Origin of the sequence: Curtobacterium sp. VKM Ac-1393 (assembly GCF_015350995.1) — a bacterium.
GTDB lineage: Bacteria > Actinomycetota > Actinomycetes > Actinomycetales > Microbacteriaceae > Curtobacterium.
In genome coordinates this window covers 624,691-679,457 of record NZ_JADKRW010000002.1, presented here as the reverse complement: position 1 = coordinate 679,457, position 54,767 = coordinate 624,691, and the positions used below count along the sequence as shown (strand labels likewise).

The window sequence follows — 54,767 nt, the reverse complement described above, 5'->3', positions numbered from 1 at the left end:
TGGTTCGAGTTCGCCCGGCAGAACCTCGAGCGGATGCGCTTCGGACCCGTCGCGCTGGTCCCGGGGATGACGATCGCCCCGGTTGCCCTCGATGCCGTGGCAGCGGTGATCGCCGACGTCGTGGTCGGCGAACGCTCCGCGCGAGAGGTCGAGGTCGCAGGCCCCGAAACCACGACGCTGTGGACGATGACGAAGGCGCTGCCCGACCCCGGGGTGATCCCGGCGCTCCTGCCGATCCCGGGCCGGATAGGACGAGCGTTCCGCGAGGGCGCGCTCCTACCCAGTCCTGGCACCGAGGTCGTCGGCCCACGCTTCCGAGACTGGAGCACCGAGAGGTGAATCTCGACGGCGGACCGGCCGGTGAGGCATCGACCACCGGACGGCTGACCATCTCGCTGCGCATTCGGGAACAGCGGACCAGAACGGTCGCTCCTCAGACCGCGTCGGCCGCCCGCGGGAAAGCGCTCCGAGGTGGGATCCCAGTGTGTGGAACGATCGACGGGTGGAAGATCGGCAGCTGACCCAGGAACTTGCTTGGCGTGGAAGAACTGTCCGATGGGACCGCATCGGGTCAGGGCCGGCGCTGGTGTTCCTGCACGGGACGCCGTGGTCGTCCTTGCTCTGGCGTCCGATCGCGCTCCCGATGGCCGGGCGGTTCACCGTCTACCTCTGGGACATGCCGGGGTACGGCACGTCGTCCAAGGATCCGTCGCATGCTGTCGACCTCGGGACTCAGGGCGAACTGTTCGCAGCGCTCCTCGAACACTGGGGACTCGATCGGCCGCACGTCATCGCGCATGACTTCGGCGGCGCCGTCGCGCTCCGAGCGCGTCTCCTCCACGGAGCCAGATTCGCATCGCTGTGCCTCGTCGACGTGGTGGCGCTCGCTCCCTGGGGATCACCCTTCTTCAAGCTCGTCCAAGAGCACGCTCGGGTCTTCGAGCAGCTTCCTTCAGCGGTGCACCGAGGTGCCGTAGAGGCCTACATCAGCGGCGCCAGTCACAAGGGCCTCCGTGTCGACGAGCTGCGGATGCTCGTCGATCCCTGGTCGGACGAGGAAGGTCAGCCGGCGTTCTACCGTCAGATAGCGCAAGCAGACGAGCGCTTCACGACCGAGATCGAAACGCAGTTGGGCAGGCTCACCGAGCCCGTGCACATCGTCTGGGGGGCGGAGGACACCTGGATACCCGCGGACCGAGCTCGTCGACTCAACGACGCCATCCCGCACGCCTCGGTCACACTCATCCCGGAAGCTGGGCACCTCATCCAGCTCGATGCGCCAGCAGCGCTGTCCGCCGAGCTCACCAACTGGATGGCCACCACCGACGCTCGCACCGAAAAGCGCGAAGCTGCCGTTCCCATCGCGGAGTAGCGACGAAGAGGTGTCCCGGCGCGCCATCAGCACACGGACGGAGTCCCTGCTCGGCTCAGATCGGCGTGACGTCGTGAGCGCGGAAGAAGTAGCCGTCCTGCCCCGATGGGTACGGCTCGACGTCGAACCGAACGCGATCCCCGGGGTGGAGCGTGTGATTCCCGCCCGTGCTCAGGTTCGCGAAGTGCACGAACACCTCAGACGGGACATCGTCCGAACGGAGCGCACCCCACCCGTCCTCATCACTCCACCAGACACACTCGCCCACGACGTTCCGCATGAGCAGACGCTATCGCTGAGTGCGATCCGGTGAACGATCGGTCAGCGATCAGAACTGTCGCACGGTCCGCACGACGTTGGGCAACGTGATCGGATCGAGCACCCCGTGGTGGACTGCCCACACCACCCACAGCATCTGGGCGGGCAGGGCGACGACGATCAACACCGTCATCGCGGCCATCACTCTGACGGTCCATCGCAGGACAGCTTGCGGGCCGAACCGTGCGGACCGATCGAGCCGCTCGGAAAGCTGCCACCCGATCACCGCGGCCGCGCCGGTGATCGCGACCAGCCACCATGTCGGATGCGACTGGAAGTCGAACCCACGGTCTGGCACGCCGGGCTGTGTCGCCGAGACCTGCCATGCCGATGCGACGGCTTGCACGACCACGAACATCACGGTCCATCCGGCCAGGCGAGGCCCGTCGATCGACACCGGACCGAGTCGGCGCTTGCCGCCGTGCCGCGCATCGGTCGTCGGCGTTGTGGACATGAGATGAGCATGGCAGAACAACCACCCGTTGCAACGACCCGTTCGAGCCGAAGAGTCGGCGTCAGATGGGTCGGTGCTGAGCTGCTCCGCGGGTTAGCATCGCCCTGGGGCGGATGGTCTGCCACCGAGGGGGACACAGTGTCGGACATCATCGCGGTCGGGGAACACAAGAAACGGGTGCAGTTCAAGCTCCGCATCCAGATGGTCGCGTTCATCGCGGCGGTCGTCGGCGGCGGAGCGTTCGGGATCAACGGCGCCGCTCACCTGAACAGTGCCGCGCTCGGGGCGATCGGCCTCGTGGGATTGGGCGTGGCGATCATCGCGTACGTGTGGTCACGCATCTACGGGCTCGTCATCATCGCAAAGCACCAGGGACCGCCGAACCTGCGCTGACCGCGGTCCGGGTGCCGCACTGCAACGCGCTCAGTGACAGGCCGTGTCGAGGGCGACGATCCGGCTGGTCGAGCCGATGCCGTCCCCCCACGTGAAGCTTCCGTGCAAGTCCGGAGACCCGGACACGTCGTCCGTGAACTCCAGCCGGCTCGAGCTGGCATCGACCTTCTGCTCCTGCAGATCAGCACCCGGCACGGTCGCCTCGACCGCTGCCCGCACTGCCGCGGCGGCGCGGACCGGGTCGACGGAATCATCGAGGAAGAGGTCCCACCGGTAGAACACGCCCGCCTTCGGACCGTATCCCGCATCGCAGTGCCCCGTTGACGGTGTGACGCGGACAGACCGCGCCGCGGCCGACCCCGTCGGCAGTGGCTGCCCCGCCGGGACGATGTCGTCCGGTGTGATCGCCAGCGCATCCAGTACGGCTTGGCTCACCGCGTCGAGTCGCTGCTTCGTCGCGGCCCGGCGCGCGGGAGCGTTGCGTTCCGCAGCCCGACCCGCCGGCGAGGCCGCGCTCTCCGATGCTCGGGCCTCGGCTCTCGCCGTCGCCAGCACCTCTGACCGCGGGTTCTCCCGCTCGTACGTCGCCTGCAGCCGCACCGAGGTCCGGATGATCGTCACCGACCCCGGGACGATCGTGCAGAGAGCGATACCCAGCGCCACAGCTCCGACCAGGAGCGCTGCACCCGGTGTTCCACGAGTCCGCCGCACGTCGACGATGCCCCAAACGAGCGCCCACCCGGGGATCCCGACACCGAGCACGATCGCGACGATTCCGTAGCCAGCGAACCCACCGGGACCGCCGCCGTCACCACCGTCGCCGCCGTCCTGCCCGTAGCCGGCCAGGAGACCGCCGAGGAAGTACGGCACGAACGCCACCAACAAGGCCACCAGCGCCGCGATCGCGAGGACGACGGAAACCCCGCCCACCCGTCGTCTTCCTCCCGGCCCACTGCCCGACACTTCGGTCACACCACTCCCCCGTCACTCTCTCCCGTTGCCAATCATGATGGGTGTTTCCGAGCGCGTACAGCGCTACCCCTCCACCCGTTCGCCGATCGGTTACCGAGACCGTCTGAGAAGCCGCAAGTAGATCGTCATGCGCCACCCCGCCGAAGCGGCCAGGACGAACATCAAGACGGCGAGCCAAGTTGATCCGGTCGACGAAACGACCTTGTCAATCCCGACGACCAAGCAGGCGATGCAGGCGGTGAGTGCAGCGGCCAGCGCGATGCGAGCAGTTCGTCCGGCTCCTCGTCGTCTGGCTCTCATTGCCAAGGAGCTAACTCGCTCACGCCCGTTGAGTGCTCGACTACCGGACTGCTGCGCTACTCGGCACCGAGGCTGCAACGTGATGGGGCCGTGGGATGTACGGAGAGTGAGTAGCGCTGAGTCCTTCGCGGTTGCTGCATCGCATCGCCATTCTGAGTTCAAGCGCCGGACTCGTCGCACGATCGTCCGAGAACTCGTCGGCTGAGCGAGAGCGATCCCGCCGAGGCTCAACGAACGCCGTCTTGGCAGCGCGCCTCTGCCCCGCAGGGGATCCGCATCCGGCACCAGTGCTTTGCGAGCGGCACGCTTGACCCTCCCGGCTTGGGCGCAGATGCCGACCCGACCGCAGAGCGTGGGAAACCTCCTGATAGTTCCTTGCAAGCAGTTCGGCCTCGCCAGCACGCCTCGGCCCGTTCTCGTCGCAGAAGGTCCTGCTCGGATGCCTTGGTGATGCGGTGCGAGCCAGGCAACGAACGCCTGACCGCGTCCGCGCTCTCACGCTTGCTCTGGAGGGCCTCGATTGCTCGACCGCCGATTCCACCGAGTACCACGGCGAGGGTGAGCTCTGGCCCTCGAAGTGGTACTCACGACAGCCCGCGTGGCACTGGCAGAGTGATCAATCTGTCTTGTCAGTCGCCTCTGCGGCTGAGCATCTACCGGGGGACCAAGCCATGCCGAAAGCACTGTTCATCACGCTGCTCATCGTCGTCCCGGCCCTTGCCGTCGCAACGTCCGGCAGCTTCCTGCTTGGCGTGTTCGCGTTCTTCTTGGTGCTCGTCGCGAACCCGATTGTGCGATCGATCCGCAAGGCTCGGTACTTCGGGTCTGAGCACTTCAAGGGCCTGCGCGCCGAGGTTGCTGCTTTGGTGAGCGAGCACAACGCTGTCGTCGACTACGTGTCGGAGATGCGCGCTGAAGGCTCCTTCGAACTTGGAGCGTCCACAAGTGGGCAGTACGCGCACCTGGCAGGGTTCGTCAATGAGTCAAGGTGGAACAACCGACGCGACCGGCACGTCGCGGAGTTTGCCCCGCATGTTCACCACGCCTCTCTCCAAGTCGTCCGCAACGCTAAGATTGAGCCGATCAAGTACTTGATGAAGTACTTCGGGATCAAAGCAGACCAAGCAACACTTGCTGAAGTGCAGCGCGTTTCAGAAGACATTGCGCGCCTTGAAGATGCGGTTGCCAACGTACGAGGGCGTGAAGCCGATCTGACTGCCCGGATCGCTCCGCCGCAGTTCATCCTCAAGCACTTTTCGACAGAGTTCTGGAATCAGCTAGGCGCGCACCTCACACCGATCGAAGTGCCCTACCCGAAATACAGGTTCGAATACACATCAGCAGGCGGGAACAGTTCACAATCCGCTCCTATTCGACTCGACACCCCAACGCTCGAAGCGTTGTCGCAGGTGCTCGTCGAGAAAATCCGCTGGGGGAAGTCCGCAGCTGGCCAGCGGGCGCTGATGACGACCCGTCTTCGCACCTTCATCAAGAGTCGGGACAACTACGCGTGCCGATACTGCAAGATCTCAGTAGCCGCGGAGCCTCACTTGCTTCTCGAGGTTGACCACATCGTGCCGGTATCACGAGGAGGTCTGAGCGCCCCCGAAAACCTACAGACGCTCTGCTGGCGCTGCAACCGGACCAAGGGCTCGAAGATCCTCGCGTAACGATTCCGATGGTGCGCGTGCTGGTCTCAAACGTCTCGATAACCGGTCCGCCCACCGACCTCGGTGTCGGACTCGGACAGGACGCATTTGCGAGAAGGCTTCTGTCTCACACAAGTGGTTCGCTGATCGCCGCAGCCAGGGAGCCCTGTACGTACGACCCACGAGAGCCGCCGAAACGACGGAAACCCACCGAGATCCTCGGTGGGTTTCTTCGTGGTGTCAGATACGTTTCGGTGGGCCGTCTTAAGAACCTCCGGATTCTCAAGACCATGTGGTCGCCGAAGGCCCAAGACAAGGCCGTATCCCGCGACGGGCATCGGTCTATCCTTCGACGCGGATCGCGGCCCGGATGACGGGCCGCTGATCAAGTGTTTCTCCGGTCGCCGTTCTTGTGTGTTGAGCCGATCTGCGAGTACCCCTTCGTAGGATCCGTCACGACGACGCTTCTGCCACGGCGGCCTGCTGCGAGCGGAGCACGTGCACCAGTTCACTCGCCGTGTCCCATCTCGCGCTGAACACCTCAACGTGGGAGGCCGACGTGATCCGGATCGTGCCTCGTGACCCCTCGCGCGTGAGCGACACCGTTGCCACCTGACGCAGGTCAGCCGTCCAGCTGCGCCGCTTCGAGGTGTAGATGACCCGTGCCGCGGTCACCGAGAGCAACCCCTTGGTCGCCGGGATGATCGTCTTCGCCTCGGCGACACGAAAGACGACCTCCTCGGCGAGGAGCGCCGCGTAGAGCCGCTCACGCTCGGCGTCCCCGCGCGAGCCGTTCACTGGTCACGCTCCGCTCCGCGAGCGGCCTGTGCGGCCGGCCGCCACGCCTTCGCCTCGGCACTCATCGCCTTGCACGCTGCCGAAAGCCGCGCGAGCTTCCGCGAGTTCTTGTCGATGTTGATCACCGGCGTGAAGTGCCGGATGAGCTCAGACTCGACGTCAACGAGCTTCACGTGCATCTGCACCGGTGCCGCCCAGACCGCGAGCGAGAGGTGCGCGTGCATCCACGCCGTGAGCTGCGCGTCGCCATCGCCCGCCAGCGAATACTTGTCGAAATACCCCGGGATCTCCAGGTTCCGCGGCACGCCGCGCAAGTCGAGCCGGTCCAGCAGCAGCGCACCGCACGACCTTCGCACGGTGGATTTGCCCGTGCTGGCTGTAGCGTCAGGTATCGCCGCGAAGTGGTCTTTCAGATCGCGCTCCACGAAGCTCGTCTCGGCGTTACCAACGTAGATCGGGAGGTCCGGCGCGCTGCGGGCCTCGGCGTCCTCGAAAAGGCTCAGCTCTCGGTGCGCTTGCTCGTCGCCGTAGTTCGCGTAAAGGCCCTGTCTCGCTGGCACGTGCGCCGGCGCATCGGTGATCGGCCAGCGGGTCGCGGCTAGCACTGCAACCGCATCCGCGGCGAGGTCAGACAGCGTCACGAGGGTCTCCGGGGTCTGGATCGAGTTCGATGTCTCCGCGATCAGGGTCAACCTCAGCGCCGCTTGGTTCGGAGTCGAGCTCGAAGTCGAGCTGCGCGCTGGTCGGATCAGCCGGTCGCGACGGTCTCGGATTGTCCTCAAGGACGATGTAGGTGACCTGGAACGCCGCAGGATTTTCGATGTCAATGTCGACGGTGACCCGCGCTCGAACTTCGTCGGACTCGCCGAACAAGTCCCCCGCTTCGATCGAGAGGACCACGTCTGCACGGCCCGTGACGGTATCGCCGTCCGGTGCATCGAACTCGAAATCGGACTCGAGGTCGTACCCGTAAATCGAAAGGTCCCCTCCAATCGCAGGAAGCTCGAACTGTACCCAGTCCGGCAGACCGTAGTCGCCGCCATAGGTCAGTTCTTCGTCCATCGGCTGGCCAACCAGCTCGTCGAGAGCTTCCGTCGCCACGCGAACCAGCTCCGCTCGACGAGAAGCGTCGAACGCGTACCCGCGAAGCAGAGACGCCAACCCCTGTGCCTCGTCATCGGCTGGCGCCGACGCGGCTCGTGCTTCGGCGGCCAGTGCCTCGGCTTCGGCGGCCGCCGCACGGACGTCCTCGACGACGTTTGCGACCTTCTCAACCAGAGCCACCCGATCCCGGGCGATGCCTCGTGCGTCGAGATCCTCGAGCAGGTGCCGATGCAACTCTTTCGGAACGTCGTCGTCGATGAACCCCTTGTCCGCCGACACAAAGAAGACGGTGTCCGCGATCGCGTCCTTGTCCTCCTCCAACACGTCCAGGACAATCTCCCAGATCACGGCGTCGCGGAAGCCGTAGGACTTCTTGCCGCCGAGGGTCTCCATGAACGGTCGGCGCGCCGCGAGATCGCGATCAACGAGCGCCCGAGTTCGATCCGCGGGGACTGACGTTACGCTCACGCCGCTCGTTGCGAGCAGCCTGATGCGCGAAGCATCCGTCTTCGCACCAAGGCGGTCGAAAGCCTCGTCGATCGTAATCGCGCTGATGTCGTCGCCGACCTCGCTCAGCGCGCTCTTGGCCTTATCACGCTTCGACCTGAGGGTATTACGGTCCTGCCGATCGAGTTCGTCAACGACGACCTGAGGCAGCACCACCCGGCATTTGCCCGACTTCACGAGATCGACGAGGTTCCTGCCCGCGACCGACGTCATCCAGTCGTGCCCGAAGAGCGCGTTCGTGTCCGGGACGACGGTGATCATCGCTCAATCATGCCGGATCAATGACATCAGGTCTTCCCGACGCGCGATCCCGGCAGGTCGGAGACAGCCGATCCGACATTCCGCTGTTCGATGCTGTGCCGGCCTCGCTTGCCCTGAATGCCGGCACCGAAGCACGCCGAGCGGCGACACACTCCCTCGATACGACCGACCTGCGCGATGCGCCGCCTTGGCTCGAGGCTTGGGAGCGCGCACTGCCCTGAGGTTCCGTCTCAGCTAGCGATCGACTGCCGGACAGGGCGATCTATTGCTCCCATCGAAACCTCCACCCACCGGTGGAGGTCTTCTTGTACGACCACTCTCCTCCCTCTTGCCATCAGCACAGCGGACGAACGGCACCGCCGCGTGCTCGAACAGCTCTGGACGATGTTTCGTCACGAGATGTCCGCGTTCACCGGTGCACTCCCCGACGAACGGGGACGCTTCCGACGGGAACGACTCAACGCAGGCCTCTCCACACCAGGCTGGTCCGCGCACATCTTCCACCTCGGGCCGCACGCCGTCGGACTGGCCGTCCTGCGAGGGCTGGACACCGAAGAGCACATCCTCAGCAGCTTCTTCGTCGCGTAAGGCGTACAACGGTTCCGGATCGGGCGCACCGCCGTGGAGCACCTCACCGCAAGACACCCTGGGCGAGGTCGGGGGTCTAGCTCGGCACGGTCTAGGACAGAAATGTTTTTCGCTACCTCCGGGCCGTATCGAAGGCGACCGCATGGTGTTCCGCGTGGTCGACTCGGCGAGCATCGTTAGACCAACTATCGCGGCCCCAGGTCGGTCTTATCGTACCCACGGTAATCCTGGTCGACGAGCCACGGCTTCCGACCCCCGCTTGCGACACGCCGAGCCTGACTGGAAGTGCTAATTCTTTCACTCGGTGCGCTAGCCTGAAGATCCCACCGGCCGCGATAGAGGGAACTGCACATGGCGATCCACACCCCGAGGACCCGCGAGGAGCTCGCTGGCCTCCTGTCCCCGATGCGCCTCACGGCCGAGGTGTTCGAGCGCGCCGTCGCCGTCGGTGCAGCGGAGAGCCGCACCTTCTCGCAGGGTGCCCCGAAGTCCGCGCCGAACATGACGCGCTGGTTCCGAACGGTCGAGTTCATGCACGAGCAGCTGATGCTGCTACAGCTCGACTGGAAGCGCTCCAACCCGCAGAACCTGCCCTACTTCTCGCAGACCGACCTCAACATGGGGTTGATCACGAGCAGCGGTGATGAGTTCACAGGCGTGCCCTGGGGAACCTCGCCCAGCACCAAGAACCCGAAGGGCTCCGCCTTCGCCAAGCGCGTCGATGAGAACGGCCAGGGCGCGCTGTTCGGCCAGCAGACGGACGACGGCGCTGAAATCGAGGTCAAGTACCTCTGGATCTTGCTCTACAACGAGCGCGACGGCATGGTGTACCTCGAGCTGTCCCGTCCGAAGTCGATGGCCGGCAAGCAGATCGACAGCTGGCTCGACCGCATCATCTTCCCGCCGTTCGATCTCGCGCTCGGCGCATTCTCGTTCGACGAGGACGAGGCCGATGACGAGGGCACTGGCTTCACCATCGCCCGTCGCTGACGGGACGAGGTTCTTCACGATGAGCATTGCCTTCATTCCGGCGCGCCTTGAGATGGCTCGTGCCATTCGGCAGATGACAGCTACCGACCTGGCGGTAGCGGCGAGCATTAGCGCACCCTGGATCTCACAGATCGAGAACGTCAAGAAGACTCCGGGGCCTGACCTCGTCCGGGAGCTCGCCCGCGTCCTGAACTTCCCGGTCGAGTTCTTTTACCGCCCGGTCAAGGCCCAGCCGCCGTCCGACGCCTTCCATTTTCGTGCGACATCGAAGCTGGCAAAAAAAGATGAGGCGACGGCGCGGAGCCTGTCGACACTCGCCATCGAGCTGTCGGATTGGATCGAGGCGACCTATCACTCGCCTGCGCCGACCGTCCCTGAAGTGCAGGATCTGATTGGTTCAGACGACGAGCTCGCGCCGGAACAAGCCGCGGAGGCCGTTCGCGGTGCGTGGGGACTGGGCGTCGCGCCCATCAGGAACCTGCTGCAGCTCCTGGAGTCGAAGGGGGCCAAGGTCTATTCGGCGGGCGGCCCACTGCAGGCGATCGACGCCTTCTCGTTCCGCCATGGGTTAGCCCCAGTTATCTTCTTGAACGTCCACAAGTCCGCCGAGCGCCTCCGGTTCGATCTAGCGCACGAACTGGGGCATCTCGTCATGCATGGCGGGTCGCTCAACGTGGAACCCGGCAAGGAGAAGGAGCAAGCGGCGAACGACTTCGCCAGCTCGTTCCTGATGCCGCGTTCCGACGTCATCGGCGCCATTCACGGCAATAACCTGATGCTCGAGGACGTGCTGATGCTCAAGCGCCGCTGGCGCGTCAGTGCGATGGCTCTCAACCTGCGCGCTCACCGGCTCGGCGTCATCTCCGACTGGACGTACAGCACGCTTGCCAAGCAGCTCTCGATGGCTGGCTTCCGCCGCGGTGAGCCAGGGTCGGATCTGCGTTCCGAGTCGTCTAGTCTCCTCACTCAAGTCATGAGCGACATGCGTAGCCGCAGTCAGGGCTTCGCAGAGATCGCCCGACTTCTCGACGTCCGGGCGCAAGACGTCCAAGACCTGATGCTCGGGATCGTAACGTTCGCCATCCAGGGCGATGGAGTTGTGCACTCTCGGAGCACGGCCGATCTTCGCGACGCGTCGCTCGCGCCCGTTGCGGACCTAAGTGCAAGGCGCAGTCGTTCTTAGTACCGATTCAGTCCGTGACGTCGGCTGTTGAGCGCAGCGCGACCCACTCCCCCGGAGCAGACCCAGCGTTCACCGTCTCGCAGCCGTATCTCGCAAGAGTTCGGTGGCTCTTGCATCATGGTGGTCGATTGCGAGACAGGGCCGAAGCAGCTCCCGAGTGCAAGGAGAACAGCGTCGTCGGCGGCTGCAGAACCGCTGGTGTCGGTGTTCGAAAGCCGGTCGGCTGTCGACGCAGCGCGGTCTCGTTGACGCCGTAGTCGGGTGACGAAAACGGATTGGCAAGCGGGACTAGTCAGATATCGCAGCGCGAAGGCTTACGATATGTCTTGTGAAAGACCAAATGGTCGAGGCGCCGCGGTTGGTCGTCGACGTTGGGCCTACAGCACGTCGCCGCCGGGTCTGCGCTAAGTCAACCGGGCGCTTCGGTATGCCAAGCCAATCGCTGGCCAGGTCGCGGTTGTCCACGTGGATTCTGACCGGATCAATCCGGTGCCGCGCGGGCGCCATCGGAGCTGGTCTAACGAGCTTCTCAGGAGTGAGCGCATCGGGGTCGTCATCGGTCGCATCGACAGCCAGGTACACGCGTCCCTCCATGACGAGTGGCGGCCGGACTTTCCCGACCATTGAGCTCCGACCCAGCACCTGCTTGGGCTCGGCGCCGACCATTTCACCGCAGCGGTGCTGCACGACGAACGCGACTCGGACGTGACCCACGTCCTTCTCACCGGCGATGTCATCGGTCACTGACGAGAAACTACGCAATCTCGCGCGGAGAGTGTGGCGTGGCATCGAGCTCGGTGCACGTCGATTGGACCGTGCGGCCCACAGCCCGAGCGGGCCGGTCATTGAACCGGTCGACCCGGACCAGATGCCCTCCCAGGTTGTCGGATTGAGCCTCAAAGCAGTCGCCGACCACGCTCGGACGATGAGCCTGGCGATCACGGACCTTCGGATCGGCCCGTCAACGGCGACCGTCGCACGCGGTGCGATGGAGAACTTCGCGAGACTGCACTGGATCAGCGTCGGCGAGACCCCGGACGCTGTGCGAGCACGCGCACTGCACGTCCTCCGCAAGGACGTCCGCGACTCCGGCAAGCAGGCGCGCTTCAGGTCAAAGCGGCCCGGTCGACCGACCCTGACGCAGGAGCAGTACCTCGAGGCGATCCAGGAAGGTATCGACGAGTTGCAAGTCCCCGGCCTCGACTGGTCTGTCTCGCGAGCCATCGCGGACATCTCGAAGGAGAAGTGGCCCCAGCTCGACCCGAAGACGCCGTACTCGACACTCTCTGCCATCGCGCACGGTGGCGTTCCTGGCCTAGGTCAGCTCGTGGTTGACAATGAGCTTCAGCTGCCGCGTCAGCAAGTCATCAATCAGGTCGGTTTCGTGCTCGGCGTTGCCGACGTCGCCGTGCACACGTTGCAGCGCTGCCCGCTGCCGATCCTCCCGCCCGGCTGCGTTTCGGGTCAGTGGGAGTCGATCATGACTGAGCTGGACAGTGTGATCAAGACGCTGATGGCGGAGGACGGCTTGGGTGAATCGGAACAAGCCGAGCCCCGCGCGTGAGCGGTGACGGCTCCGGCGCGCAGCCGATAGGTCGGGCGGGTACCGGTCAGTGACGCGCAGCCAATCGTCAAACCTCGGGATCGCTAGCCGCTGCGCTGCGCGGCCTCTCCACTCGTGCTCCCACTCGCGGATCCGCGACAGGCACCGTGCCAGGTAGTCGGCGGCGTAGGCAGACCATCAAGCGTTGTAGTCGATCGTGTCGCTGAGGACGTCGTCCCCGTTATTGAGAAAAGGAGCGAGAGCAGCCGCCGTCCCGCGTCGATGGCGTTGGGGTCATCTCCCCAGTGCTGTCGGTGGAGCTCAGCGCAGTCGTCGTCAAGGCCGGCCTGCGCGGTGGCTGCGGCCTCGTCGCGGTCGTACTGGATGAGGAAGTGCTGCTCGGCACAGCGCCGGAAGTCTGCATCGGTGCGGAGCTTGCGGATGATGGCGATCTGGAACGCAAACACGTCCGGCTCGTCCAGGAACGGTTCGACGCGGTAGAGGGCCCGGAACTGCCGCTTGTCGCCCGGGCCTGCGAGGAGGTGGTCGTAGAGCTCGCCGACGCCGCGGCCGTTGAGGTCGAGCCAGTCGAGGACGATCTGCATCTCGCGGCGGCGCTCGTTCAGGTTGCGGTTCTGGTGGGAAGCCATGGTGCGGCCCTTTCGCGCCACCCATCCAGCGCGTCCGCGACCGCAAGTACGCCAACTCTTACACCGCGACCCTGCCCGGCGGGGCTCCCGACGAGGTTGAACTCGCCAGACGCAGAGAGAAGAAAGCCGAGGCTGCGCGGAGGAAAGCAGAGATTCGAGTGACTTCACGAACACCGCTTCGGACCTGATCCTTAGGGAGCGCATCTCCACGATTCGCGACCTACAGACTCTCAGCCGCGTCGTTTCGGAACGCCCAAGGCGCAAGCCGCCCATTCGATCCATGCCGCTCTCCGAGTGAGACGCCCGGCGCACCGCTGTCGAACCTGATGAACCCGGTTCCGGCGCTGATCTCGTCCTTTCGGGGCGCTCCGGCGCGCACGAAAACGGCCGTCAACGGGTGGGACGGTCGCCGAGCGCACCGAACGGCGCAATGAGCGGGTTGCTCCGCCCGGATCGGTCCGCCTCCGCGCAACAAGAAGGCCCTTACCTAAGCAAATCGGTAAGGGCCTTCTTGTTGCCGTCGAGTTCTTAACACACTAACTACGACGACCCCTCGGTCGGGCTGACAGGATTTGAACCTGCGACCCCTTGACCCCCAGTCAAGTGCGCTACCAAGCTGCGCCACAGCCCGCGAGTTCCGGAGAACTCAAGATCCCGGAGGACCCTCGCCCACGTCCGACCGGAGCGCGAGCGACCGGTCCAGCATAGCGGACGTCAGACGCCCTCCGCGCCACGGCGAGTCGCACCGAACGAGCACCGAACGGGGAAAGACCACGAGCAAAGACAACGAGCACGCGCGCACGCTCACCCCGCCCGCACCACCTCACGCCGCGCCGCCAACCACGGCAACCCGAGCCCGACGAGCAACCCACCGGCCCCGTCCGCCGCCAGGTCCCCGATCGTGTCGTCGTACCCGACGTAGATCGCCGAGTCGACGAAGTTGTGCCCCAGCCACTCCCCCATCTCCCACGCCGCCCCGATCGCGAGTCCCGCGCACAGCCCGAGGATCGCGACGACGACCCGGCGCTCCCCGTCCGGCGCCGGCACCGCGCGCAGATCGGCGCCGATGACGTAGAGCACGGCGGCCAGCAGCCCGGTCAGCACGACGTGCATGAACTTGTCCCACAGGAAGACCGTCGTGTACCACTCGAGCACGCTCGACCACCCGGCGAGGAGCACGAGCACGCACACCGCCAGGTCGAACGCGGGCCGCAGCCCGAGCATCCGTGGCACCACGACCCCGAGCAGCGACAGCGCCATCACCGGCAGCGCGGTCCCGCCCCACCCGATGCTCGCGACGACCAGGCTCACGAGCGTGAGGGCGCGCACCACGTCGGCCACCAGGAACCTCGGCCGCAGGAACGTCGGCCCGAGCGTCCGGATCACGACGCCCACCGCACGACTGCGTGGACGGCCGCGTGGTCGGAGGGCCACACCCCGCCCGGCCGCCGGTTCGAGACGGCGACTCGCTCGACGGTCGCGTCGGGCGTCACGAGGACGCCGTCGATGCGCCGGCCACCGACACGCGGGCTCCGGTAGTGCGGGTACGTCCCGTACGGCTCCCCTGTCTGCCGGGAGGCCCGCCCCCAGCTGTCGACGACACCAGCGTCCGCCAGTGCTCGCCATGGTGCGGATCCTGCCGGGCTGTTCCAGTCGGCCATCACGACGGCGGGCAGGCCGCGCTGGCGCACGATCCGGCCGAGGAGTTCGGCGGACCGCAGGCGGGCCCACGGCGAGGCGACGTCGAGGTGCGTCGCGATGGCCACGAACCGGACGCCGGTCGCGCGGTCGTCGACGACGGCGCCGACGGCGTGCCGCGGGAAGGACGTGGCCCACGAGCGGGATCCCGGACGGTTCGGCGTGCGGGACAGCGCCCAGGTGCGCTGCTCGACGACGTCGAGGCGGGAGCGGTCCAGGAAGAGCCCGACCTGTTCCCCACCGCCGCGCGCGCCGCGCCCGACCAGGACGGGCTCCCAACCCGACCCGAGACCGGCGGTGAGGTCCGCGGCCTGCGCGGGGAGGGCCTCCTGGACGGCGAGGACGGTGGGCGCTTCGGACGTGACGAGCGCGGTGATGGCATCACGGCGACGCTCCCAGGCGTCCGGGTGTGCGGGCGGTCGCGGCACGCGCCGCCGCACGTTGAGGGTCATGCAGTGGACCTCGGGCGACCGGACGGCTCCGATGAGCGGGTGGTCGTCGGGGTGGTGGGGCATGCCTCCCTTCTACGAGACGACACCCGTCGGATTCCCAGGGACCTCTCCGCGTGGCTCGTAGGGTGGCCCGATGCGTTCTCGTTCCACCCCTCGTGTCCTCGTCGCGATCGCCGTCTCCGGACTGCTGCTCGGAGCCGCCGGGTGCACGTCGAGCGGGCCGGACACGAGCCGTCCGACCCTCGCGAAGGCCTCGGCGACGACGGTGACGGTCGCCGATGCGTCCGACGCCGCAGCCCGGTCGGTGCGCGTGAGCAAGGCCCTGTTCGCCAGTGCTCCCGGCGCGATCGTGGCGACGGCCGGCGATGCCGATGCGATCAGCGATGCCGCGAAGGCTGCGGCGAGCGCCCACGTCCCGGTGCTGTTGACCGCGAAGGGCGCGAAGGCCAGCGCGGCCGTCACCGGCGAGCTCGATCGGCTCGGGGCCGACTGGTACCAGGCCGAGGGTGACGTGTCGGTCGACACGGACGTCGAACAGCGGAAGGCGCCCGAGGGTGGCGACGCTCCGGAGTCGAGCCGGGCCTCCCGGCAGGCGACCGTGGTGGTGGCGGACGCGAGCGCAGACGCTGCGGCCGTGGCGACCGCGAAGGCCGCAGGGGCGAAGGTCGTGACCATGCCGGAGGGCGTGAGCGACCCGGCTGCCGCACCCGACGTGGTGACGGCGCTGCACGAGCGGAAGCAGCACCAGACCGTCCTGGTCGGTGCGGCGTTCGATGCGCTGCAGGACCCGGAGTGGACGGTGCGGGCGGCCGAGGGCGGCTTCCAGCTGCGGAACGGCGGCCAGCGACCGTTCGACGGGCACCGCTACGTGGCGCTGTACGGGGCTCCGGGCGCGCCGGCGCTCGGTGTGCTCGGGGAGCAGGGGCCGGAGGCCACGGTCAAGCGCGCCGAGCAGGTCGCGAAGCCGTACCGGGCCGAGTCCGACGAGCTCGTGACGCCCGCGATGGAGGTCATCGCGACCGTCGCCGCGGGTGATGCCGGCGCGGACGGCGACTACTCGACCGAGCTGCCGGTGTCGGCACTCGAGCCCTACGTCGACGCGGCACACGACGCCGACATGCCCGTCATCATCGACCTGCAGCCGGGCCGCTCGGACTTCCTGTCGCAGGCCAAGCAGTACGAGTCGCTGCTGAAGAAGCCCGGGGTGTGGCTCGCGCTCGACCCGGAGTGGCGGCTGACGAAGGACCAGGTGCCGCTCGAGCAGATCGGCAGCGTGTCGGCGTCCGAGGTGAACGAGGTGTCCTCGTGGCTGGCTGCGCTCGTGAAGGACGAAGGGCTGCCGCCGAAGGCGCTCGTGCTGCACCAGTTCCGGCTCTCGATGATCCAGGACCGGTCCGAGCTGAAGACCCACCCGGAGCTCGACATGCTCGTGCACGTCGACGGGCAGGGGTCGCAGCCGGACAAGCAGGCGACGTGGAAGGCGCTGCACCAGGGCGCTCCCGAGGGCCTGCACTGGGGGTGGAAGAACTTCTACGACGAGGACACGCCCATGCTGACGCCGGCGCAGACCATGTCCGAAGTGACGCCGACGCCTTCCCTGGTCACGTACCAGTAGTCCACAGACTGGAGGCGCGACCTGCGTTTCGTCGGTTGCTCCTGACAGCATGGGGGCATGGAAACCACCGCCCCGCCTTCTGCAGACATCGCCGCCGAGGCACAGCAGGCGCTCGCTGCGCTCACCGGGCGCCCCGACGCGGTGTTCCACCCCGGCCAGCTCGAGGCGATCTCCGCGCTGGTCGAGCACCGGCAGCGCGCGCTGGTCGTGCAGCGCACCGGGTGGGGCAAGTCCGCCGTGTACTTCCTCGCGACGCTGCTGCTCCGTCGCCGTGGGGGTGGCCCGACCGTCCTGGTGTCGCCGCTGCTGGCACTGATGCGTGACCAGGTGGCGGCCGCTGCCCGGGCCGGGGTCCGTGCGGTGTCGATCAACTCGGCGAACGCGCACGAGTGGGGCGAGACCCAGGCGGCGCTGGCCCGTGACGAGGTCGACGTGCTCCTCGTCTCCCCCGAGCGCCTGAACAACCCGAAGTTCCGCGACGAGCAGATGCCGACCCTCATCGCCCGGATGGGCATGCTCGTGGTCGACGAGGCGCACTGCATCTCGGACTGGGGCCACGACTTCCGGCCGGACTACCGCCGGTTGGCCGAGCTCATCCGCTCGCTCCCCCACGGCGTCCCCGTCCTGGCGACCACCGCGACGGCGAACGAGCGCGTGGTCGAGGACGTCGCCGAGCAGCTGACCGCGGGCCCGGCCGACCCGGTGTTCACGATCCGCGGGTCGCTCGCCCGCAAGTCCCTGCGCCTCGGCGTGCTGACCCTGCCCGACGCGCGGCAGCGACTCGGCTGGCTGCTCGCGCACCTCGGCGACCTGCCCGGCAGCGGCATCATCTACACGCTCACCGTCTCGGCGGCCGAGGACATCGCCCGGCTGCTGCGCGACAACGGGTACGCCGTCCGGGCCTACACGGGGCGCACCGACACCGATGAGCGCGAACAGCTCGAGCAGCAGCTCAAGGGCAACGAGCTGAAGGCCCTCGTCGCGACGAGTGCGCTCGGCATGGGGTTCGACAAGCCGGACCTCGGGTTCGTCGTGCACGTCGGCGCCCCGTCGTCGCCCGTGGCCTACTACCAACAGATCGGTCGTGCGGGTCGTGCCACCGACAACGCCGACGTGCTGCTGCTGCCCGGGCGTGAGGACCGCGAGATCTGGCAGTACTTCGCCAGCGCCTCGATGCCGACCGAGGCCCGGGCGTCCGCTGTGCTCGGAGCCCTGTCCACCGACACCGCGATGTCGACCGTCGCGCTCGAGGGCCTGGTCGACATCAAGCGCTCCACCCTCGAACTCCTACTCAAGGTGCTCGACGTCGACGGGGCGGTCCGACGCGTCACCGGCGGCTGGGTCTCGACCGGGCAGCCGTGGGTGTACGACGCACCGCGGTACGAGCGGGTCGCCGCTGCCCGTTCCGCCGAGGCCGCGTCGATGCTCGACTACGAGTCCACCTCGGCCTGCCGCATGCAGCTGTTGCAGCAGGACCTCGACGACCCGTCCGCGGAGCCTTGCGGCCGGTGCGACAACTGCGCCGGGGCGTGGTTCCCGACCGCGGTCTCCGACTCCGACTCGTCCGGTGCGGCCGCCGCGCTCGACAAGGTCGGCGTCGAGATCGCGCCGCGTGCCCAGTGGCCGTCGGGCATGTCGTCGCTCGGCGTCTCGGTGCGGGGCAAGATCGGCGCCGACGAGCTCGTGCGGCCCGGCCGTGCGGTGGCGCGTCTGACCGACCTCGGCTGGGGCGGGCCGCTCCGTGCGCTGTTCTCGCCGTCGACCCCCGATGCCCCGATCTCCCGCGAGCTCGTCGACGGCTGCGTCCGGGCGCTCAAGGACTGGCCGTGGGAGACCCGGCCGACCGGGGTCGTGGCGATGTCCTCGCGGTCGCGGCCGCAGCTCGTGGGGTCGCTGGCGCAGGCCCTGTCGACGATCGGACGGCTGCAGTTCCTCGGCACGCTCGACCGGAACGGCGGCACACCCCGCGGCGACGGTGCGACGAACAGCGCGTACCGGTTGTCCGGCGTGTGGGACAGCTTCGTGGTCGATCCGTCGCTCGCCGCGGCGCTGCAGTCCCACGAGGGCCCGGTGCTGCTCGTCGACGACCTGGTCGACAGCCGCTGGACGATGACCGTCGCGGGCCGCGAGCTCCGACGGGCCGGGGCCTCCGCCGTGCTGCCGTTCGCGCTGGCCACGGTCGCGTAGCGCTGCGCGCGCGTCCTGACTCGGAACGACTTCCTCGACGTCGTACGACATCGACAGTGTCGTTCGGCGTCGGCGTCGGCGTCCGGCGCGGGCGGGCGGGGCTAGCGGCGGGCGGGCTTCGGGAACGTGGCGCGCATGTGGTCGGTGGTGAGCACGTCGCCGATGCCGATCATGAGCAGCGAGAACAGGATCTGCTCGATCACCATCCAGAACGGGTACAGCCCGGGGATCGCCGCCACGATGAGCGTCACGATCGGGAAGATCCGGCTGAACAACCGCACGCGCTGGTACGCCCAGTAGTACCCGAGCTGCGCCCGCCACGCGAAGACGTAGAGCGTCAGGGTGATGAGCAGCACCACCGTCGCCCGGAACCACACCGCCCACGGCACGGTCTCCCCCGCGCGCGTCAGCAGCACGGCGACGACGATGGCAGCGAGTCCGACGATCGTCTCGGCGACGAGCAGCCACCGGATCCACCGGAACGACCGAACCGTGTCGGGGTGCTCGAGCATGTCCTGACGGATGACGTAGCCGCCCTGTCGACCTCCGGCCAACCGGTCGAGCCGCAGCCGGCACCACGCACGGTCGGCGAGGCCACCGAGTCCGTCGTTGCGCTGCGTCACCAGTACATCGTGCCGCATCGAACTCCCCCAGACGTACCGCGCGCGCCGTCGCCGACCCCGAACGACGTCATCGAGGTCGCACGACGTCGACGATGTCGTTCCGGGTCGGCGCGGGACTGCCCAGCCGGCTCAGTCGCTCGGCACGAGCGCCGCGCCACCGAGCACCGTGCCGGTCGCGGCGTCGAGCAGGACGAGGGAGCGGACCTCGTCGGGCAGCGTCCACGGGTCGCTCAGCACGACGGTCAGCCCTTCCTCGACGCCGGCGGCCTGGAACACGTCGAAGGACTCACCCGCCGGCGTCCACCTCGGGTCCTTCCCTCCCGTGACGGTCCCGGCGGACAACACGACGTCGACCGGCCCCGTCGTCCCCGTCTGCAGGTGCGAGATGTCGACCGCGAGTGTGGCGTCACTCGTGTTCCCCGCGATGTGGACGTGTCCAGAGGCAGCGGCGCCGTCGATGCCGACGATGTCCCCGGAGACCGGCGGGACGCGGCGCCACCAGGGTTCGATCGGTGACGAGTCGATCGGTTGCACGGCCGGGGATTCCTCGGGCAAGGGGACTTCGAGGCCGTTCGAGGGTCGCAGCCCCTCCGTGGGCGACTGCGCGGGTTCGGGCTCGGCTCGTTCGGAGCGAGTGACTGTCTCGTCGTCGGCCGGGGCGTGCGAGACCGTCCAGAGCGACACCGACCCGACGACGACCACGGCGACGAGGGCACCCACCAGGGCGAGCCGACGTCGATCCGTCTCCCACCGCCCGATACGCACCATCCCATGGTGCCGCACCGACGCTGCGGACGTGATCCGGGCCTCCCGGCCGAACGCGAACGCACAACGCGCCCCGTGCGGACGGGACGCGTTGTGTGTGACGGAGCTGCGGGTCAGCGCTTCCGGCGCTCGCGCACCCGCATGTTGACGTTGATCGGGGTGCCGGAGAAGCCCCAGACCTCGCGGAGTCGACGCGTGATGAACCGTCGGTACTGCGGGTCGAGGAACGCCGACGTGAAGAGCACGAACGTCGGCGGCTGGCTCGACGCCTGGGTCCCGAACAGGATGCGGGGCTGCTTGCCGCCGCGCACGGGGTGGGGGTGCTCCTGGACGAGCTCGGCGATGAAGGCGTTGACCTTGCCGGTCGGGATGCGGGTGTCCCACGACGCGAGCGCGGTTTCGAGCGCCGGCACGAGCTTCTCGAGGTGGCGGCCGGTGCGGGCCGAGATGTTCACGCGCGGGGCCCAGGCGACGTGCGCCAGGTCCTGCTCGATCTCGCGCTCGAGGTAGCGGCGGCGTTCGTCGTCGAGCAGGTCCCACTTGTTGTAGGCCAGCACGAGCGCACGGCCCGACTCGAGCACCAGGTCGATGATGCGCAGGTCCTGCACGGAGACGGGCTCGGTGACGTCGAGGACGACGACGGCGACCTCGGCCTTCTCGAGCGCCGCGGTGGTGCGGAGCGAGGCGTAGAAGTCGGCGCCCTGCTGCATGTGGACGCGCTTCCGGATGCCGGCGGTGTCGACGAAGCGCCACACCTTGCCGCCGAGCTCGATCTGCTCGTCCACCGGGTCGCGGGTGGTGCCGGCGATGTCGTTCACGACGACGCGCTCTTCACCGGCGGCCTTGTTGAGTAGCGAGCTCTTGCCGACGTTCGGGCGGCCGAGGATGGCCACGCGGCGGGGGCCGCCGACCTCCTGCTTGGCGACGGCCGAGGTGTCGGGCAGCGTCTTGATGATCAGGTCGAGCAGGTCCGCGACGCCACGGCCGTGCAGGGCCGACACCGGGTGCGGCTCGCCGAGCCCCAGGTTCCAGAGCTCGTAGGCGTCGAGTTCACGGCGCTCGTCGTCGGCCTTGTTCGCGACGACGATGACGGGGCGGTCGGTGCCGCGGAGCATCTTGACGACGTGCTCGTCGGTGGCGGTGATGCCGACCGTGACGTCGACGACGAACAGCACGGCGTCGGCGAGGTCGATCGCGACCTCGGCCTGCGCGGCGACCGAGGCGTTGATGCCCTCGGCGCCGGGCTCCCAGCCGCCGGTGTCGACGAGCGTGAAACGCTTGTCGTTCCAGTCGGCCTTGTAGCTGACGCGGTCACGCGTGACGCCGGGGACGTCCTGCACGACGGCCTCACGACGACCGAGGATGCGGTTGACGAGCGCGGACTTGCCGACGTTCGGGCGGCCGACGATCGCGAGCACAGGGTAGGCGGGCAGGTAGTGGACGCCGTCCTCGCCGACCTGGCCGGCCTCGAGCAGGGCGAGGTCCTCGTCCTCGAGGTCGTACTCCTCGAGTCCGGCGCGGAGCGCGGTGGCGCGCTGCTCGGCCTCGGCCTCGTCGAGTCCGGCGAGCCGCTCGCCGAGGGCGTCGTCGTACTGGGGGAAGTCGTCGTTGTCCGGGTTGTCCAGCTGAGCCATGGTGGGTTCCTCGCGAGCGGCCGGAGCCGCGGTGTCGGTGGCCGTTCCCGGCCGGGCCGGAGTTCCGGCAGTGGTGACCGGGCGGCCGAGGCCGTCCGGTCGTGCGTCAGTGCGTGGCCGCGCGGGCCAGGTCGACGACCGCCTGCACGGTCTGGTCGAAGTCGAGGTCGGTGGAGTCGAGCGTCGTGACGCCGTCTGCGGCGTTCATGAAGTCGACGACCTTCGCGTCCGCCGCGTCTCGACGGGCGAGGGCGGCAGAGGTCTGTGCGGCCGACTGGGTCGTGACCTCTGCCGAGCGCCGGGCCATTCTAACGGACTCGTCGGCCGTCAGCAGGATCCGGACCTCGGCGTCGGGTGCGACCACCGTGGTGATGTCCCGACCCTCGGTGATGATGCCCGGTGCGTCGGTCTTCCGCATGACGTTCCGGAACAGCTGCACGAGGCGGTGGCGGACGTCGGGGAGCTTCGCGATGTGGGCCACGGCACCCGTCACGTCGGGGGTGCGGATCGCGTCGGTGACGTCGGTCTCCCCCACGCGCACGTAGTAGTCGTCGGGGTCGGTGCCGATGGCGTAGTCGAACGTCTCCCAGCTCGCCAGGATCGCCGCGCCGTCGTCGAGGTCGACCTGCTGCTGCAGCGCGTGCCAGGCGAGGGCGCGGTAAGCGGCGCCGGTGTCCTGGTAGCCGTAGCCAAGGGCACGGGCGGCCGCGCGGGAGACGCTCGACTTGCCGCTGCCTGCGGGGCCGTCGACCGCGATGACGAACTTCGCGACGTACGCGCCGTCCGCCAGGCCGGCGGGGACCGGGGCGCTGGTCGAACCGGGCTCGCCGCCGGGCTCGCCGAGGCCGGCGGCCGGGCCACCGAGCGCGCCGCCGTCGCCGCTGCCGCTCAGCGGACCGCCGGCACCGCCGTCGCCGGGCGTCGGCAGGCCGGAGCCGGGCCCGTCGGGCCCACCAGACCCGCCGAGCCCGCCGGTCACACCGGAGTCGTTCGTCGCTGCGTTCGTGTCGTTCAGGCCCATGCTGCTGCGATCCTCCATCCGCGACCCTCGAGTTCCTCGACGAGTCGCTGTTCCTGCTCGGGCAGCACCGACACCTCGACGATGCCGATCTGCGCGCCCGGTGAGTGCTCGAGGCGCATGTCCTCGAGGTTGATGCCGATCTCCCCGATGAACGTCAGGAGCGCGGCGATCTGCCCGGGGGTGTCGTCGACGAGGACGACCACCTGGGCGAAGCGCTTGGTGGTGCCGTGCTTGCCCGGCAGCCGTTCGACGCCGCGGTTGCCGGCGGCGATCGTCTCGGCGAGGGTCCGCGGTGCTCCGGCGGCGGCGGGGTCGTCGAGCGCCCCGATCACGCCGCTCAGCTCGTCGCGCAGGTCGGACAGCACCCGCCGGACGTTGGCCGCGTTCGCACCGATGATCTGCACCCACAGGCCGGGGTCGCTCGCGGCGACCCGGGTGACGTCACGGACCCCACCACCGGCCAGGCCGAGGGAGCCGTCCGGGGCGTCGCGCAGCCGCGAGGCCATCAGCGTCGACACCAGCTGCGGCACGTGCGAGACGTAGGCCACGGCCAGGTCGTGCGACGCGGGGTCCATCGGCACGACGGTCGCGCCGACGTCGAGCGCCAGGTCCTCGACCACGGCGGCGCGCTGGTAGCTGATGGCGTCGTGGCCGGCGATCACCCATGGGCTGCCGACGAACAGGTCGGCGCGGGCGGCGCTCGGCCCGCTGCGCTCGCGACCGGCCATCGGGTGCGACCCGATGTAGCGGGTGACGTCGGCGCCGGCTGCCACGAGCTCGGCCAACGGCCCGGCCTTCACGCTCGCGACGTCGGTCACGATGGCGTCCGGGTACGCCGAGAGCTCACGGCCGACGACCGTCGCCACGACGTCCGGCGGGACAGCCACCACGACGAGCTCCGGCTGGTCGCCGGGTTCGGGCCGGCGACCCGCGCCGTAGTCGACGGCGAGCGCCAATGCGCCGGGTGAGACGTCGTCGAGGACGACGTCGACACCCTTCTCACGCAGGGCGAGCCCGATCGAGGTGCCGAGGAGCCCGGTGCCGACGACCCGCACCGGCCCGCGCACACGGCGGTCGATGTCAGAGTTCGTCAGGTCGGTCACCGGGCAAGCCTACCGACCGACACCCGGGCGTCGGTCGACGCCCGGGTGTCGGTGACGGCCGGACGGCCGGTCGCGGGTCAGTCCGCGGTCAGTCCGCGGTCTCGTCCTCCCACTCGTCGTCCTCGTCGAGCGCGATGTCGCGGTCGTCCCGCCCGGAGGGCTTCGCGTCACGGACGGTGCTGAGCAGCTTGCCGACCTCGACCGTGCCGAGCTCGCGCATCTTGCCCGGCGGCAGGCTGCCCAGGTGCAGCGGCCCGAACGACCGGCGGACGAGTTCGAGGACCGGGTGGTCGACGGCCTCGAGCATGCGGCGGACGATGCGGTTGCGGCCGGAGTGCAGCGTGATCTCGACGAGCGACTCACCCCGCGAGGACTCGAGCAACCGCACCTTGTCCGCCTTGATCGGGCCGTCCTCGAGCTCGACGCCCTCGGTCAGACGCTGCACCACGGCGGGGTTCACGTTGCCGTGCACCTTCGCGATGTAGGTCTTCTGCACCCCGAACGACGGGTGCGCGAGCACGTGGGCCAGGTCGCCGTCGTTCGTCAGGACCAGCAGGCCGGAGGTCTCCGTGTCGAGACGGCCGACGTTGAACAGGCGTTCCTCGTAGCGGTCCACGAACTCGGTCAGGTCGCGGCGACCGCGCTCGTCCTGCAGGCTCGAGACGACACCGGTCGGCTTGTTCAGCACGATGTAGCGCCGCGAGGAGTCGATCTGCACCGGCACACCGTCGACCGAGATCGCGTCCGTCGCGGGGTCGACACGACGCCCGAGGGCGTCCACCACCTGGCCGTTGACCGTCACGCGGCCCTCGACGATCAGGTTCTCCGCGACACGGCGAGATGCCACGCCAGCAGCGGCGATCACCTTCTGCAGGCGCTCCCCCTCTGCCTGGAGGCCCGGCTCGGCCCCGGCAGGCGCCGTCCCGTCCGCCGCGTCCCACTCTTCGATGATCGGGCGTTCGGGCGTGCCCTCGACCGGGTTGCCGTGGCTGTCACGCTCGCCGCTCGGCTTCGGCGTGGTGCGGCCGTTGCCGTTGGCAGCGCTGCTGCCCTTGCCGTTGCGGTCGCTGTTGCGGACGCTCGTGGTGCCGCCGACGTACCGGCGGCCGTTGTGCCAGACGCGGCTCTGCTGGCCGTCGGGGCCGCGGCGGTCCTCGCGGTTGTCGCGGTTGTCGCGGGGAGCCGAGCTGCGGTCGTCGCGAGGGGCCGAGCTGCGGTCATCGCGACCCCGGTAGCCACCACGGTCATCGCGCGGCGCCGAGCTGCGGTCATCGCGGCCCCGGTAGCCACCACGGTCATCGCGCGGCGCCGAACTGCGGTCATCGCGACCGCGGTAGCCACCGCGGTCGTCACGCGGCGCCGAGCTGCGGTCGTCACGGCCGCGGTAGCCGCCACGGTCCTCACGCGGAGCTGCGCTGCGGTCGTCGCGGCCTCGATAGCCGCCGCGGTCGTCGCGCGGCGCCGAGTTGCCCCGGTAGCCACCACGGTCGTCACGCGGAGCGGAGCTGCGGTCATCGCGACCTCGGTAGCCGCCACGGTCATCGCGCGGCGCCGAGTTGCCCCGGTAGCCACCACGGTCCTCACGCGGAGCGGAGCTGCGGTCATCACGGCCGCGGTAGCCGCCGCGGTCGTCACGCGGCGCCGAGTTGCCCCGGTACCCACCACGGTCATCGCGCGGCGCAGAGTTGCCTCGGTAGCCGCCACGGTCGTCACGCGGAGCCGAAGCACCACGGTCGTCACGGCCCCGGTAGCCGCCACGGTCGTCGCGCGGCGCAGCACTGCGGTCATCGCGCCCGCGGTAGCCGCCACGGTCATCACGCGGAGCCGAGTTACCGCGGTACCCACCACGGTCGTCACGCGGCGCCGAGCTGCGGTCATCGCGACCCCGGTAGCCACCACGGTCATCACGCGGAGCCGAGCTGCGGTCATCACGGCCGCGGTAGCCGCCGCGGTCGTCACGCGGCGCCGAGTTGCCCCGGTACCCACCACGGTCGTCGCGCGACGGGTACCCGCCACGACGGTCGTCGTCACGCGGCGGGCGAGCGCCCCCGCGGTCGTCGCGACCGTACCCGCCGGAGCGGCCACCGGCACTGGAGCCGGTCCCGCCACGGCCGGGAGCCGAACGCCCGGGGCGATCCGGGCCTCCTGAGCGTCCGTTGCGGTCGTCTCGGTCTCGGGGCGCGCCGCGCCCCCGGTCGTCAAACCCGGCCATCGGGGATCCCTTCGTTCTGCTCGAAGCCGTCCGCACCGTCGTCCAGGAGGGGCGAGATGAGCGGCAGCTCGTCGAGCGAGTTGATGCCGAGCTGCTGCAGGAGCAGGCCGGACGTGACGTAGTTGATGGCGCCGGTCTCGGAGTCGGTGAACGACTCCTCGATGAGACCGCGCGCGACCAGCGTTCGGACGACGCCGTCGACGTTGACGGCACGGATCGCCGCGATCTGGGATCGCGTGATCGGTTGCTTGTAGGCGACGACCGCCAGGGTCTCGAGCGCGGCCTGCGACAGGCGCGAGGGGCGCTCGGCCTCCACGAACTGCTCGACCACGGTGTCGAGGTCGGCGCGGACGTAGAAGCGCCAGCCGCCGCCGACCTCGCGGAGTTCGAACCCGCGGCGGATCGTGCCGTCGACGCCGTCGAAGTCCGCGACGAGGCGTTCGATCGCCTGGCGGACGGCGGGGACGGGGGCGTTCACGGCGGCGCCGAGCGCGACGAGGGACTGTGGCTCGTCCGCGATCATGAGGATCGCCTCGAGCTGGCGGTCGATCGGGATCGCCGGGTGCGCCTGCGGGGCCAGGCCGTACTCGGAGCGCTCGGTGTGCTCGTGGATCTCGTGCTCGATCGCGCGGGCGTCGGCCATCTCGTCAGCGCCGCCGGGCTCGGCGCTGGACGTGTCGTGCACGTCATCCGTCATAGTCGGCTCCCAGGTTGGCGAGGCTCTCGTCGGACCAGTCCTCGGCGGTCCATCGGAGCGTGAGTTCCCCGAGCGGCTCGAGCTGTTCGAACGAGATCGATGCGTTCCGGTACAGCTCCAGGATCGCGAGGAAGCGAGCCACCACGATACCCGTCTGGTCGACGCCCGCGACCAGTTCACGGAACGAGACCCCCTCACCATCACGGGTGCGGAGGATCGAGACGACGATCGCGGCCTGTTCGCGGATGCTGATGAGCGGCGCGTGCAGGTGGTCGAGTCCGACCGTCGGGGTCTCCCGCGGGGCGAACGCCAGCGCTGCCAGGGCAGCGAAGTCCTGCACCGACAGGGTCCACACGAGCTCGGGTGTGCGCGCACGGAACCGTTCCTCGAGCCGGACGCTCCGGACGTGCCGACGCGACTCCACACCCCAGCGTTCGCCGAACCAGTCCGCGGCCTGCTTGAACGCCCGGTACTGCAGCAGCCGCGCGAACAGCAGGTCGCGCGCCTCGAGCAGGGCGACGTCCTCGGCGTCGACGAGCTCGCCCTGCGGGAGCAGCCCGACGATCTTCAGGTCGAGCAGGGTCGCGGCGACGACGAGGAACTCGCTCGCCTCGTCGAGTTCGTCCGCCGACTCGGCCTGACGCACGTACTGGATGAACTCCCCCGTGACCGCGCCGAGCGACACCTCGGTGATGTCGAGCTCGTGCTTCGTGATGAGCGACAGCAGGAGGTCGAACGGGCCGTCGAAGTTGGTGAGCCGGACCCGGAACCCCGACTCAGGCGACGGCGCCACGCTGGACGAGCTCTCGTGCGAGCTGCCGGTAGGCGTGGGCGGCGGCGTGGTCGGGCGCCGTCTGGGTGATCGGACGAGCGGAGACCGTGGCGTCCGGGAACTTCACGGTGCGGCCGATGACGGTGTCGAGGACCCGGTCGTCGAAGGTGTCGACGACGCGCTCCATGACCTCGCGCGAGTGCAGGGTGCGCGAGTCGTACATGGTCGGCAGGATGCCGTCGAGCGTCAGCGCCGGGTTCAGGCGGTCACGCACCTTGTCGATCGTCTCGATGAGCAGGGCGACGCCGCGCAGGGCGAAGAACTCGCACTCGAGCGGGATCAGCACGCCGTGCGCCGCGGTCAGGGCGTTCACGGTGAGCAGCCCGAGCGACGGCTGGCAGTCGACCAGGATCACGTCGTAGTCGTTCGCGACCTTGCGCAGCACGCTCGCCAGGATCTGCTCGCGGGCGACCTCGTTGACCAGGTGTACCTCGGCCGCGGACAGGTCGATGTTCGCGGGGATCACGTCGAGCCCCGGGGTGTTCGTCGGCTGGATGACCTGGATCGGGTCCTTCACGGCGCCCATCAGCAGGTCGTAGACGGTGTGGATGTCATGGGTGCGGACACCGAGGCCCGCGGAGAGCGCACCCTGCGGGTCGAAGTCGACGGCCAGCACCTTGCGGCCGTACTCCGCCAGCGCCGCACCGAGGTTGATCGCCGTCGTGGTCTTGCCGACGCCGCCCTTCTGGTTGCAGAGAGCGATGATGCGCGCGGGGCCGGTGCTGTCGAGTTCCTCGGGCACGGGGAACTCCCGGACAGGACGACCCGTCGGACCGATGGAGGTCGCGCCGGTGGGGTTGGTCGTCGGGTTCGTGCTCACCCGGCCATCGTACCGGCGACGTCACCCGGACCGGGGCCGCACCGCCGCGCGCGGACGGGTCGGCGCTGCTCGTGGCCGGGCGCGCGGCTGAGGCGCGGTCGCGCGGTCGTGGCTGACGCGGTCGCGGCTCAGGCCGGGCGCAGGGCCACGCGCATGCTGTCGACGCGTTCGGCGATGACGGCGTCCGTCGACCACCGCTGCTGCAAGCGCCCGACGACCTCGCCGACCTGCTCGCGGTCGAGCCCCGGGTGCAGTGCCAGGCCGACGGTCAGCTCGGGCCCGGCGAAACGGCCGACCGGGTCGCCAGGGGTCAGTTCGACGCGGGCGACACTGGGCTCTCCCACGACCGAGTCCGCGAAGGCCTGGGCGACCTCGGGGTCCTCGAAGCACGGGGTCCACGGCAGGTCCTGGCCGAGCGCCCAGACAGCGGGTCGCCGCAGCACGAACTCGGTCGCCGACTTCGGGTCGAGCACGACGAGCTGGGTGTCCTCGCTCGCCGCGGCCATCGCCACCCGACGCGACTCCACGGGGACGGGTCGGGCGTCGGCGTCCCACGCGTGCATCGCGTCGACCGAGGTGAACGCCGGCATCACGCTCCGCCCGTCAGGACCGGCGACCGTGACGATCGACAGCTCCTGGGTCTTGTCCACCACCTTGCCGGCGTCGGTCTCGCCGAGGTCGCCGGCCTCCGCGACGAGCGGGATGAGCAGACGGGCGGTGCGCAGCGCCTCGACGATCGCGCCCTGCGGACCGCCGGCAGCCAGCGCCGCGATCGCCGCGGTCAGCGCCGGGTCGGCCAGCCCGTCGTCGTCGGCGAAGGCGGTGTCGTGGTGGTCGAACGTGCGGCCCTCCCACGCGAAGCCTGCCGAGTCCGCCGCGCCACCCGGGGTTTGCAAATCGTCGGGACCGGACGCCGCGTCGGGACCGGTTGCCGCTTCCGGACCGGTTCCACGCCCGTTGGAGATGCCCGCCACGCGGCTACTCCGAGGCGATGTCGAGTGCGGCCGGCAGCGTGAACGCTCCGGAGTACAGCGCCTTGCCGATGATCGCGCCCTCGAGGCCGAACGGCACGAGTTCGCGGAGAGCGCGCAGGTCGTCGAGCGTCGAGATCCCACCAGAGGCCACGACGGGCTGGTCGGTCCGGTCGCACACCTTGCGGAGCAGCTCGACGTTGGGGCCCTGCAGCGTGCCGTCCTTCGTGACGTCGGTGACGACGTACCGGGCGCACCCCGCGGCCTCGAGTCGGTCGAGGACCTCCCACAGGTCGCCGGCGTCTTCGGTCCAACCGCGGCTGGCGAGCGTCGTGCCGCGGACGTCGAGTCCGACCGCGATCTGCTCGCCGTACTGGCCGATCACCCGTGCGGCCCAGTCCGGGTTCTCGAGCGCGGCGGTGCCGAGGTTGACGCGCGCCGCACCGGTCGCGAGGGCCGCCTCGAGCGAGGCGTCGTCGCGGATTCCACCGGACAGCTCGACGGACACACCCTCGACCTCGCGGATCGCGTGCGCGATGACCTTGCGGTTGTCGCCGCGGCCGAACGCCGCGTCGAGGTCGACCAGGTGGATCCACTCGGCACCCTGGTCGCGCCAGGTGCTCGCGGCGGCGACGGGGTCGCCGTAGCCCGTCTCGCTCCCCGCCTCGCCCTGGGTCAGCCGGACCGCCTGGCCGTCGACGACGTCGACGGCGGGCAGCAGGACGAGGGGCGCGGTGTCGGTGAGGTCGGTCATGGTCCTGTCGGTTTTCGTCGCGGTGGTGAAGGTGCGGTGGTGAAGGTGCGGTGTTTGGTCTGGAGGCCCGTGGCGCGTCCGGCGTCGCCGTCGCGCCCGTCGCGGGCCGGGTTCAGAGCGAGTTCACCCAGTTGGTCAGCAGGCGGATGCCCGGCTCGCCGGACTTCTCGGGGTGGAACTGGGTCGCGGTCAGCGGGCCGTTCTCGACGGCAGCGATGAACCGCTGCCCGTGTTCGGCCCAGGTCAGACCGGGTGCACGGAACGGCCCGTAGGCGTCGAGCGGGAAGTCGGTCACCCCGTACGAGTGCACGAAGTAGAACCGTTCCTCGTGCAGCCCGTCGAACAACACGGACTTCTCCGGCGCCTGGACGGTGTTCCAGCCCATGTGCGGCAGGACCTCAGCCTCGAGCTGCTCGACGGTGCCGGGCCACTGACCCAGACCCTCGACGTCGGCTCCGCGCTCGATACCGCGGGAGAACAGCACCTGCATGCCGACGCAGATGCCGAGCACCGGACGACCACCGGCCAGACGGCGGTCGACGATCTCGCCGCCCTGGACGCCCTCGAGCTGGTCGATGACCGCCGCGAACGCCCCGACCCCGGGTACGAGCAGGCCGTCGGCACGGAGCGCCGCCTGCTTGTCCGAGGTCAGCGTGACCTCGGCTCCGGCCCGCTCGAGTGCCTTGGCGGCGGAGTGGACGTTGCCCGACCCGTAGTCGAGGACGACGACGTTCGGCTTCGCGGTCACAGCGCGCCCTTGGTGGAGGGGATGCCGTCGACGCGCGGGTCCAACTCGACCGCTGTGCGCATCGCACGCGCGAACGCCTTGAACTCAGCCTCGGCGATGTGGTGCGGGTCGCGGCCCCCGAGCACGCGGACGTGCACGGTGATGCCGGCGTTGAACGTGATCGCCTCGAACACGTGGCGGATCATCGACCCGGTGAAGTGGCCACCGATGCGGTGGAACTCGAACCCGGCGGGCTCACCCGAGTGCACGAGGAACGGCCGACCGGAGACGTCGACGACGGCCTGGGCCAGCGCTTCGTCGAGGGGCACGAGGGCGTCGCCGTACCGGCCGATGCCGGAGCGGTCACCGAGTGCCTGCTTGAGCGCCTGCCCGAGCACGATGCCGGTGTCCTCGACCGTGTGGTGCACGTCGATGTCGGTGTCACCGGTCGAGCGCACGCGCAGGTCGATGAGCGAGTGCTTGCTGAACGCGGTCAGCATGTGGTCGAAGAACGGCACGCTCGTCGAGATGTCGGACTTGCCGGTGCCGTCGAGGTCGAGCTCGAGTTCGACGCTCGATTCGCTCGTGCTGCGGCGGATCGAGGCGGTGCGCGCGGTCATGCCCCAACCCTAACCGGCGGCTGCTCGGCGGCGACCTGCCGCATGGCGTCCAGGAACACGGTCGTCTCCTCTTCCGTGCCCGCGCTCACCCGGAGGTGGTTCGGGATGCCGAGGTCGCGCACGATCACGTCGTGCTCGAGCAGCGCCTCGAACGCGGCGTGCGGGTCGGCCACCCCGCCGAACAGGACGAAGTTCGACCAGGTCTCGTACGTCCGGTAGCCCATGGCCTGCAACTCCGTCACCATGCGGTCGCGCTGCTGCGTGATGTCGTCGACCATCGCGAGCATCTCGGGCGCGTGGCGCAGGGCTGCGACGGCGGCCGCCTGCGTCAGGACGGACAGGTGGTACGGCAGCCGGACGAGCCGCACGGCGTCGATCACGGCGGGGTGCGCCGCCATGTAGCCGACACGAGCGCCCGCGAAGGCGAAGGCCTTGCTCATCGTCCGCGAGACCACGAGTCGCTCGCGCCCGGGCAACAGCGTGAGGGCGCTCGGCACGTGGGCCGGCATGAACTCGGCGTAGGCCTCGTCCACCATCACGATGCCGTCGGTCGCGGCGTAGGCGGCTTCGATCGTCTCGATCGGCAGCGGGGTGCCGGTGGGGTTGTTCGGCCCGCACAGGAACACGATGTCCGGCCGGTGCTGCTCGATCGCTGCCACCACGGTCTCCGGCGAGATGCGGAACTCGTCGTCGCGCTGCGCCGGGATCCAGGTGGTGCCGGTACCGGACGCCAGGATCGAGTGCATCGAGTAGGTGGGCGGGAAACCCAGCACCGAGCGGCCCGGGCCGCCGAAGGCCTGCAGCAACTGCTGGAGCACCTCGTTGGATCCGTTCGCCGCCCACAGCTGTTCGGCCGTCAGGTCGTGCCCGAGGTACCCGGCAAGCGACTGCCGGAGCTCGGTGAACTCGCGATCGGGGTAGCGGTTCACCGACGCGAGCGCCTGGCGGATCGACGCAACGATGTCGTCGGCGACGTCGTCCGGCACGGGATGCGTGTTCTCGTTGACGTTCAGCTGGACGCGGACGTGCTTCTGGGGAGCGCCGTAGGGGATCTGACCGCGGAGGTCGTCTCGGATCGGGAGGTCTTCGAGCGTGAATGCCACCGATCCATCGTAGGCCGCTGTGATCACTCGGTGCCCAGCCGTCTGGACGGGACGGTCTGCGAGTACTCGGTCGTGGCTACTCGCCCGACGTGTACTTCGTCGGGATGGAGATCTGCTCGCCAGCCTGCAGCCCGGAGCCGTCGAGGGCGTTCAGGCTGATGACGTCCTGTACGAAGTCGCGCGGGTCGGCGTTCGGCGCGGTCGTCTCGGCGAGCTGCCAGAGCGTTTCGCCCGGCTGGATCGTCACGGTGTCGAAGTGGGTGCGGGCGCCGCCGGCGGCAGCGTCGCCGGCCGACGCCTGCCCGCCGTTCAGCACGGCGAAGGCGACGACGATGAGGAGAGGGAGCGCGGCGAGCGTCGTGAAGACGATGCGGCCGCGGCGCGTGAGACGCAGGCGGACGCGCACGGCGGGTGCCGCGGTGCGCTGGATGTCAGCGATGGCGATGGTGCTCATGTCGTTCTTGCCTTCCCGTTCGGGTGAACCGAAGTCGTGTACCGAACATAGTTTCGAATCGGGCGACGCACAAGTCCTGGGAGAGGATTTCTGCGGGGTTTTCTTGCGACACGCTCGAACAGGTGTTTGTCCGGGGTTGACCGGTCGGATACTGTTTCGATCGACTGGGGCAAGTCAAACGGGGACCACCGACATTCCCGCCACGGCCGCTCAGCACCGACGAAAGCGAGACGACGTGGTGGACGAACTGCGGGGCCAGAAGCCGCTGACCGCGAAGCAGCAGACGATCCTCGACGCGATCCGTGCGTCCATCGCATCGCGGGGGTACCCGCCGAGCATGCGCGAGATCGGTGACGCGGCCGGGCTCTCCTCGTTGTCGAGCGTGTCCCACCAGCTGGGACAGCTCGAGCTCGGCGGCTGGATCCGCCGCGACCCGAACCGCCCCCGCGCACTCGAGGTCCTCGTCGACGAGCCGACGTCGGACGCCGGCGGCCCGGACATCGACGCCACGACGCTCGTCCCCCTGGTCGGCCGGATCGCCGCCGGTGTGCCGATCACCGCCGAGCAGCACGTCGACGAGATCGTGCCGCTGCCCCGCCAGCTCGTCGGCTCCGGCGATCTCTTCATGCTCAAGGTCGTCGGCGAGTCGATGATCGACGCCGCGATCTGCGACGGCGACTGGGTGGTCGTCCGGTCACAGCAGACCGCCGAGAACGGTGACATCGTCGCCGCGATGCTCGACGAAGAGGCGACGGTCAAGGTGTTCCGTCAGCGCGACGGTCACACGTGGCTGCTCCCCCGCAACACCGCCTTCGAGCCGATCCTCGGCGACGCCGCCACGGTGCTCGGCAAGGTCGTCGCGGTCCTCCGCTCCCTCTGACCCGCGCCGGACGCCACGTGCGCCGGACGCCGGCGTCCTCGCACGACGCCGCCTGCACGACGAGACGCCGCCGGATTCGGCGGCGTCTCGTGCGTTGCGGGGCGTCTCAGGAACACGACGGCGTCATGCCCGAACGACTCCGGCACTGCGAGCCGCCGTCTCAGGAACACGACGGCGTCGTGCCCAACAGACTCGGGCAGTGCGACGCCGGCGTCTCAGGAAGACGACGGCGTCCTGCGGAGCCGGGACGGGCCTCCCGAGCGTCAGCCGGTACGGCCGTCAGGAGGTGACGGGCGTGACCACGTACGGGTCGAGCTCCGAGACCTGGCGCTGGAAGACACGCACACGCAGGCGGGTGCCGTCCTCGACGTAGTCGACGGACTCGACCGAGCCGGCGTCGTGCAGCGTGGACACGAGGTCACCACGGTCGTAGGGCACGACCACCGTGAGCTCGACGTCGGGCTCCGGCAGGCGGTCCTCGATGGCGCGGAGGAGCTCCGGGATGCCCTCGCCGGTACGGGCCGACACGAACACGGCGTCCGACGCGAGCCCGATCAGGACCAGGCGCTGGGCGTCGTCGATCAGGTCGGCCTTGTTGAACACGACGATCTCGGGGATGTCGTGTCCGCCGACGTCGCCGATGACCTCGCGCACCGTGGCGAGCTGCGCTGCCGGGTCCGGGTGCGATCCGTCGACCACGTGCACGATGACGTCGGCCTGGCCGACCTCTTCGAGCGTGGAGCGGAAAGCCTCGACCAGCTGGTGCGGCAGGTTCCGGACGAACCCGACGGTGTCCACGAACGTGAACTCGCGGCCCTTGGTGCTCTCGGTGCGTCGGACCGTCGCGTCCAGCGTCGCGAACAACTGGTTCTGCACCAGCACGCCGGCGCTCGTCAGGCGGTTCAGCAGTGAGGACTTGCCGGCGTTGGTGTAGCCGGCGATGGCGACGCTCGGCACCTCGTTGCGGTGCCGGTCGGCACGCTTCGCCTCACGCGCGGGTCGGAACCCGGCGATCTGGCGACGGAGCTTCGACATGCGCGTGTGGATGCGACGGCGGTCGAGCTCGATCTTCGTCTCACCGGGACCACGCGACCCCATGCCCGCACCGCCGGAGACCTGACCACCGGCCTGCCGGGACATCGAGTCACCCCAGCCGCGCAGTCTGGGCAGCAGGTACTGGAGCTGGGCAAGCTCGACCTGGGCCTTGCCCTCTCGGGTCTTCGCGTGCTGGCTGAAGATGTCGAGGATGACGGCCGTGCGGTCGATCACCTTGACCTTCACCACGTCCTCGAGCGCACGGCGCTGCGACGGAGCGAGCTCGGTGTCCGCGATGACCGTGTCGGCGCCGGTGGCCTTGACGACCATCGCGAGTTCCTCGGCCTTGCCCTTGCCGAGGTAGGTCGCCGGGTCGGGGTTCGGTCGACGCTGGAGGAGTCCGTCGAGGACCACCGCGCCGGCCGTCTCGGCCAGGGCGGACAGCTCCCGCAGGGAGTTCTCGGCGTCCTGTGCGTCACCGTGCGGGTACACGCCGATCAGGACGACCTGCTCGAGCCGCAGTTGGCGGTACTCGACCTCGGTGACGTCCTCGAGCTCGGTGGAGAGGCCCGCGACGCGGCGCAGGGCCGCGCGGTCCTCACGGTCGTACTGGTCGCCGTCGCCGTCCCACCCGTGCTCGTCGACCGAGCGGGTCTGGATCGCCTGAGCGGGGGCGAAGATGGACGATGCTGCGCGGCGGTCGGCGTTGCGCAACACCCGTTCGACGACACCGTCTGCGCTGTCGTCGTTGGTCTGGTCGTTCTGCTGATGGGTATCCGTCATCCTGTCCACAGGGTACCTCCGGCGAGCCTCGGACACACCGGGTTCCCGCTACGGTTCATCCATGGCGAACGACCACTACTTCTCCGCGAACCCGTCATCGGACACCCGCGAACGCCAGATCGACGTCGACCTCGCCGGCCGGCCGCTCACACTGACCACCGCCGCAGGGGTCTTCAGCCCGGACGGCCTCGACCGCGGCACGCGCGTCCTGCTCGGTGCCGTCCCGCCGCCTGCGCACGACGGCGCCCTGCTCGACGTCGGCTGCGGCTGGGGACCGATCGCGATCACGATGGCGCTGCACTCCCCCGACGCGCACGTCTGGGGTGTGGACGTCAACGAACGGGTCCTCGGGCTGGCGCGGACCAACGCCGAGGCAGCCGGGGCGTCGAACGTCACGATCGCCCTGCCCGAGGATGTCCCGGCCGACCTGCGCTTCCGGACGATCTGGTCGAACCCGCCCATCCGGGTCGGCAAGGACGAGCTGCACGAGATCCTGCTCACGTGGCTGCCCCGGCTCGAGGTCGAGGGCGACGCCTGGCTCGTCGTGTCGAAGGACCTCGGGGGTGACTCGCTGCAGCAGTGGCTGGTCGGCGCGCTCGGGGACGGGTTCCGCGTGACGCGGGCGTCCACCGCGAAGGGGTTCCGCGTCATCCGCGTGCATCGCGCCGCGTAGGCGCGCGCGCCGCGCGCGCGGGCCCGCCCCGCGGCAGCCCGCGGCGGCCCGCGGCGGCGGGGCACCGAGTGAGCAGAAGACGACGGGTAGCCGCGAACGACCCGTCGTCTTCTGCTCACTCGACGAAGGAGCGCCCCGCGCACGCGTCCCGCGCCGCGCCCCGCACCCCGCGCCGCGCCCCGCACCCCGGGCCGCGTCAGACCGTCAGGTCCCCGGAGAACACGAGCTCGGCGGGCCCGGACAGCGACACGTGCTCACCGTCCTCTGCCGCGAACATCCGCACCGTCACGACGCCGCCCGGCACCCGCACGCGCCAGGTGTCCGGCGCACCGGACCCGACCCAGTACCGCGTCGCCAGGGCCGCAGCCACCGCACCGGTACCGCACGACAGGGTCTCGCCGCTGCCCCGCTCGTGCACCCGCATCGTGATCTCGCCGACGCCGTCCTTGATGAGCGGATCACCGGGCAGCACGAACTCGACGTTGGCACCGTGCTCGGGCGCCGGGTCGAGCACGGGCAGGAAGGTCAGGTCGAGGTCGGCGAGTTCGTCCTCGGTCGCGACGGCGACGACCACGTGGGGGTTGCCGACGTCGATGCCGATGCCGGGCCGCGCCCCGTCGAGGTTCTTGGCGCGCACCATGACGTCGTCGGACCCACCGCCCTCGATGCCCAGGTCCCACCGGCCGAGGTCGGCGGCGAAGCCGTTGGTGGTCCGCTGGATGTCGACCAGGCCCTTGCGGCTGCCCACGGTCAGGGTCTCGCCGGGTGCCAGCTCGACGAGGCCGGACTCGGTCAGGTACCGCGCGAACACCCGGATGCCGTTGCCGCACATCTCCGCGACCGTGCCGTCGGCGTTGTGGTAGTCCATGAACCACGTCGCCGCGGGTTCGACGGCCACCAGGGCGCGCCCCTCGGGGATCGCCTCGGACCGCACTGCGCGGATCACGCCGTCGCCGCCCACGCCGAACCGTCGGTCCGCGATCGCGCGGATCCGTTCGGGGGTCAGGTCGACGGTGGCGTCGGGGTCGGCGAACAGGACGAAGTCGTTGCCGGTCCCCTGGCCCTTGGTGAAGTGCAGCTCGGTCACGGGACGATCCTACGGGCCAGTTCCGACAGGTCCCCCCGGTCCGCTCCGGTGACGTCGAGGGTCTCGGCGTCGGTGTAGCGCCGGAACCAGGACACCTGCCGACGGGCGTACTTGCGCGTCGCGACACCGGTCGCCTCGACCGCGTCCTCGACGCTCGCCGTCCCCCGCAGCACCTCGAGCGCCTGCGAGTACCCGATCGCGGCCCGCGCGGTCTTCCCCTGTTCGATGCCCTGCTCGCGCAGCGCCGCCACCTCGTCCACGAGCCCGGCGGCGAACATGCCCGCCGCGCGCGCGTGCAGCGCCGCGACGAGCTGCTCGCGGTCGCGCCGCAGGTGCAGGATCCGGGACGGTCGCCAGGCGCGGGGCGCGGACGGGAGGCTCGGGGACACGACCTCGGATCGGCTCGCGATCTCGAGTGCCCGGATCAACCGCCGTGGGTTGCGTGCGTCGATCGTCGCTGCGGCAATCGAGTCCATGCCGCGGAGCCGCTCGAGCAGGATGCCCGGACCGAGCTCGTCGTGCTCGCGCTCGAGCTGCGCGCGGAGTTGCGGGTCGGTGCCGGGGAACGCCAGGTCGAACAGGACGGCGGAGACGTAGAGCCCGCTCCCCCCGACGAGCACGGCGACGCCGCCGTCGGCCTGGATCCGGTCGACGTCCGCTCGGGCCGCCAGCTGGTAGGCGGCGACGCTCGCCTCGTCGGTGATGTCGAGCACGTCGAGTTGGTGGTGCGGGATGCCGTGCCGTTCGTCGACCGAGAGCTTCGCGGTGCCGATGTCCATGCCGCGGTACAGCTGCATGGCGTCGGCGTTGACGATCTCGGCGTTCCGACCGGCGGCGCGGAGGCGTTCGGCGATCGCGATGCCGAGGTCGGACTTGCCGGTCCCCGTCGCCCCGACGACGGCGATCAGATCAGCGTCGAGGGCGTCAGGCTCGGGGTGCTGGGCCGGGTCGCTCTCGGGGGCGTCCCCGACGGGGCCGTCAGCGCCCGACACGGAGCGTGGGCAGCCCGAGCGACACCGGACGCGGACCGTCGCCGGGCGCTGCCGGGGCCGGCACGCCGCAGCTCTCGGCCTCGGCGCGGTCCCAGGCGTCGCCCGCTCGGGTGCGTCGGATGCGCAGTGGAGCGTCGTCGTCGGCGATCAGGAAGTGCGGGGCTGCTCGGGTGACCTCGACCGTGACGACGTCGCCGGGCCGCGGAACCGCGGAGCCCTCCGGAACCGCGAAGTGCACGAGCCGGGAGTCCTCGGCGCGTCCGGACAACCGGCGGGTGGCGTCGTCCTTGCGTCCCTCGCCCGTCGCGACGAGGACCTCGACGCTCCGGCCGACCTGCGCAGCGTTCTCTTCGGCGGTGATGCGTTCCTGCAGGGCGACGAGCCGCTCGTACCGCTCCTGCACGATGTGCTTCGGCAGCTGGTCGTCCATCGTCGCCGCCGGGGTGCCGGGGCGGATGGAGTACTGGAACGTGAAGGCGCTGGCGAACCGCGCCTGCTCGACCACGCGCAGGGTGTCCGCGAAGTCCTCTTCGGTCTCGCCCGGGAACCCGACGATGATGTCGGTCGAGATCGCCGCGTTCGGGATCTTCGCGCGCACCCGGTCGAGGATGCCGAGGAACCGCTCGCTGCGGTAGCTCCGTCGCATGGCCTTGAGGACCCGGTCGGACCCGGACTGCAACGGCATGTGCAGCTGCGGCATCACGTTCGGGGTCTCGGCCATGGCGTCGATGACGTCGTCGGTGAAGGCGGCCGGGTGCGGGCTCGTGAAACGGACGCGCTCGAGACCGTCGATCGTGCCGGCCGCGCGCAGCAGCTTGCCGAACGCCTGTCGGTCGCCGAACTCGACCCCGTAGGAGTTCACGTTCTGACCGAGCAGGGTGACCTCGATCGCGCCGTCGTCGACGAGCGCCTGGATCTCGGCGAGGACGTCGCCCGGGCGGCGATCCTTCTCCTTGCCGCGGAGCGAGGGGACGATGCAGAACGTGCAGGTGTTGTTGCACCCGACCGAGATCGACACCCAACCGCTGTGGGTCGAGTCGCGCTTGGTCGGCAGCGTGGACGGGAACACGTCGAGCGCTTCGAGGATCTCGATCTGCGCTTCGTCGTTGTGCCGTGCACGCTCGAGCAGCGTCGGGAGCGACCCCATGTTGTGGGTCCCGAACACGACGTCGACCCACGGCGCCTTCTCGAGGATGACGTTCTTGTCCTTCTGCGCCAGGCACCCGCCCACGGCGATCTGCATGCCGGGGTGGTCGCGCTTGATGCCGGCGAGCTGCCCGAGGTTGCCGTACAGCCGGTTGTCGGCGTTCTCGCGCACCGCACAGGTGTTGATCACGACGACGTCGGCCTGCTCGCCGTCCGCCGCCGTGTAGCCCGCAGCCTGCAGCGACCCGCTCAGTCGCTCGGAGTCGTGCACGTTCATCTGGCACCCGTAGGTGCGGACTTCGTAGGTGCGCTGGCGCGCTGCGACGGTGGCCATGGTCGTCCCAGTGTAGGTCGGGGCGACTACTCGAACCGCACGGTCCCACGGCCCGTCGGAGGCCGGCGCCCACCGCCGTCGAGGGCCCGCTGCACCGCGATCCGGACGACACCCGAGCCGTAGCCCTTGCGCATCAGGAACCCGGACAGACGGCGCTCGGCAGTGGCACGGTCGAGCCCGCGCATCTGTGGCGCACGCTTGTCGGCGAGCTCCTGCGCGCGGATGAACTCGTCGTCCTCGTCGTCGGCGGCTTCGTCGAGCGCCGTGTCGATCGCGATCTGGTCGATGCCGCGACGACGCAGCTCGGTGACCACGCCTTGCCGCCCCAAACCCTTGCGGGCGTGCAGGCGGTCCACCAGGTCGGTGGCGAGGGCGACGTCGTCGAGCAGCCCGACCCGGGTCAGGCGTTCGATCTCGTGCTCGACCACATCGGGGTCGAGGTCCTGTTGCGTGAGCAGCGTCCTCATTTCGGACTCGCTCACGCCCTTGCGGCCGAGCGCCCGCATGCTGAGCCGCTCGGCGTCGGCGCGCTGCTCGTCGAGGGGACGCGGAGCGTCCGCCGGGTCGAGTTCTTCGCCGCCGGCGATCGAGAAGACCGACGCCGTCGTGGCGTCCGCCCCGTCGTCGTCGTAGCCGTCCTGCTCCGCCCGCGCGGTCCGACCGGAACCGTCGCCGATGACCGGCGAGACCCAGTCGGCCTGTGCACGTGGCCCGCGGAGGGGCAACGGGACGGGGGTGTCCGCGTCGTCCTCGAGCACGGGCTCCGGAACGCTGGGCACCGTCCACGCGGGTTCGGGGGTGGGCTCCGCAGCTGCCGGGGCCCGACGACGGGACCTCGCACCGAACAGGTCGGTGACCGGTGCGAGGCCGTCGTCGTCGTGGTCGGTGCTCACGCGCCCTTGCGCTCCGCGAGCTTCGGCGCGATCGACTCGACCGGGGCCTCTTCCGCCTTGGCGCCACCGACGCCGAGCTTGGCGAGGATCTTGCCCTCGATCTCAGCCGCGGTGTCGGGGTTCTGGATCAGGAAGGAACGCGAGTTCTCCTTGCCCTGACCGAGCTGGTCGCCGTCGTAGGTGTACCAGGCACCCGACTTCTTGACGATGCCGTGGTCGACACCGAAGTCGAGCAGCGAGCCTTCGCGCGAGATGCCGACGCCGTACAGGATGTCGAACTCGGCCTGCTTGAAGGGCGGCGCCATCTTGTTCTTGACGACCTTGACGCGGGTGCGGTTGCCCACCGCGTCGGTGCCGCTCTTCAGCGTCTCGATGCGGCGGATGTCGAGGCGGACGGACGCGTAGAACTTCAGCGCCTTACCGCCCGAGGTGGTCTCCGGGGAACCGAAGAACACACCGATCTTCTCGCGCAGCTGGTTGATGAAGATCATCGTGGTCTGCGTCTGGTTCAGCCCACCGGCGAGCTTCCGCAGCGCCTGGGACATGAGGCGGGCCTGCAGACCGACGTGGGAGTCACCCATCTCGCCCTCGATCTCGGCACGCGGCACCAGTGCTGCGACGGAGTCGATCACGATGAGGTCGATCGAGCCGGAGCGGACGAGCATGTCCGCGATCTCGAGCGCCTGCTCGGCGGTGTCCGGCTGCGACACGAGCAGGGCGTCGATGTCGACACCGAGCTTCTTGGCGTACTCGGGGTCGAGCGCGTGCTCGGCGTCGATGAAGGCCGCGATGCCACCGGCGCGCTGGGCGTTGGCGATGGCGTGGATGGTGAGGGTCGTCTTACCCGACGATTCCGGGCCGTAGATCTCGACGATGCGGCCGCGCGGCAGTCCCCCGATGCCGAGCGCGACGTCGAGCGCCACCGACCCGGTCTGGATGACGTTGACGGGTGCGCGTTCGTCCGAACCGAGGCGCATGATCGCACCCTTGCCGAACTGCCTGTCGATCTGTGCGAGTGCGGTCTCGAGGGCCTTTTCGCGGTCTGCCGGTGATGGCATGGGGTGCTCCTTCGTGCTCGTGTTCGGCCGCCTGTAGGCTGTCGCGTCCACGCCGACCGGTGGTGCAAGGCCGATGGTTCTGCGACAAGGCTTCGGGCTGTTCCCGATGTCCATCAACCTATGGCGGGCCACCGACATCACTGCCGACGGTCACGCGATCTGTGGATGGAACACCCGGGCGACGCCGCTGTGCAGGAACGTACCACCGATCGAACACCCGTTCGAGCAACACGCCGAACACAGTTTCGGTCGACAGCGACAGCGACCGCGACCGCGACAGCGCCACCGAGCGCAGCCGCCTCAGCCCTGCGGCTCCGCCAACCCCTTGCCGTGCCGCCGGTCGAGCGGGACGTCCTGGGAGTCACAGACGGCGTCCCACACACGGCGAGCGTCGACACCCGCACCGAGGGCGTCCACTGCCGAGCGGCCACCGAGCTCCTCGAGCACGACGTCACGGGTGACCACGGACCCGTAGGCCTCGCCGAACACCTGGTCGACGGCCCGCCAGAATTCACTCACCCGCATCCGTCCAGCCTAAACGCTGCCACGCCCCGCTCCCCACGCCGCCGCCCGAACGCAGAACGCCCCCGCCGGGAGGTTCCGGCGGGGGCGTTCGGTGCGGGGCGCTCAGCGCACCGCGAGGTCGTTGTCGAACTCGGCGACGAGGTCGTCCGGGAGCGTGTCGGGGACGGGAGTGAGTCCCTCGACGATCGCGAGGCGGTCGCCCACCTCGCGCATGATCGTGGAGATGGGGGTGTCCAGCGCATCCGCGACGGATGCGAGGATCTCCGAGCTGGCTTCTTTCTGACCACGCTCGACCTCACTGAGGTACCCGAGCGCCACACTGGCCTTGGACGCGACCTGACGGAGGGTCCGGCCCTTCTGCAAGCGGAAGTCCCGAAGCACATCGCCGATTTCCTGACGAACGAGAACCATGAGAACTCCTCCTCTCTGTCGTCTCCGCGCCCGCGCGGTCCGGAGGACCGAGTTCGGGTTCAGCAACAGTAGCGTTGCCGGTTCGAGCATGCTAACCAGGCTGGCTGCCGTCCTGCTGGAGATTGCGTGAGATGTAACCCAGTGGAAACGAGACCTATTCCCGGCCCCGGACCACGGACGACATCCGTGTCAGGAGTTCGGAGACGGTGGCCGTCCGGATTGCCGTGCGGTCGCCGTCCAGGTGCAGTTCCCAGGCAGTGGCACCGTCCGCCGATGCGATGCCGATGAACACGGTGCCCACCGGCTTGCCGTCCTGCGGGTCCGGTCCGGCCACCCCGGTCGTGCTGATCCCCCACGTCGCCGGTTCTCCGTCGACGGCCAGCGCGGTGCGGACACCCGCGGCCATCTGTCGCGCGACCTCGGGATCGACGGCGCCGTTGGCGGCCAGGAGGTCGGCCGACACCCCGAGCACCGAGTGCTTGACGGGTGTCGCGTAGGCCACGACTCCCCCGCGCACCACGGCACTCGCCCCCGGCACGCCGACGAGCGTCGACACGACGAGTCCGCCGGTGAGCGATTCCGCCACGGCGACGGTCGCACCGCGACGCGTCAGGTCGGCGACCAGGTCCAGCGCGATCGCGTCGACCGTGTCGGCAGGGCCGGGAGGCACGGCGTCGGTCGCGTCGTCGGCGCGCGTCACGCGGTGGTCCGGTTGTGCTTCCACGCCTGGTAGAGGTAGTCGATGCCGCTGAGCACGGTGGCGAGGAACGCCGCGGTCATCAGGACCACGTTGACCCAGTGCGCCCAGTCGCCGACGAGCTCCCACCACGGGAAGAGTGCCGACGTCAGGGCGACGGCCTGCAGCACGGTCTTGATCTTGCCGCCGCGACTGGCCGGGATCACCCGGTCCGACAGCACCGCGAAGCGGAACACCGTGATGCCGATCTCGCGCACCATGATGAGCACCGTCACGTACCAGGGCAGCTCGGCCAGGATCGACAGGGCCACGAGCGCGCCGCCGATCAGGACCTTGTCGGCGATCGGGTCGACGAGCTTGCCGAAGTCGGTGACCAGGTTCTGCCGCCGGGCGATGATGCCGTCGGCACTGTCCGTCACGATCGCGACGACGAAGACGATGGCTGCCCAGATGCGCAGCGGGCCGTCGTCGCCGGCGTCGGTGAGCAGCAGCACGAAGAACAACGGCGCCATCAGGATGCGCACCACGGTGATGATGTTCGCGACGTTCGCCGTCGATGCGGGGCCGGGGCCCTTGCGGAGCAGTCGCCCGCGCCAGGGGAACTTCGCGCCGTGCGTCGTGTCCGTGCTGTCCGAGGCGGTCATCGCCTTCACTCCCTGCCCGTCAGTCCCCACGCGTCCTCATCGGGCTCGTCGTGCACTTCATCGTACCCGCGGGTCATGTCGCCCACGGGGTCGGCGCTGTACCGGTCGCCGTCGTCGCTCGGTCCGGGCACGGGGGCCACGGGGGCCGGCGCGGCGGGCGGCTCCTCGCCGCGCAGCTTCGCGAGCACCGATGGCAGCTGGTCGGTGGTCACGAGCACGTCGCGGGCCTTGGACCCCTCGGACGGTCCGACGATGTCGCGGGACTCCATCAGGTCCATCAGGCGGCCGGCCTTGGCGAACCCGACGCGGAGCTTGCGCTGCAGCATCGACGTCGACCCGAACTGCGTCGAGACGACCTGCTCGACGGCCGCGAGCAGGAGCTCGAGGTCGTCGCCGATGTCGGCGTCGATCTCCTTGCGCTCGACCACGGCCTGGACGTCCTGGCGGTACTCGGGCTGGGCCTGGCGGGTGACGTGCTGGACGACCTCGGCGACCTCGCCCTCCTGCACCCAGGCGCCCTGCACACGGAGCGACTTCGACGAACCCATCGGCAGGAAGAGCGCGTCGCCCTGACCGATGAGCTTGTCGGCACCGGGCTGGTCGAGGATGACGCGGGAGTCGGTGACGCTCGTCACCGCGAAGGCGATGCGCGACGGCACGTTCGCCTTGATCAGGCCGGTGATGACGTCCACCGAGGGCCGCTGCGTCGCGAGCACCAGGTGGATGCCGGCGGCGCGGGCGAGCTGGGTGATGCGGACGATCGACTCCTCGACGTCGCGCGGTGCGACGAGCATGAGGTCGGCGAGCTCGTCGACGACGACGAGCAGGTACGGGTACGGCTTGAGCTTCCGCTCGCTGCCCGCCGGCAGGACGATCTCGTTGTTCTCGATCGCCTTGTTGAAGTCGTCGACGTGGCGGAACCCGAAGGACGCCAGGTCGTCGTACCGCATGTCCATCTCCTTCACGACCCACTGCAGCGCCTCTGCCGCCTTCTTGGGGTTCGTGATGATGGGCGTGATGAGGTGCGGGACCCCGGCGTAGATCGAGAGCTCGACGCGCTTCGGGTCGACCAGGACCATGCGGACCTCGGACGGCTTCGCGCGCATGAGCAGCGACGTGATCATCGAGTTGATGAAGACCGACTTGCCGGAACCGGTCGAACCGGCGACGAGCAGGTGCGGCATCTTCGCCAGGTTCGCGACGACGAAGCCGCCCTCGACGTCCTTGCCGACGCCGATCGTCATCGGGTGCTTCGACTTGCGCGCCGCGTTCGAGCGCAGCACGTCGCCGAGGGACACGATCTCGCGGTCCGAGTTCGGGATCTCGACACCGATCGCGCTCTTGCCGGGGATCGGCGAGAGGATGCGGACCTCGTTCGAGGCGACGGCGTACGACAGGTTCTTCGACAGCGCCGTGACGCGCTCGACCTTGACACCAGGGCCGAGCTCGATCTCGTAGCGGGTGACCGTCGGGCCGCGGGAGAACCCGGTGACCTTCGCGTCGACCTTGAACTCGGTGAGCACGCCGGTGATCGCGGCGACGATGTCGTCGTTCGCCTGGCTGCGGGCGACCGAGGGCGTGCCGGAGCTCAGCGTGGTGGCGGCGGGCAGACGGTACGGCTTCGACGGGTCGTCGTCGGTCGCCGCGGCGGAGAGCTCCTCGGGCTCGTCGACGACAGGGTCCTCGACGAGAGGGGCCGCGACCACGTCGGGCACCGCTGGGCGGATCGCCGCGGTCGGCTCCGGACGGGCGGGCACGTCGGTGCCGAAGTCCCGCAGGGCCTGTTCGGCGACCCGCAGGTCCTGCTCGACGGAGTCGTTGAGGTTGACCGACGCGGGCTCGGCCGGGGTCAGGTCCACCAGGCCGGCGGCAGCGCCCGCGTTGGGGCTCGCCACGGGGACGGCGGGTGCAGCCGCCGCGGCGGGCGGCGCCGTGGGCGCGACACCGGTGGCCGGGGTCAGGACGGGGCTGTCGTACGCCGGGTCCTCTTCACGCCCGGACTTGTTCCGGCGCCACCACGGCACGTTGTCACCGTCGGCAGCGTCCTCGCCAGCTGCGCGCTCGTCGCCGAACCCGAGGTCGTCGAAGAGCTGGAAGTCCGTGTCGCCCTTCTTGCCGCGCTTCGGGGTCTTTGCCCGGGCGGCGGGTGCTGCGGCGGCCTCGACCTCGACCTCGGCGGCGGGTGCCGGGGCGCCGAACAGGTAGGCGTACAGCTCGTGCAGGCGACGGCCGACCTTGTTCGGCGGCGTCTTGGTGATGATGAAGAGCGAGAGGACGAGCAGCACGATCGCCACCGGGACGGCGACCCACGCGGTCGCGATCGTCACCAGCCAGCCGATGACCACCCAGCCGAGCACCCCGCCGGCCGCAGCCAGGGCAGGCATGCCGTCGGCTGCGCTCGGTTGCCCGCCGAACACGTGGCAGAGCGAGGCGATCGAGACGAGCAGGATCCCCAGGCCGATGCCGATCCGGGTGTTGTCGTGCACCGAGGCCGGGTGCCGGAACAGCCACCCGGCGAAGACGACCATGATCACCGGCAGCGCGAACGCCAGCCGGCCGAACAACCCACCGAACGTGTACGCGTCCAGTGCGACCGACACGCCGTTCGTCGGGTTGAGCCACTCGACGACGGCACCGGCGATGGCCAGCACGAACAGCAGGAACGGGAACCCGTCGCGCCGCTGGTCCTTCTCGAGGGACTCCTTGCCGAGCAGTCGGAACATCGCCCCGACGCCGTGCGCCATCGCGAGCCAGAAGGTCACGAGCGGGTTCTGCTCACGGAACACCGGTGTCGGTGCAGCCTGCGGCAGCTTCTTCGTCGTGGCCTGGGTGCGCGACGAACCGCGCGTCCCGTTCCCACGGGACGACGTGGACGCGCGCGAGCGCGTGGTCGACTTGGTGCCTCCGGCCATGGGCAGAACCCTAATCCCCACCCAGGACAAACCAAGGGAGGCCCGCCGCAGCATCCGTGACGGACGCTGGACAGGCCTCCCGGTCGAACGCGACGAACGCGACGAACGCGACGAACCGCGCTACGCCTCGATGACCACCGGGACGATCATCGGACGACGACGGTGCTTCGTGTTCACCCAACGACCGACGGTGCGGCGGACGACCTGCCCGAACGCGTGCGAGTCGCGCGTGCCGTTGGCAGCCGCCTCGGCGATCGCCTTGGCGATCTGCGGACGGACGTCGTCGAAGACCGAGTCGTCCTCGGCGAAGCCGCGTGACTGGATCTCCGGGCCGATCACGCACTGGCCGGTGGTGAAGTCCACCGCGGCGAAGATCGAGATGAAGCCCTCCTCCGCCAGGACACGGCGGTCCTTGAGGTCGGCGTCGGTGATCTCGCCCACGGTCGAACCGTCGACGTACACGTAGCCGATGTCGAGTTGGCCGGCGACCGTCGCGACGCCGTCCTTCAGGTCGACGACGATGCCGTCCTGCCCGAGGATCACGTTGCGCGGCGGCACACCCGTCTGGATCGCCAGGTCGGCGTTCGCGTACAGGTGGCGGTGCTCGCCGTGCACGGGCAGGACGTTGCGCGGACGCAGGATGTTGTAGCAGTAGAGCAGTTCGCCGGCCGAGGCGTGCCCGGAGACGTGCACCTTGGCGTTGCCCTTGTGCACGACCTTCGCGCCGAGCTTGGTGAGCCCGTCGATCACGCGGTAGACGGCGTTCTCGTTGCCCGGGATCAGCGACGAGGCGAGGATGACGGTGTCGCCCTCGCCGATCTCGATCTGGTGCTCGAGGTTCGCCATGCGCGCGAGCACGGCCATCGGCTCGCCCTGCGACCCGGTCGACATGTAGACGATCTGGTCGTCGGGGACGTTCTTCGCCTTCTTCGTGTCGATGAGCACGTTCTCGGGCACCCGGAGGTAGCCGAGGTCGGCGGCGATGGTCATGTTGCGGATCATCGAGCGCCCCATGAACGCGACCTTGCGGTTCGCGGCCGCGGCGGCGTCGAGGACCTGCTGCACACGGTGCACGTGCGACGAGAAGCTCGCCACGACGACCTTCTTGCGGGCGCGCGTGATGATGTTCTCGAGGACCGGTCCGATGTCGCGCTCCGGAGCGGTGAAGCCCGGCACGTCGGCGTTCGTCGAGTCCGGCAGGAACAGGTCGACGCCCTGCTCGCCCAGGCGCGCGAAGGCACGGAGGTCGGTGATGCGGTCGTCCAGCGGGAGCTGGTCCATCTTGAAGTCGCCCGTGTGCAGGACACGACCGGCGGGGGTCGTGATCGAGACGGCGAGGGCGTCCGGGATGGAGTGGTTCACGGCCACGAACTCGAGGTGGAACGGGCCGAGCTGCTCGGTCTGGTCCTCGGCCACGACGAGCGTGTACGGCTTGATCCGGTGTTCCTTGAGCTTCGCCTCGACGAGCGCGAGGGTCAGCGTGGAGCCGATCAGCGGGATGTCGTCGCGGAGCTTCAGCAGGTACGGGACCGCGCCGATGTGGTCCTCGTGGCCGTGCGTGAGCACGACACCGAGCACGTCGTCGAGGCGGTCACGGATCGGCGCGAAGTCCGGCAGGATCAGGTCGACCCCGGGCTGGTGTTCCTCGGGGAAGAGCACGCCGGCGTCGACGATGAGCAGCTTGCCCTCGTACTCGTAGACGGTCATGTTGCGACCGATCTCGCCGAGTCCCCCGACGGGGATGACGCGGAGGGTGCCGGGTTCGAGCGGCTGCGGTGTGGAGATCTGGGTGGGCATTCGGTCCTGACTGTCGTGCTGCGCGCGTCCAGCGCGCAGCGGTCTTCCTAACGTGTGGTGCCTGGCACCTTTGGCAGTGCGCCGCCGGCCGCTGCGTTGCGGTCGGGGCGGAAGTTGGAGAAGTCGGCGCCGGGCACGTCGCGCACGGCCTCGAGCGAGGTCTCGATGGCGTACGCCTCGGAGTCCTCGGGGCCGACGAGCGGCAGACGGACGCGCGGGCTGCCGATGCGGCCGAGCCCGTGCAGGATGTACTTCGCCGCGACGGTGCCGGGCACGTGGGTCATCACGGCGCGGACGAGCGGCTCGAGGCGCTTGTGCTCGGCGGTCGCGGTCGCCAGGTCGCCGCGGTTCACGGCGTCGATGATGGTGCGGTACGGCGCGCTCGTGATGTTCGCGGTGACGCCGATGAGGCCGGTGGCGCCGATCGACAGGTGCGGGAGCACGTTCGTGTCGTCGCCGGAGAAGTACATGAGGTCGGTGTTGTTGAGCACGCGGGACACCTCGGCGAAGTCGCCCTTGGCGTCCTTCACCCCGAGGATGTTCGGGTGCTTCGAGGCCCGCACGATCGTCTCGTAAGTGATCGGGATGCCCGTGCGCCCGGGGATGTCGTACAGCAGGACCGGCAGGTCGGTGGCGTCCGCGATCATCCGGAAGTGGGTGAGCACGCCCGCCTGGGTCGGCTTGTTGTAGTACGGCGTGACGATCATCACGCCGTCGGCGCCGGCCTGCTCGCTCTGCTTGTACAGGTGGATCGCGTGCGCGGTCTCGTTCGAGCCGCCGCCCGTGATGATCTTCGCGCGGCCGGCCGCGACGGACTTGCCGACCTCGACCAGACGGAGCTTCTCGGGGTCGGTCAGCGTGCTGGTCTCGCCGGTGGTCCCGGTGACGACGATGCCGTCGGCGCCGGCGGTGATGCAGTCGTCGATGTGCTGCTCGACGCCGGGCCAGTCGACCTCGCCGTCGGCCGTGAACGGCGTCACGAGGGCGACGAGGACCTGACCGAAGGGATTCTCACGCGTGGACACGGGAACCAGAGTACCGGGGATGAGCGTGTCGGCCGCCGTCCGGGTGGACGGTCGCCTGCCTGCGGCGCGGACGGGAGGCCCGGATCGCCTCCGTCAGGCGCGGCCGGCCCGGTGGGAACCAGGTTCCGGACACCACACCACGGGATTGCGCGGTGCTGTGTCCGGAACCTGGTTCCGAACGCTCAGGCGCGGCGCCACTCGAGAAAGCGGTAGCGGGTCCCGCCGTGACGGGACTCCTGCCACGGGCCCTCGTCGGTGAGCGTCCAGCCGTCCGACCCGCCGAGCGTCGGTGCGACGGTGTCGCCAGGGACGTCCACGTCGATGACGGTCTCGGACACCCGGTCGGCGCGGTCCAGCGCCGCGGCGTAGACCTGCCCGCCACCGATGACCCAGACGGGCTCGCCGCTGTCGTCACGGCCATCCAGCGCGGTGCCGAGGTCGTGCACGACCTCGGCACCGTCAGCGGTCCAGGACGCATCGCGGGTGAGCACGACGTTGCGCCGACCGGGCAGCGGGCGGAAGCGCTCCGGCAGGGACTCCCAGGTGCGACGGCCCATCACGACGGTCGCGGTCCCGGTGACCTGCCGGAAGTGCGCGAGGTCCTCGGGCACGTGCCAGGGCATGCCGCCGTCGGCCCCGATGACCCCGCCGGTCGACCGGGCCCAGACCATGCCGAGCATCAGACAGCGACCGCGGCCTTGATCGCCGGGTGGTGGTGGTAGCCGACGACGGTGAAGTCCTCGTACTCGTAGTCGTCGATCGAGTCACGCGGGGCGAGCTCGAGCGTCGGCAACGCGTACGCCGTGCGGGACAGCTGCTCCTCGACCTGCTCGACGTGGTTGTCGTAGACGTGGCAGTCGCCGCCGGTCCAGACGAAGTCGCCGACCTCGAGCCCGGTCTGCGCGGCGATCATGTGGGTCAGCAGCGCGTAGGACGCGATGTTGAACGGCACGCCGAGGAACATGTCCGCGCTGCGCTGGTAGAGCTGGCACGAGAGCTTGCCGTCGTTGACGTAGAACTGGAAGAACGCGTGGCACGGCGCGAGGGCCATCTCCGGGATCTCGGCGACGTTCCACGCCGAGACGATGAGTCGGCGGCTGTCCGGGTTCGTGCGGATCTGCTCGATCACCTGGGCGATCTGGTCCACGTGCTCGCCGGACGGGGTCGGCCACGAACGCCACTGCACGCCGTAGACCGGGCCGAGGTCGCCGTCCGCGTCCGCCCACTCGTTCCAGATCCGGACACCGTGCTCCTGCAGCCAGGTCGCGTTGCCGTCGCCGCGCAGGAACCAGAGCAGCTCGTACGCGATCGACTTGAAGTGCACGCGCTTGGTGGAGACGAGCGGGAACCCCTGCGACAGGTCGTAACGGAGCTGGGCACCGAACAGGCTGCGCGTCCCGGTGCCGGTGCGGTCGCCCTTCGGCGTGCCCTCGGTGAGGACACGGCGGAGCAGGTCCTCGTACGGGGTGGGCACGGTCGGGTCGGGCTGTACGGTCTCGCTGTCGCTCACACGCAGAAGCCTACGTCGGGTGAGTAGCGTTGCAGGCATGGCAGACACGGCGGCAGAGCCGCTCTCGATCCTGATCGCCGGAGCATCCGGCTTCATCGGCACCCCGCTCGTCCGCGCCCTGCGCGAGGCGGGCCACCACGTGACCACGCTCGTGCGCCGCGAGCCGCACACGGCGACGGAGTTCCGCTGGGCCCCCGGACAGCGTCCGCTCGACCCGGCCGTCGTCGACGGTGCCGACGTGGTGATCAACCTGGCGGGGGCCAACATCGGCAAGCTGCCGTGGACCGCGAAGTACCGCGACGAGATCCGGCGCTCGCGCGTCGATGCGACCGAGACCCTGGTCGAGGCGATGCGGCACGCCACCACTCCCCCGGCTCTGTTCCTGTCCGGCTCGGCCTCCGGCATCTACGGCGACCGGCCGTCCGACGTCCTGCAGGACGACGCGGCGCCCGGCACCGGGTTCCTGGCCGAGGTCTGCACCGCGTGGGAGGCCGCGGCGAACGCGGCACCCGAGGGGGTCCGTGTCGTCACGCTGCGCACCGGCATCGTCATCGGCGAGGGCGGCGGCGCGCTCGCACCGATCCTGCCGCTGACGCGGTTCGGGCTCGGCAGCCGCCTCGGCACCGGTGGGCAGCACTGGCCGTGGATCGCGCTCGAGGACGAGGTCGGAGCGATCGTGCACCTGGCGACGAGCCCCCTGGCGTCCGCCGTCAGCGGGCCGGTGAACCTGGCCGGCCCGGAACCCGTGGTCGCTGATCGCATCACGAAGCGCGTCGCCGAGGACCTGCACCGCCCGTACTTGTTCCGGATCCCGGAGTTCGCGCTGCGACTGGCGCTGCAGGACGCAGCGGACGAGATGCTGCTGTCGAGTCAGCAGATGGTGCCGACGAAGCTGCTCGAGTCCGGCTACACCTTCCGCTACACCCGCGCCTCGGACGCGGTCGACGCGGTCCTCTGACCGGGGCTCAGGCGCTCGCCCGTGACAGCGCGGTGCGCATCGCGGCGCGGGCGCGCTTCCGGTCGCCCGCAGCGTCGTAGACGACCCCGAGGCGGTACCAGGCACGCCAGTCCGCCGGGTCGTGCTCGACGGCGGCCCGGTACTGCGGGAAGAGCTCGTCGGCGGCTTCGCGCGTCGGTCGGCCGGACGGACGGACCGGCACGACGTCCTCCGGCGCACCGCCCTCGGCCTCGAGCCGCGCGCCGAGCCGGGTGATCCGGAGGCCGAAGCGGAACTCCAGCACGAGCAGCAGTGCCCCGATCGCCGCGACGACGAACAGGGCGACGCCGATGCCGATGCCGATCGGGATGCCGGTCGCGATGAACGCCACGGCCCGCTGCCCGACGAGCACGATGTAGAGCGCCAACAACACCGTCATCAGGGCCGCGCCCCAGAACGGCGACCGTATCGTGCGACCGGCCCGTGCGATGCGTCCCACCGGGTCAGCCGATGCCGAGGACGCTGCCGAGACCCACGGTGAGTCCGCGGGCGGATCCGAGGGCGGCCAGTGCCGCGCGGATCCCGGCGACGTAGGCGACGTCGTCGTTGGTGTCGTGCCGGATGGTCAGGGTCTCACCGGGGCCGCTGAACAGGACGTCCTGCACGGCCTTCACGCCGGGCAGCCGGAGCGAGTGGATCGGCACGCTCGCCACCTGCTGGCCGCGGGCACGCTGGTCGACGTGCGGCGCCTCGACCGGACCGACGTCGCGGCGGGCATCGGCGATCAGTTCGGCGGTGCGGACCGCCGTGCCGGAGGGCGAGTCGATCTTGCCGGCGTGGTGCGTCTCGACGATCTCGACGGACGGGAACCACGGGGCCGCGATCGTGGCCAGGTGGGTACCGAGCACGGAGCCGATCGAGAAGTTCGGGACGACGAGCACGCCCTGGTCGGGGCGGTCCTGCAAGGCGGTCCGGAGGCTCGCGAGCCGTGCGGCCGACCAGCCCGACGTGCCGACGAGGACGTTCGCGCCGCTCGACAGGGCGTTCTCGACGATCGCGGGGCTGAGCGCCGGCACCGTGACGTCCACGACGAGTGCCGCTCCGCCGAACACCGACGGGGGCGCTTCGTGCGCACCGTCCTTCGAGGACAGGCGGGCGACGAGCTCGAACTCCGGGAGTTCCTCGACGACGGAGGCCACGAGGCCCCCGAGACGACCGGTGGCGCCGACGACGGCGACGGGAGTGACCATGCGGTCCATCCTAGGATCGACGCATGTCAGTCGAGGTCAGGACCGTGCCGGCCGTTCTGCCCGAGGTCGACGTGCTGCTCGACGCGTACCTGGACGAGCGCGAGGCCACGTTCCCGAACGCGCAGGGCACCTACTCGCGCACGCGCACACCGGCGGCGGAGTTCACGCCGCCGAACGGGGTCTTCGCGGTGGCGTACGACGACGGGGTCGCGGTCGGCTGCGGTGGGCTCCGGCGGATCGCCGACGACACGGGGAGCCCCGACGTCGCGGACGGTCCGGACGTCCGGTTCGAGGTCAAGCACGTCTTCGTCACGCCCGCAGGACGAGGCCGGGGCGTGGCGACGGCGGTCATGGATGCCCTCGAGCGCGCCGGCGCCGAACTCGGCGCGACGAGCATCGTCCTCGACACGAACGACTCCCTCGTCGCGGCCGCAGCGATGTACCGCAGCCGGGGCTACGAGCGCGTCGCGCCGTTCAACGAGAACCCGAACGCGACGGCCTGGTACCGCAAGCGCACGGACCGCGAGCCGGTGGTCTGAGCCGCCACGGGCCTCCCGGTCGACGCCGACCACCGGCCGGCGCGCGACGCTAGACCGGTTGGCCGACCGGCAGTCCGGTGCGGAGTTCCACCGGCAGGTGGGCCAGGTCGTTCAGGGTGACCACCTCGGCCGGCTTCGCGGAGCGGATCCGGATGATCGTCAGCGCCGTGTGCGCGACGTTCGTACCCATCCAGCGCCACTCGGGTGCCTGGAACGCCTCGCGCACGAACCAGCCGATCACGGCGTTGTGGGTGATGAGCAGGTCGTGC

General features: G+C 69.7%; 56 protein-coding genes, 1 tRNA gene and 1 pseudogene (1 of these 58 running past the window's edge). 14 read left to right on the top strand and 44 right to left on the bottom strand.

Features of this window, described 5'->3' with window-relative positions; translation table 11 throughout:
* Window positions 1-339, top strand: a pseudogene (locus ITJ59_RS07060) (hypothetical protein); the annotation flags it as partial.
* A 145-nt stretch (window positions 340-484) separates the two neighbouring features.
* Window positions 485-1,372, top strand: coding sequence for an alpha/beta fold hydrolase (locus ITJ59_RS07055; protein WP_323749430.1), 888 nt, complete (start codon window positions 485-487; stop codon window positions 1,370-1,372).
* A gap of 55 nt (window positions 1,373-1,427) precedes the next feature.
* On the opposite strand, the gene ITJ59_RS19780 is transcribed toward ITJ59_RS07055, so the two are convergent.
* The gene (locus ITJ59_RS19780; protein WP_194650364.1) at window positions 1,428-1,652 is read right to left on the bottom strand and encodes a cold shock domain-containing protein; all 225 of its coding nucleotides are present in this window, start codon (window positions 1,650-1,652) and stop codon (window positions 1,428-1,430) included.
* A gap of 48 nt (window positions 1,653-1,700) precedes the next feature.
* Window positions 1,701-2,051: a hypothetical protein gene (locus ITJ59_RS07045; RefSeq protein ID WP_194650363.1), complete on the bottom strand. Its 351-nt coding sequence runs from the start codon at window positions 2,049-2,051 to the stop codon at window positions 1,701-1,703.
* Window positions 2,052-2,282: 231 nt separating this feature from the next.
* Between ITJ59_RS07045 and ITJ59_RS07040 the strand changes: the two genes are divergently transcribed.
* On the top strand, window positions 2,283-2,537 hold the full coding sequence (locus ITJ59_RS07040; protein ID WP_111086732.1) for a hypothetical protein: 255 nt from the start codon (window positions 2,283-2,285) through the stop codon (window positions 2,535-2,537).
* Window positions 2,538-2,567: 30 nt separating this feature from the next.
* Here ITJ59_RS07040 and ITJ59_RS07035 read toward each other — a convergent pair whose 3' ends face one another.
* Window positions 2,568-3,467: a hypothetical protein gene (locus ITJ59_RS07035; protein ID WP_194650362.1), complete on the bottom strand. Its 900-nt coding sequence runs from the start codon at window positions 3,465-3,467 to the stop codon at window positions 2,568-2,570.
* A 1,013-nt stretch (window positions 3,468-4,480) separates the two neighbouring features.
* On the opposite strand from ITJ59_RS07035, the gene ITJ59_RS07030 reads away from it, so the two are divergent.
* A complete protein-coding gene (locus ITJ59_RS07030) occupies window positions 4,481-5,479 on the top strand; it encodes an HNH endonuclease (protein WP_194650361.1) in 999 nt (332 codons plus the stop codon).
* A 432-nt stretch (window positions 5,480-5,911) separates the two neighbouring features.
* Here the strand turns inward: ITJ59_RS07030 and ITJ59_RS07025 are convergent, their stop codons facing one another.
* The 3 genes from ITJ59_RS07025 to ITJ59_RS07015 are packed head-to-tail and all read right to left on the bottom strand — an operon-like array spanning window position 5,912 to window position 8,128.
* Entirely contained in the window at window positions 5,912-6,256 is a 345-nt protein-coding gene (locus ITJ59_RS07025) for a hypothetical protein (RefSeq protein WP_194650360.1), read from the bottom strand.
* Entirely contained in the window at window positions 6,253-6,897 is a 645-nt protein-coding gene (locus ITJ59_RS07020; RefSeq protein ID WP_194650359.1) for a GIY-YIG nuclease family protein, read from the bottom strand. Before ITJ59_RS07020 ends, ITJ59_RS07025 begins: the two co-directional genes overlap by 4 nt.
* Window positions 6,884-8,128 carry a PIN domain-containing protein gene (locus ITJ59_RS07015; RefSeq protein WP_194650358.1) on the bottom strand — a complete coding sequence of 415 codons (1,245 nt, stop codon included), beginning with the start codon at window positions 8,126-8,128 and terminating at the stop codon, window positions 6,884-6,886. The genes ITJ59_RS07020 and ITJ59_RS07015 overlap by 14 nt, the downstream gene beginning before the upstream one ends.
* Window positions 8,129-8,527: 399 nt before the next feature.
* Here ITJ59_RS07015 and ITJ59_RS07010 point away from each other — a divergent pair, with 399 nt between their 5' ends.
* The 3 genes from ITJ59_RS07010 (at window position 8,528) to ITJ59_RS07000 (ending at window position 10,889) form a co-directional block, all read left to right on the top strand.
* Window positions 8,528-8,716 (top strand): hypothetical protein, encoded by a 189-nt coding sequence (locus ITJ59_RS07010; protein ID WP_194650357.1) that lies wholly within the window; start codon window positions 8,528-8,530, stop codon window positions 8,714-8,716.
* A 351-nt stretch (window positions 8,717-9,067) separates the two neighbouring features.
* Complete coding sequence (locus ITJ59_RS07005; RefSeq protein ID WP_194650356.1) at window positions 9,068-9,706, top strand: hypothetical protein; 639 nt, start codon at window positions 9,068-9,070, stop codon at window positions 9,704-9,706.
* Window positions 9,707-9,725: 19 nt separating this feature from the next.
* Window positions 9,726-10,889, top strand: a complete 1,164-nt coding sequence (locus ITJ59_RS07000) for a helix-turn-helix domain-containing protein (protein WP_194650355.1) — start codon at window positions 9,726-9,728, stop codon at window positions 10,887-10,889.
* 288 nt (window positions 10,890-11,177) lie between these two features.
* Here the strand turns inward: ITJ59_RS07000 and ITJ59_RS06995 are convergent, their stop codons facing one another.
* Window positions 11,178-11,633, bottom strand: a complete 456-nt coding sequence (locus ITJ59_RS06995) for a hypothetical protein (protein ID WP_194650354.1) — start codon at window positions 11,631-11,633, stop codon at window positions 11,178-11,180.
* Between the two features lie 181 nt (window positions 11,634-11,814).
* On the opposite strand from ITJ59_RS06995, the gene ITJ59_RS06990 reads away from it, so the two are divergent.
* The gene (locus ITJ59_RS06990; protein ID WP_194650353.1) at window positions 11,815-12,453 is read left to right on the top strand and encodes a hypothetical protein; all 639 of its coding nucleotides are present in this window, start codon (window positions 11,815-11,817) and stop codon (window positions 12,451-12,453) included.
* 83 nt (window positions 12,454-12,536) lie between these two features.
* Here ITJ59_RS06990 and ITJ59_RS06985 read toward each other — a convergent pair whose 3' ends face one another.
* From ITJ59_RS06985 to ITJ59_RS06970, 4 genes are all read right to left on the bottom strand, one after another.
* Complete coding sequence (locus ITJ59_RS06985; protein WP_194650352.1) at window positions 12,537-13,082, bottom strand: hypothetical protein; 546 nt, start codon at window positions 13,080-13,082, stop codon at window positions 12,537-12,539.
* 557 nt (window positions 13,083-13,639) lie between these two features.
* A tRNA-Pro gene (locus tag ITJ59_RS06980) sits at window positions 13,640-13,713 on the bottom strand.
* A gap of 173 nt (window positions 13,714-13,886) precedes the next feature.
* Window positions 13,887-14,468 (bottom strand): hypothetical protein, encoded by a 582-nt coding sequence (locus ITJ59_RS06975; protein WP_194650351.1) that lies wholly within the window; start codon window positions 14,466-14,468, stop codon window positions 13,887-13,889.
* A complete protein-coding gene (locus tag ITJ59_RS06970; RefSeq protein WP_194650350.1) occupies window positions 14,465-15,295 on the bottom strand; it encodes an endonuclease/exonuclease/phosphatase family protein in 831 nt (276 codons plus the stop codon). The genes ITJ59_RS06975 and ITJ59_RS06970 overlap by 4 nt, the downstream gene beginning before the upstream one ends.
* Before the next feature lie 70 nt (window positions 15,296-15,365).
* Between ITJ59_RS06970 and ITJ59_RS06965 the strand changes: the two genes are divergently transcribed.
* On the top strand, window positions 15,366-16,847 hold the full coding sequence (locus ITJ59_RS06965) for a hypothetical protein (RefSeq protein WP_194650349.1): 1,482 nt from the start codon (window positions 15,366-15,368) through the stop codon (window positions 16,845-16,847).
* Between the two features lie 57 nt (window positions 16,848-16,904).
* Complete coding sequence (locus tag ITJ59_RS06960; protein WP_194650348.1) at window positions 16,905-19,034, top strand: RecQ family ATP-dependent DNA helicase; 2,130 nt, start codon at window positions 16,905-16,907, stop codon at window positions 19,032-19,034.
* A 101-nt stretch (window positions 19,035-19,135) separates the two neighbouring features.
* Here the strand turns inward: ITJ59_RS06960 and ITJ59_RS06955 are convergent, their stop codons facing one another.
* From ITJ59_RS06955 to ITJ59_RS06885, 15 genes are all read right to left on the bottom strand, one after another.
* Window positions 19,136-19,657: a hypothetical protein gene (locus ITJ59_RS06955; protein WP_194650347.1), complete on the bottom strand. Its 522-nt coding sequence runs from the start codon at window positions 19,655-19,657 to the stop codon at window positions 19,136-19,138.
* Between the two features lie 129 nt (window positions 19,658-19,786).
* On the bottom strand, window positions 19,787-20,422 hold the full coding sequence (locus ITJ59_RS06950; RefSeq protein ID WP_194650346.1) for a hypothetical protein: 636 nt from the start codon (window positions 20,420-20,422) through the stop codon (window positions 19,787-19,789).
* Between the two features lie 113 nt (window positions 20,423-20,535).
* Window positions 20,536-22,056 carry a ribosome biogenesis GTPase Der gene (gene der, locus ITJ59_RS06945; RefSeq protein WP_111084613.1) on the bottom strand — a complete coding sequence of 507 codons (1,521 nt, stop codon included), beginning with the start codon at window positions 22,054-22,056 and terminating at the stop codon, window positions 20,536-20,538.
* 106 nt (window positions 22,057-22,162) lie between these two features.
* On the bottom strand, window positions 22,163-22,846 hold the full coding sequence (gene cmk / locus ITJ59_RS06940) for a (d)CMP kinase (RefSeq protein WP_228511235.1): 684 nt from the start codon (window positions 22,844-22,846) through the stop codon (window positions 22,163-22,165).
* A gap of 221 nt (window positions 22,847-23,067) precedes the next feature.
* On the bottom strand, window positions 23,068-24,180 hold the full coding sequence (locus ITJ59_RS06935; protein ID WP_194650345.1) for a prephenate dehydrogenase: 1,113 nt from the start codon (window positions 24,178-24,180) through the stop codon (window positions 23,068-23,070).
* Between the two features lie 88 nt (window positions 24,181-24,268).
* Window positions 24,269-25,054, bottom strand: coding sequence for a pseudouridine synthase (locus tag ITJ59_RS19060; protein ID WP_228511233.1), 786 nt, complete (start codon window positions 25,052-25,054; stop codon window positions 24,269-24,271).
* A gap of 1,324 nt (window positions 25,055-26,378) precedes the next feature.
* Entirely contained in the window at window positions 26,379-27,089 is a 711-nt protein-coding gene (gene scpB / locus ITJ59_RS06925; RefSeq protein ID WP_228511123.1) for an SMC-Scp complex subunit ScpB, read from the bottom strand.
* Complete coding sequence (locus ITJ59_RS06920) at window positions 27,079-27,882, bottom strand: segregation and condensation protein A (protein ID WP_194650343.1); 804 nt, start codon at window positions 27,880-27,882, stop codon at window positions 27,079-27,081. The genes scpB and ITJ59_RS06920 overlap by 11 nt, the downstream gene beginning before the upstream one ends.
* Window positions 27,866-28,741, bottom strand: coding sequence for a ParA family protein (locus ITJ59_RS06915; protein WP_111084609.1), 876 nt, complete (start codon window positions 28,739-28,741; stop codon window positions 27,866-27,868). Before ITJ59_RS06915 ends, ITJ59_RS06920 begins: the two co-directional genes overlap by 17 nt.
* Window positions 28,742-28,869: 128 nt before the next feature.
* Window positions 28,870-29,637, bottom strand: a complete 768-nt coding sequence (locus ITJ59_RS06910) for an SseB family protein (protein ID WP_228511121.1) — start codon at window positions 29,635-29,637, stop codon at window positions 28,870-28,872.
* A gap of 82 nt (window positions 29,638-29,719) precedes the next feature.
* On the bottom strand, window positions 29,720-30,466 hold the full coding sequence (priA, locus tag ITJ59_RS06905) for a bifunctional 1-(5-phosphoribosyl)-5-((5-phosphoribosylamino)methylideneamino)imidazole-4-carboxamide isomerase/phosphoribosylanthranilate isomerase PriA (RefSeq protein WP_194650341.1): 747 nt from the start codon (window positions 30,464-30,466) through the stop codon (window positions 29,720-29,722).
* Window positions 30,467-30,578: 112 nt separating this feature from the next.
* Window positions 30,579-31,214, bottom strand: a complete 636-nt coding sequence (gene hisH, locus ITJ59_RS06900; protein WP_194650340.1) for an imidazole glycerol phosphate synthase subunit HisH — start codon at window positions 31,212-31,214, stop codon at window positions 30,579-30,581.
* Entirely contained in the window at window positions 31,211-31,813 is a 603-nt protein-coding gene (hisB, locus tag ITJ59_RS06895) for an imidazoleglycerol-phosphate dehydratase HisB (protein WP_194650339.1), read from the bottom strand. Before hisB ends, hisH begins: the two co-directional genes overlap by 4 nt.
* On the bottom strand, window positions 31,810-32,916 hold the full coding sequence (locus tag ITJ59_RS06890; protein ID WP_194650338.1) for a histidinol-phosphate transaminase: 1,107 nt from the start codon (window positions 32,914-32,916) through the stop codon (window positions 31,810-31,812). The genes hisB and ITJ59_RS06890 overlap by 4 nt, the downstream gene beginning before the upstream one ends.
* Window positions 32,917-32,992: 76 nt before the next feature.
* A complete protein-coding gene (locus tag ITJ59_RS06885; RefSeq protein WP_194650337.1) occupies window positions 32,993-33,370 on the bottom strand; it encodes a LysM peptidoglycan-binding domain-containing protein in 378 nt (125 codons plus the stop codon).
* A gap of 235 nt (window positions 33,371-33,605) precedes the next feature.
* On the opposite strand from ITJ59_RS06885, the gene lexA reads away from it, so the two are divergent.
* Window positions 33,606-34,250, top strand: coding sequence for a transcriptional repressor LexA (gene lexA, locus ITJ59_RS06880; protein ID WP_194650336.1), 645 nt, complete (start codon window positions 33,606-33,608; stop codon window positions 34,248-34,250).
* 279 nt (window positions 34,251-34,529) lie between these two features.
* Here lexA and hflX read toward each other — a convergent pair whose 3' ends face one another.
* Window positions 34,530-36,068 carry a GTPase HflX gene (hflX, locus tag ITJ59_RS06875; RefSeq protein WP_194650335.1) on the bottom strand — a complete coding sequence of 513 codons (1,539 nt, stop codon included), beginning with the start codon at window positions 36,066-36,068 and terminating at the stop codon, window positions 34,530-34,532.
* Window positions 36,069-36,129: 61 nt separating this feature from the next.
* Here hflX and ITJ59_RS06870 point away from each other — a divergent pair, with 61 nt between their 5' ends.
* Window positions 36,130-36,741 (top strand): class I SAM-dependent methyltransferase, encoded by a 612-nt coding sequence (locus tag ITJ59_RS06870; RefSeq protein WP_194650334.1) that lies wholly within the window; start codon window positions 36,130-36,132, stop codon window positions 36,739-36,741.
* Window positions 36,742-36,937: 196 nt separating this feature from the next.
* Here ITJ59_RS06870 and dapF read toward each other — a convergent pair whose 3' ends face one another.
* From dapF to ITJ59_RS06800, 14 genes are all read right to left on the bottom strand, one after another.
* Complete coding sequence (gene dapF, locus ITJ59_RS06865; RefSeq protein WP_194650333.1) at window positions 36,938-37,828, bottom strand: diaminopimelate epimerase; 891 nt, start codon at window positions 37,826-37,828, stop codon at window positions 36,938-36,940.
* Complete coding sequence (miaA, locus tag ITJ59_RS06860; protein ID WP_194650415.1) at window positions 37,825-38,736, bottom strand: tRNA (adenosine(37)-N6)-dimethylallyltransferase MiaA; 912 nt, start codon at window positions 38,734-38,736, stop codon at window positions 37,825-37,827. The genes dapF and miaA overlap by 4 nt, the downstream gene beginning before the upstream one ends.
* Window positions 38,737-38,806: 70 nt before the next feature.
* On the bottom strand, window positions 38,807-40,300 hold the full coding sequence (gene miaB / locus ITJ59_RS06855; protein WP_194650332.1) for a tRNA (N6-isopentenyl adenosine(37)-C2)-methylthiotransferase MiaB: 1,494 nt from the start codon (window positions 40,298-40,300) through the stop codon (window positions 38,807-38,809).
* Between the two features lie 26 nt (window positions 40,301-40,326).
* Complete coding sequence (locus ITJ59_RS19580; RefSeq protein ID WP_194650331.1) at window positions 40,327-41,193, bottom strand: regulatory protein RecX; 867 nt, start codon at window positions 41,191-41,193, stop codon at window positions 40,327-40,329.
* A complete protein-coding gene (gene recA / locus ITJ59_RS06845) occupies window positions 41,190-42,251 on the bottom strand; it encodes a recombinase RecA (RefSeq protein WP_111084595.1) in 1,062 nt (353 codons plus the stop codon). The genes ITJ59_RS19580 and recA overlap by 4 nt, the downstream gene beginning before the upstream one ends.
* Before the next feature lie 300 nt (window positions 42,252-42,551).
* Window positions 42,552-42,776, bottom strand: a complete 225-nt coding sequence (locus tag ITJ59_RS06840; protein WP_194650330.1) for a DUF3046 domain-containing protein — start codon at window positions 42,774-42,776, stop codon at window positions 42,552-42,554.
* Between the two features lie 102 nt (window positions 42,777-42,878).
* Window positions 42,879-43,187 (bottom strand): helix-turn-helix domain-containing protein, encoded by a 309-nt coding sequence (locus tag ITJ59_RS06835; protein ID WP_027464765.1) that lies wholly within the window; start codon window positions 43,185-43,187, stop codon window positions 42,879-42,881.
* A 154-nt stretch (window positions 43,188-43,341) separates the two neighbouring features.
* Window positions 43,342-43,887 (bottom strand): nicotinamide-nucleotide amidohydrolase family protein, encoded by a 546-nt coding sequence (locus ITJ59_RS06830; protein ID WP_323749428.1) that lies wholly within the window; start codon window positions 43,885-43,887, stop codon window positions 43,342-43,344.
* Window positions 43,884-44,528, bottom strand: a complete 645-nt coding sequence (gene pgsA, locus ITJ59_RS06825) for a CDP-diacylglycerol--glycerol-3-phosphate 3-phosphatidyltransferase (RefSeq protein ID WP_228511119.1) — start codon at window positions 44,526-44,528, stop codon at window positions 43,884-43,886. The genes ITJ59_RS06830 and pgsA overlap by 4 nt, the downstream gene beginning before the upstream one ends.
* A 5-nt stretch (window positions 44,529-44,533) precedes the next feature.
* Window positions 44,534-47,440, bottom strand: a complete 2,907-nt coding sequence (locus ITJ59_RS06820) for an FtsK/SpoIIIE family DNA translocase (protein ID WP_194650329.1) — start codon at window positions 47,438-47,440, stop codon at window positions 44,534-44,536.
* A 120-nt stretch (window positions 47,441-47,560) separates the two neighbouring features.
* The gene (locus ITJ59_RS06815; RefSeq protein WP_194650328.1) at window positions 47,561-49,237 is read right to left on the bottom strand and encodes a ribonuclease J; all 1,677 of its coding nucleotides are present in this window, start codon (window positions 49,235-49,237) and stop codon (window positions 47,561-47,563) included.
* Window positions 49,238-49,284: 47 nt separating this feature from the next.
* On the bottom strand, window positions 49,285-50,262 hold the full coding sequence (gene dapA / locus ITJ59_RS06810) for a 4-hydroxy-tetrahydrodipicolinate synthase (RefSeq protein ID WP_194650327.1): 978 nt from the start codon (window positions 50,260-50,262) through the stop codon (window positions 49,285-49,287).
* Between the two features lie 182 nt (window positions 50,263-50,444).
* The gene (locus ITJ59_RS06805; protein ID WP_194650326.1) at window positions 50,445-50,942 is read right to left on the bottom strand and encodes a dihydrofolate reductase; all 498 of its coding nucleotides are present in this window, start codon (window positions 50,940-50,942) and stop codon (window positions 50,445-50,447) included.
* Entirely contained in the window at window positions 50,942-51,772 is an 831-nt protein-coding gene (locus ITJ59_RS06800; RefSeq protein ID WP_194650325.1) for a thymidylate synthase, read from the bottom strand. The genes ITJ59_RS06805 and ITJ59_RS06800 overlap by 1 nt, the downstream gene beginning before the upstream one ends.
* 37 nt (window positions 51,773-51,809) lie before the next feature.
* Here ITJ59_RS06800 and ITJ59_RS06795 point away from each other — a divergent pair, with 37 nt between their 5' ends.
* A complete protein-coding gene (locus ITJ59_RS06795; RefSeq protein ID WP_194650324.1) occupies window positions 51,810-52,730 on the top strand; it encodes a TIGR01777 family oxidoreductase in 921 nt (306 codons plus the stop codon).
* A gap of 7 nt (window positions 52,731-52,737) precedes the next feature.
* On the opposite strand, the gene ITJ59_RS06790 is transcribed toward ITJ59_RS06795, so the two are convergent.
* Window positions 52,738-53,208: a tetratricopeptide repeat protein gene (locus ITJ59_RS06790; RefSeq protein WP_416354856.1), complete on the bottom strand. Its 471-nt coding sequence runs from the start codon at window positions 53,206-53,208 to the stop codon at window positions 52,738-52,740.
* Between the two features lie 4 nt (window positions 53,209-53,212).
* Window positions 53,213-53,959, bottom strand: a complete 747-nt coding sequence (gene dapB / locus ITJ59_RS06785; RefSeq protein WP_228511116.1) for a 4-hydroxy-tetrahydrodipicolinate reductase — start codon at window positions 53,957-53,959, stop codon at window positions 53,213-53,215.
* 23 nt (window positions 53,960-53,982) lie between these two features.
* Here dapB and ITJ59_RS06780 point away from each other — a divergent pair, with 23 nt between their 5' ends.
* Entirely contained in the window at window positions 53,983-54,498 is a 516-nt protein-coding gene (locus ITJ59_RS06780; RefSeq protein ID WP_194650322.1) for a GNAT family N-acetyltransferase, read from the top strand.
* Between the two features lie 49 nt (window positions 54,499-54,547).
* Here the strand turns inward: ITJ59_RS06780 and ITJ59_RS06775 are convergent, their stop codons facing one another.
* Window positions 54,548-54,767, bottom strand: the 3' portion of a protein-coding gene (locus tag ITJ59_RS06775) for a histidine phosphatase family protein (RefSeq protein WP_194650321.1). Its footprint extends 383 nt past the window's final position; only the last 220 of its 603 coding nucleotides appear in the window; its start codon lies beyond the right edge, outside the window — the gene reads right to left on this strand; it ends in the stop codon at window positions 54,548-54,550.

Bases quoted from the DNA above. Each gene is read 5' to 3' on its own strand.
- ITJ59_RS19780 (WP_194650364.1), bottom strand. From the start codon at position 1,652: ATGCGGAACGTCGTGGGCGAGTGTGTCTGGTGGAGTGATGAGGACGGG.
- ITJ59_RS07030 (WP_194650361.1), top strand. From the start codon at position 4,481: ATGCCGAAAGCACTGTTCATCACGCTGCTCATCGTCGTCCCGGCCCTT.
- ITJ59_RS07015 (WP_194650358.1), bottom strand. From the start codon at position 8,128: ATGATCACCGTCGTCCCGGACACGAACGCGCTCTTCGGGCACGACTGG.
- ITJ59_RS07010 (WP_194650357.1), top strand. From the start codon at position 8,528: ATGTCCGCGTTCACCGGTGCACTCCCCGACGAACGGGGACGCTTCCGA.
- ITJ59_RS07005 (WP_194650356.1), top strand. From the start codon at position 9,068: ATGGCGATCCACACCCCGAGGACCCGCGAGGAGCTCGCTGGCCTCCTG.
- ITJ59_RS07000 (WP_194650355.1), top strand. From the start codon at position 9,726: ATGAGCATTGCCTTCATTCCGGCGCGCCTTGAGATGGCTCGTGCCATT.
- ITJ59_RS06990 (WP_194650353.1), top strand. From the start codon at position 11,815: ATGAGCCTGGCGATCACGGACCTTCGGATCGGCCCGTCAACGGCGACC.
- ITJ59_RS06985 (WP_194650352.1), bottom strand. From the start codon at position 13,082: ATGGCTTCCCACCAGAACCGCAACCTGAACGAGCGCCGCCGCGAGATG.
- ITJ59_RS06970 (WP_194650350.1), bottom strand. From the start codon at position 15,295: ATGCCCCACCACCCCGACGACCACCCGCTCATCGGAGCCGTCCGGTCG.
- ITJ59_RS06965 (WP_194650349.1), top strand. From the start codon at position 15,366: ATGCGTTCTCGTTCCACCCCTCGTGTCCTCGTCGCGATCGCCGTCTCC.
- ITJ59_RS06960 (WP_194650348.1), top strand. From the start codon at position 16,905: ATGGAAACCACCGCCCCGCCTTCTGCAGACATCGCCGCCGAGGCACAG.
- der (WP_111084613.1), bottom strand. From the start codon at position 22,056: ATGGCTCAGCTGGACAACCCGGACAACGACGACTTCCCCCAGTACGAC.
- scpB (WP_228511123.1), bottom strand. From the start codon at position 27,089: ATGACGGATGACGTGCACGACACGTCCAGCGCCGAGCCCGGCGGCGCT.
- priA (WP_194650341.1), bottom strand. From the start codon at position 30,466: ATGACCGACCTCACCGACACCGCGCCCCTCGTCCTGCTGCCCGCCGTC.
- hisB (WP_194650339.1), bottom strand. From the start codon at position 31,813: ATGACCGCGCGCACCGCCTCGATCCGCCGCAGCACGAGCGAATCGAGC.
- ITJ59_RS06885 (WP_194650337.1), bottom strand. From the start codon at position 33,370: ATGAGCACCATCGCCATCGCTGACATCCAGCGCACCGCGGCACCCGCC.
- hflX (WP_194650335.1), bottom strand. From the start codon at position 36,068: ATGACGGATACCCATCAGCAGAACGACCAGACCAACGACGACAGCGCA.
- ITJ59_RS06870 (WP_194650334.1), top strand. From the start codon at position 36,130: ATGGCGAACGACCACTACTTCTCCGCGAACCCGTCATCGGACACCCGC.
- miaB (WP_194650332.1), bottom strand. From the start codon at position 40,300: ATGGCCACCGTCGCAGCGCGCCAGCGCACCTACGAAGTCCGCACCTAC.
- recA (WP_111084595.1), bottom strand. From the start codon at position 42,251: ATGCCATCACCGGCAGACCGCGAAAAGGCCCTCGAGACCGCACTCGCA.
- ITJ59_RS06840 (WP_194650330.1), bottom strand. From the start codon at position 42,776: ATGCGGGTGAGTGAATTCTGGCGGGCCGTCGACCAGGTGTTCGGCGAG.
- ITJ59_RS06835 (WP_027464765.1), bottom strand. From the start codon at position 43,187: ATGGTTCTCGTTCGTCAGGAAATCGGCGATGTGCTTCGGGACTTCCGC.
- pgsA (WP_228511119.1), bottom strand. From the start codon at position 44,528: ATGACCGCCTCGGACAGCACGGACACGACGCACGGCGCGAAGTTCCCC.
- ITJ59_RS06820 (WP_194650329.1), bottom strand. From the start codon at position 47,440: ATGGCCGGAGGCACCAAGTCGACCACGCGCTCGCGCGCGTCCACGTCG.
- ITJ59_RS06815 (WP_194650328.1), bottom strand. From the start codon at position 49,237: ATGCCCACCCAGATCTCCACACCGCAGCCGCTCGAACCCGGCACCCTC.
- ITJ59_RS06805 (WP_194650326.1), bottom strand. From the start codon at position 50,942: ATGCTCGGCATGGTCTGGGCCCGGTCGACCGGCGGGGTCATCGGGGCC.
- ITJ59_RS06795 (WP_194650324.1), top strand. From the start codon at position 51,810: ATGGCAGACACGGCGGCAGAGCCGCTCTCGATCCTGATCGCCGGAGCA.
- dapB (WP_228511116.1), bottom strand. From the start codon at position 53,959: ATGGTCACTCCCGTCGCCGTCGTCGGCGCCACCGGTCGTCTCGGGGGC.
- ITJ59_RS06780 (WP_194650322.1), top strand. From the start codon at position 53,983: ATGTCAGTCGAGGTCAGGACCGTGCCGGCCGTTCTGCCCGAGGTCGAC.